Source organism: Micromonospora citrea, assembly GCF_049629545.1.
In the GTDB taxonomy this organism is placed as follows: Bacteria; Actinomycetota; Actinomycetes; order Mycobacteriales; family Micromonosporaceae; genus Micromonospora; species Micromonospora citrea_A.
In genome coordinates, this window is the sequence record NZ_JBNADX010000008.1 from 1 (window position 1) to 55598 (window position 55598).

A 55598-nucleotide genomic window follows, 5' to 3' on the forward strand; every position below is an offset into this window, starting at 1 on the left:
GCCTACCCGGACCACTACGCCCAGTGGGAGCAGCAGGCCGCCGACCTCGTCGCCGAGCACTGGAACAGCTGACCCACCCACACACGCATACTGGCCGGCACCCCACACTGGGGTGCCGGCCAGCGGCGTATGCAGGACGGTGGCGGCAGCGGAGCAGATCGACACCGCCGGCAACGTCATGTCAGCGCCGAGGGTGGATGGGCGGCCGACGGCGGGTCACGGCCGAGGGCGGGTGGGTCGGTCAGGGGGCGGCGCAGGCGCTCAGGGCGGCGGAGAAGCTGGTCAGGCGGATCGACGGAGGCGGGAAGGGCTCGATCCAGCCCGGTCCCGCCGCGTGCACGCGTACCCCGGGGAAGTCGCGACCGAAGCGGACCAGGCGGTACGCGCGGCCGGTGAGCGGGGTCTGCGACCAGACCAGCACGGCGCGCGGACGGGCCCGGACCACGGCGGAGGCCAGCGCCGCCCAGGGCAGCGCGGGCCCGAGCAGCAGACAGCCCCTGCCCTGCTCGCGCAGCGCCGCGGCGAGGGCGTGCAGCCCGAGGCAGTGCGCCTCGTGCTCGACCCCCGCCAGCAGCACCCCGTCCTGCCGCAACGGCCGGCCCGGATCCCGGCGGTGCACGTCCAGGCCGACGCGTACCCCCTCGGAGAGCGCGTGTTCGACGACGATCTCGCCCGGGGTCTGCCCGTGCAGCGTCGCCAGCAGCGGCACGCACAACTGCTCCCACACCGCGGCGACACCCGACGCGGCGGCGAACTCCAGGACCAGCGCGGCGACCCGGTTGGCGTCGAGGTCCTCCGCGGCGGCGGCGAGCCGCTTGCGGGCCTCCTGCACCGCGTCGGCCGGCATCGGACGTGTCTGCACCAGACGTACCCCCCGGGTGAGTGGTCACTACCAGGGGGTTCGTCGGGACGGCCCGGTTCGGATGCGCCGGGACGGGATTATCTGCGCCGGGCGGCCGTCCACCTCAGGACCAGCGCGGCGACGCTGCCCCAGATCCCGCGCCGGAACAGCAGCACGACGAGGACGAAGATACCGCCGGTGACCAGGCCGATGGCCTCGAATCCGGAGAACGACAGCCAGTCCTCCAGCCGGACCACCACCACCGCGCCGAGCACGCCGCCCCAGAGGGTGCCGATACCGCCGAGCACCACCACGATGACCGCCTTGCCGGAGGTGGTCCAGTGCAGCACGTCGAGCGAGACGAAGCGGTGCCCGACGGCGAAGAGCCCGCCGCCGAGCCCGGCGATGAAACCGGAGAGGACGAAAGCGGTCAGCTTGTAGCGGTGCACCGGGTAGCCGAGGGCGCGGGCCCGGGCCGGGTTGTCGCGGATGCCGACCAGCACCCGGCCGAACGGTGAGTGGGTGATCCGCCAGGCGCCGGCCAGGCCGAGCAGCACGATCGGCAGGATCGCGTAGTAGAAGTAGTAGTCGTCGGTCAGGTCGAGGCCGAACAGCGACCGGGGCACGCCCTGCAGGCCGTTCTCGCCGCCGGTGACCGAGCGCCACTCGTTGGCGACGTAGTAGACCATCTGCGCGAAGGCCAGCGTGACCATCGCGAAGTAGATGCCGGTCCGCTTCACCGCCAGGTACCCGATCGGCAGCGCGAGCGCCGCCGCGCCGAACGCGCCGGCCAGCACCGCGACCGGGAACGGCAGGCCGGCATGGACGGCCACCAGCCCGGTGAGGTACGCCGAGGTGCCCCAGAAGGCCGCGTGCCCGAAGGACATCAGCCCGGTGAAGCCGAGCAGCAGGTCCACCGAGACGGCGAAGAGCGCCCAGCAGAGGATGTCCACCGCCACCGCCGGGTACAGCCCGTTGGGCAGCCAGAGCGCCACCGCCAGACCCGCGGCGAGCAGCGCGTACCGGACCCAGCCGGGCGCGCGGGCGACGGCGAGCAGCCCGGAGCGGGCCGGTGCGGCCTCGGTGTCCACGGTCGCGGTCATGCCGGTGCCTCCTCACGGCCGAACAGCCCGGCCGGCCGCCAGAGCAGCACGGCGGCCATCACGACGAAGACGATCGTCTGGGACACGATCGGGAACTCGGACAGGTACGCCTCGCCCCACGCCTGGACCAGGCCGATGCCGAAGCCGGCGGCGACCGAGCCGAAGATGGAGCCGAGACCGCCGATCACCACCACCGCGAAGACCACGATGATCAGGTCTGCGCCCATCAGCGGGTTGACCGCCCGCATCGGCGCGGCGAGCACACCGGCGAGGCCGGCCAGGCCGATGCCGAAGCCGAAGACCGGGGTCACCCACCGCCCGACGTCGATGCCGAACGCGCGGGTCAGCTCCGGGCGCTCGGTGGCGGCCCGGACCACCATGCCGATCCGGGTACGGGTGAGCACCCACCAGACGGCGACGCAGAGCAGCAGGGCGAAGCCGAGGATGAAGACCCGGTAGGTCGGGAAGTCGAAGAGCCCGAAGTCGACCGAGCCGCTGAGCTCGGCCGGGGTGGCGTACGGGCTGGACTGCACGCCGTAGCGGGTCTTGACCAGGTCCTGCAGGATCAGCGTCAGGCCGAAGGTCAGCAGGAAGTTGTAGAGCGGATCGAGCCGGGTGAGCCGGTGGATGACCGCCCGCTCCAGCGCCATGCCGACCAGGGCGAGGCCGAGCGGCATGATCACCAGCGCCGCCCAGAACGGCACGCCGGCCTCACTGAGCAGCACGTACGCCCCGAACGCGCCGAGCATGTAGAACGCGCCGTGGGCGAAGTTGACCACCCGCAGCATGCCGAAGATGACCGCGAGCCCGAGGGCGAGCAGGGCGTAGAACGCCCCGCTCACCAGCCCGTTGAACGTGTTCTGCAGGAAGCCGGTCACAGCTTGCAGTCCGGCGAGGGGGCGCGGAACGCCTCCGCGGCGGGGATGGTCTTGAGAATCTTGACGTAGTCCCAGGGCTCGGCGACCTCGGCCTGCGGCTTCACCTGGGCCAGGTACGCGTCGTGGATCACCCGGTGGTCCTCGGCGCGGATCTTGCCGTTGCGCAGGAAGACGTCGTCGACCTCCTTGCCCTCGAGCCCTTTGACCACGGTGTCCGCGTCGTCGGTCCCGGCGGCCTGCACTGCCTCCAGGTACTGCATCGAGGCGGAGTAGTTGGCCGCGTGGGCGAACGACGGCCGGGTGCCGGTCTCCTTCTGGAACCGGTCGGCCCACTCCCGGTTCTGCTGGTCGAAGTTCCAGTACCAGGCGTCGGTGTAGGTGGTGCCGGCGAGCGCGGCCGGGGTGAGCGAGTGGATGTCGGTGATGAACATCAGGCCCACGGCCAGGCCGACGCCCTTGTCCCGCAACTTGAACTCGTTGTACTGCTTGACCACGTTGACCAGCTCCGCGCCGGCCTGCATGGCGCCCAGCACCTGCGGCTTCGGGTTCAGCGTCGGGGCCTTCAGCAGGAAGGACGAGAAGTCACCGCTGGTGTTCGGGAACGGCGTGCCGTCCTTGCCGACCACCTGACCGCCGGCGGCGGTGATCGCGGTGGAGAAGCTCTTCTCCATGTCCTGCCCGAAGGCGTAGTTCGGGTAGAGGATGTACCAGTTCTTGCCGACCTGCTCGGTGGTCACCGTGCCGGTGCCGTGGGCCAGCATGTAGGTGTCGTACGCGTAGTGGAACGTGTACTTGTTGCAGCTCTTGCCGGTCAGCTCGGTGGTCGCCGCGCCGATGTTGAAGTAGAGCTTCCTCTTCTCCTTGGCCATGTCGGCGACCTTGAGGGCGGCCGAGGAGGTCGGCACGTCGAGGAGGGCGTCGACGCCCTTGCGGTCGTACATCTCCTGGGCCTTGCTGTTGGCCACGTCCGGCTTGTTCTGGTGGTCGGCGGTCTCCACGCTGATGTTCTTGGTCACCGCCTTGTCGCCGTACTTGGCCTTGAAGTCGGCGATGGCCATCTCCACGGCCTTGACCGAGTTCTTCCCGGACAGCTCCGAGTAGGCCCCGGACTGGTCGTTGAGCACACCCAGCACGATCTTGTCGCCGGTCAGCTTCTGGTCGCCGCCGGACTGCGGACCACCGCCGCCGCAGCCGGCCACCAGCAGCACCGCCGCCGAGGCGGCGGCCACACCCACGCTCTGACGCATGTCATCCCCTTCGTACCGCGCGCATCGGCGCGGGTCAGCCGTCGATTCAGATGCCGAGGTACGCCAGCAGCTCGCGCTCGCGCGAACGCACCTCGGAGTTGTCCAACGCCTCCACGACACGCCCCTCGGCCAGCAGGTAGTGCCGGTCGGCGACGCCGGTGGCGAAGTGCAGGTTCTGCTCGACAAGCAGCACGGTCACGCCGTGCTGCTTGGCCTCCCGCAGCAGGTCGCCGACCTGCTGCACGAGCAGCGGCGACAGCCCTTCGGTGGGCTCGTCGCAGAGCAGCAGCCGGGCGCCCATCCGCAGCACCCGGGCCAGGGCGAGCATCTGCTGCTCGCCGCCGGAGAGCATGGTCGCCGCCGAGTCGCGCCGCTGGTACAGGGCGGGGAACGCCTCGTAGACGCGTTCCAGGGACCACGGGTCGGGACCGACCCGGGGCGGCAGCGTCAGGTTCTCGGTGACGGTGAGGGTGGCGTACGCGCCACGGTCGTCGGGGACCCAGCCGAGCCCGGCCCGCGCCCGCTTGTACGCCGGCAGCCGGCCGATGTCCCGTCCGTCCAGCTCGACCGTGCCGCGCTGGCCGGGGTGCAGCCCCATCACGCAACGCAGCAGGGTGGACTTGCCGGCGCCGTTGCGCCCGACCAGGGTGACCACCTCGCCGGCGGCCACGTCCAAGCTCACCTCCCGCAGCACCTGCGCCTCGCCGTACCAGGCGGACAGGGTGTCAATGCGCAGCATCAGCGGCTCCCAGGTAGGCGGTGATGACCCGTTCGTCGGCACGGACCTGCTCGTAGGGGCCCTCCACGAGGACTGTGCCGGCCTGCAGGACGGTGACGGTGTCGGCGAGCCGGCCGACGACGCTCATGTTGTGCTCGACCATCACCACCGTGCGTCCCTGCCGGACCGTGGCGATGAGGTCGACGGTGCGGTCGACGTCCTCCAGGCCCATGCCGGCGGTGGGCTCGTCGAGCAGCAGCACCTTCGGGTCGAGGGCGAGCGCGATGGCCAACTCCAGGGCGCGCTTGCGGCCGTAGGCGAGGGCCTCGGCCGGGACCTCGGCGAGCGCGGCGAGACCGACCATGTCCAGCAGTTCGTCGGCGCGGTCCCGGTAGCGGCGCATCAGCGTCGCCGAGCGCCAGAACCGCCAGCCGAGCCCGCTCGGGCTCTGCAACGCCAACTCGACGTGCTCCCGCGCGGACAGCTGCGGGAAGAGGCTGGTGATCTGGAACGAACGGGCGACACCGAGCCGGGCCACCCGCTCCGGCGGCAGCCCGGTGACGTCCCGGCCGGCCAGCGCGATCGTGCCGGCGGTCGGCGGCAGGAATCCGGTGAGCAGGTTGAACAGTGTGGTCTTGCCGGCGCCGTTCGGGCCGACCAGCGCGTGCACGCTCTCCGGGGCGATGTCGAGGTCGACGTGGTCGACCGCGCGGAAGCCCCGGAAGTCACGGGTCAGTCCGCGCGCCGACAGCAACGCTTGCCCGGCCATGGCCGCCACCTCCGCAGGTCCACCGCGACGGCCGGGTCGGTGACCGGGGTCACAGGGCCGTCGCGTGCAGGAAACCTACGGCGCGCGCCAGGAGTCGAGCCATGTCGATCGGACACACATTCGGGCCGGCACGGACGGGCCCGTCCCCCACAGGGACGGGCCCGTCAGCCCCCGTTGGCGGCCGACGCAAGGGGTCGACGGCCACCGATGGGTGGCGACATGTGGCGCCACCACCCGCGGCGCGCGGTCCACCAACCGGGCGGCCACACGCCACCAAGGTGGACCGATCGGCGGCCGGAAAATCATCGCGGCATCGGCCGCCCGATGGCGCCTCAGCCGGTGAGCGCGTCGAGCGCCAGGTCGACGTCGTCGACGGTCGAGTAGAGGTGGAAGGAGGCACGGACCCGACCGGCGCGCACCGCCGCCCGGACCCCGGCCCGCGCCAGCTTCTCCTGCGCCCCGGGCACCTCGACGGTGACGATCGCGCTGTCGCCGGGCGGGCGACCCAGGCCGGCGAGGAACCGGTTGGCCAGGGCGACGTCGTGGTCGCGGACCGCCGGTAGGCCGATCCCGGCGAGCAGTTCCAGGGCGGGCGCGGCCCCGACGTAGCAGAACCAGGCCGGGGAGATGTCGAAGCGGCGGGCGTCGTCGGCCAGCCGCAGCGGCGGGCCGTAGTAGGAGGAGTGCGGGTCCACGGCCGCGTACCAGCCCGCCGCGTCGGGCCGCAGCCGCTCGCGCAGCGCCGGCGCGAGGTAGCCGAAGGCCGCGCCGCGCGGCGCCATCAACCACTTGTACGCCCCGACGACCACCGCGTCGGCCAGACCCGCGTCGAACGGCAGCCAACCGCACGCCTGGGTGGCGTCCACCACGATCAGGGCGTCGTGGGCGCGGGCGGCGGCGACGACCTTCTCGTACTCGGCGACGGCGCCGTCGGCGGACTGCACCAGGCTGAACGCCACCAGGTCGGTGCCGCCGTCGATCGCGTCGACCAGCCCGGCCAGCGGCACGGTGCGGACCTCGACACCGCGCTCGGCCTGCACCAGCCAGGGGAAGAGGTTGGAGGTGAACTCGACTTCCGGGACCACCACCCGCGCCCCGGCGGGTAGCGCCGCGGCGACCGGCGCGAGCAGCTGCGAGACGACGCTGCCGATGACCACGTCCGCCGTCGACACCCCGACCAGGCCGGCGAAGGCGGCGCGGGAACGTTCGGCCGCCTCCCCCCACGCCTCCCAGGAGGTACGCCCCACCCGCCAGTCGGCCATCGCCTCCTGCACCGCCGTCCAGGCCGGCTCCGGGGGCAGCCCGTAGCTGGCGGTGTTCAACCAACCCGGCTCCGGCTGCCACAGCTTCTGCGCCTGCTCCAGCTCCATGCCGCCGACGCTACCGACGGGCCGGGGACGACCGTCAGCGCCAATCCGACGGTGGTGGCCCGGGGACGGGTCAGCTGACGTTGGCGGGGCCGAGGACGCTCTTCAGGTCACCCATCAGCGCGGTGGTGGGCGCCACCCGGAACGGCCCGAGTCGCAGGGTGGTGGTCTTGCCGCCGTTGAGGAGCTTGACGTGCACCTCGGTGTCGCCGGGGTGCAGCACCAGGGTCTCCTTGAGCCGTTCGACCAGCGGCGGCGTGCACCGGTGCACCGGGATGGTGAGGGTGACCGGCTTGTTCGCCGGGTTGCTGCTGATGTCGGGCATGGACATGTCCATCGCCATGATGCGCGGCGTGTCGTCGCGGCGGTCGACCCGGCCCTTGACCACCACGATCGCGTCCTCGGCGATGTACTGGCCGATCACCTCGTAGGTGTTGGGGAAGAAGAGGGTCTCCACGCCGCCGGCCAGGTCCTCCAGGGTGGCCGAGGCCCAGGCCCGGCCCTGTTTGGTGACCCGGCGTTGCACACCGGAGAGGATGCCGGCGAGGGTGACCACCGCGCCGTCGGGGACGGTGCCCTCCTCCGACAGCGCGGCGATGGTGCAGTCCGCCGCCGCGCCCAGGACGTGCTCCAGGCCGAAGAGGGGGTGGTCGGAGACGTACAGGCCGAGCATCTCGCGTTCGAAGGCGAGCTTGTCGCGCTTGTCCCACTCGCTGTCGCCGATGGTCGGCATGACCGTGGTGCTGCCGCCGGTGTCGGCGTCGCCGAAGCCGGCGCCGAAGAGGTCGTACTGGCCGACGGCCTCCTTGCGCTTGACGTCGGCGTACGCGTCGATGGCGTCGGCGTGCACCGCGAGCAGGCCCTTGCGGGGGTGCCCGAGGGAGTCGAACGCGCCGGCCTTGATCAACGATTCGATGGTCTTCTTGTTGCAGACCACCGCGTCGACCTTGGCGAGGAAGTCGTAGAAGTCGGCGTAGTCGCCCTTCTCCTGGCGGCACCGCATGATCGCGGCGACCACGTTCGCGCCGACGTTGCGCACGGCGGCGAGGCCGAAGCGGATGTCCTTGCCGACCGGGGTGAACGGCCCGGCCGAGGTGTTGACGTCCGGCGGCAGGACCTGGATGCGCATCCGGCGGCACTCGGACAGGTAGAGCGCCATCTTGTCCTTGTCGTCGCCCACCGAGGTGAGCAGCCCCGCCATGTACTCGGCCGGGTAGTGCGCCTTCAGGTACGCCGTCCAGTACGACACCAGCCCGTACGCGGCGGAGTGCGCCTTGTTGAAGGCGTAGCCGGCGAACGGGACCAGCACGTCCCACACCGCCTGGATGGCCTCGTCGGAGTAGCCCCGCTCGCGGCAGCCGTCGCGGAACGGGATGAACTCCTTGTCGAGGATCTCCTTCTTCTTCTTGCCCATCGCCCGGCGCAGCAGGTCCGCCTGCCCCAGGGTGTAACCGGCGAGGATCTGCGCGGCGCGCTGCACCTGCTCCTGGTAGACGATCAGGCCGTAGGTCGGCGCCAGGATCTCCCGCAGCGGCTCCTCCAGCTCCGGGTGGATCGGGGTGATCTCCTGCAGGCCGTTCTTGCGCAGCGCGTAGTTGGTGTGCGAGTCGACACCCATCGGGCCGGGCCGGTACAACGCCAGGACGGCGGAGATGTCCTCGAAGTTGTCCGGCTTCATCATCCGCAGCAGCGACCGCATCGGCCCACCGTCGAGCTGGAAGACGCCGAGGGTGTCGCCCCGGGCCAGCAGCTCGTAGGCGGCCTTGTCGTCCAGCGGCAACCCCAGCAGGTCCAGCTTCTCGCCGTGGTTGAGCTCGATGTTCTTGACCGCGTCGTCGATGATCGTCAGGTTGCGCAGGCCGAGGAAGTCCATCTTCAACAGCCCGAGCGACTCACAGGTCGGGTAGTCGAACTGGGTGATGATCGCCCCGTCGGCGTCGCGGCGCATCAACGGGATGTGCTCGATGATCGGCTCGGCGGACATGATGACGCCGGCGGCGTGCACCCCGGTCTGCCGGATCAGCCCCTCGATGCCCTTGGCGGTGTCGATCACCTTGCGCACGTCCGGGTCCGACTCGTACAGGCCCCGGATCTCGCCGGCCTCGGCGTAGCGCGGGTGCTTCGGGTCGAAGATGCCGGTGAGCGGGATGTCCTTGCCCATCACCGCCGGCGGCATCGCCTTGGTGATCCGGTCGCCCACCGCGTACGGGAAGCCGAGCACCCGGGCCGAGTCCTTGATCGCCGCCTTCGCCTTGATCGTGCCGAACGTCGCGATCTGCGCGACCTTGTCCTCGCCCCACTTGTCGGTGACGTACCGGATCACCTCACCGCGCCGACGCTCGTCGAAGTCGATGTCGACATCCGGCATCGAGACCCGCTCGGGGTTCAGGAACCGCTCGAAGATCAGCCCGTGCGGGATCGGGTCCAGGTCGGTGATGCCCAGGGCGTACGCGACCAGCGAACCGGCGGCCGAGCCACGACCCGGACCCACCGCGATGCCCTGGCTCTTCGCCCACTGGATGAAGTCGGCGACCACGAGGAAGTACGACGGGAACCCCATCTGGTTGATGACGCCCAGCTCGTACTCGGCCTGCACGACGTGACCCTCGGGGATCCCGCCCGGGTAGCGGCGGGCCAGCCCGGCGAACGTCTCCTTGCGGAACCAGGACTCCTCGGTCTCCCCTTCCGGCACCGGGAACCGGGGCATCAGGTTGCGGAACTCGAACATCCCCTTCGGGTCGACCTTCTCGGCGACCAGCAGGGTGTTGCGGCAGCCCTGCTGCCACAGCTCGGAGGAGTCGACCGCGCGCATCTGCTCGGCGGACTTGATGAAGTAGCCGCCGCCCTCGAAGCGGAACCGGTTCGGGTCGTCGATGTTGCTGCCGGTCTGCACGCAGAGCAGCACGTCGTGCGCGGTGGCCTGGGCCTCGTGGGTGTAGTGCGAGTCGTTCGTGACGACGGGCGGGATGTCCAGCTTGCGGGCGATCTCGACGAGCCCGTCGCGGACCCGGCGCTCGATCTCGAGGCCGTGGTCCATGATCTCCAGGAAGTAGTTCTCCTTGCCGAAGATGTCCTGGTAGCTCGCGGCGACCTTCAGCGCCTCGTCGAACTGGCCCAGCCGCAGCCGGGTCTGCACGGCGCCGGACGGGCAGCCGGTGGTGGCCATGATCCCCTCGGCGTGCTCGGCGATCAGCTCCATGTCCATCCGGGGCCACTTGACGTAGTGGCCCTCCATGGAGGCGCGCGAGTTGAGGGTGAAGAGGTTCTTCAGGCCCGTGGCGTTGCGGGCCCACATGGTCTTGTGGGTGATCGCGCCGTTGCCGGAGACGTCGTCGCTCTTCTGCTCCGGCCGGCCCCACTTGACCCGCGCCTTGTGGTAGCGCGACTCCGGCGCGACGTACGCCTCGACGCCCAGGATCGGGGTGATGCCGGCGGCCATCGCCTGGTTGTAGAAGTCGTTCGCGCCGTGCATGTTGCCGTGGTCGGTGATCGCCACCGCCGGCATGCCGAGCCGGTTGGCCTCGGCGAAGAGGTCCTTGAGCCGGGCCGCCCCGTCGAGCATCGAGTACTCGGTGTGTACGTGCAGATGCGCGAACGAATCGCCCATGCGTGGCGCCCCCCGGGGTGTGGATCAAGGCCGCGTCGGAGCCGGCCCGCCCACCCTACCGATCACGTCCGACCGTCTCCACCGACCACGCCGGTGGAGACGAACGCCACCTGCCGGCGGCCGGAGGCAGCGGGTCAGCCGCGCCCGGCGATGATCTTCTCCGCATTCCTCTCCTGCGCCTCGAAGTGGGCGCGGATAGCGGCGAGCTCCTTCGAGTGCTGCTTCAATGCCATTTCCTGGTACGCCGTCTCCACGGTGGCCCACACATTGACCACATTGGCCTCCCGCTTGCACCGCACATCGGCCACCGCAACCTTGATCTCCTCCGGGCTCGGCTCCTTCGTCCCGAACACCGGATTCCCGACCGCCGCCATTGGGTCCGCGTAGTCGTACCCCTTGAGTTTCATGCACGAACTCCACGAGGTGAATACGGCCCGCACCCGGCTGTCCTGCTTCGAGCGCTCCCAACTCTCATTGGCCAGCACACTGCCGAGATCGCGAGCCGGCACTTCTCGGACGCCTTCCATCAGAACTCGGCGCGCCTCGCCGACGCAGCCACCCTCCGGCACCTGCTTACCGGCATAACTGCGCTGCCCCTGCCCGGTGGCAACCGCCTCGGCCTGAGGAGTCAATGGCGTGACCTTCGGACCACTATCGGCAGGCCCCCGGTATCCGCGCTTCGCCGCCAACGCCTCATCGAATATTCCGTAACGCCGGGAATAGTTCATCGAGGGATCCCCGGAAGCCACCTGCGGCGGCAGGGCGAGGCCGAACCTCTTCATGCAGTCGTCAGTCAGAATGAACTCGGCTCTCGTCGAGAGTGTCAGATTGACGGGGGACAGCACGAATCGATCCAACGGTAATGAGAACTTCGTCAGATCGACCAACGACAGCGTGGGTCCGACCCGTGGCTCCGCCGAGGGGTCGGTCCGCGGCGCACCGGCAGCGCCGCAGCCCGCCCCGGCGACGAGGAGCACGATCCCCAGCAGGCCGGCACGGATCGAACGCGACAACGACTTCGACATCAGCTGACCAGAATCCTCCGTTGACCGTCTCGGAACGCCGGTGCGGCCCGTGGGCCGCACCGGCGTCAGGTATGCGAACGTCAGCAACCGTTCCGCATCCACTCCGGGGCGTGCGAGGAGAAGGTGTCGTTGAACTTCGTGCCGACATTGGCACGGTCACCGCCACTGGCGTCCGGCTCCACCGAGAAACCCGAGCCGGTGCAGAAGTGACCGGTCCAGAAAGTGGTCCAGTTGTTGGCGTGGTTCTTCAGTGAGGTCACCGCGTCCCAGAGCCGGGTGCCGTTGTTGAAGTAGTAACCGTGGTACGTCGACTGGGTTTCCCCCATCCCTCGGTAACCGCCGGTGTAGCTGGCATTCTGCCAGACATCGACAGTCGCAGCTTGGGCGGGAGCGACCTGGACCAGCACTCCGGCGGCGGCAAGCAGGCTTGCGGCGACGATTTTCCCCGTGGTCTTGCGCACAGAATTCCCTCTCTTCCGAATACCGGAACAAGCGAGGGATCACATCGTTGGCGCCCACGAATGGCCCACCTCATTCGAGGTGAGCATTTGATCCCCGCTGATATGGAGACTAGCAGACACGAGACGACTACAGGGGGCAGTAAACACTTGACCAAATAAGCGCACAAAGGTCGTCAAAACGGAAGCGTCGGTCGGAGTTCGGCAACTCGCGTCGCGCAACAGCACATTGATCAACATTGGTGGTCCACCTGCCCCTGCATTCGATATCGACTATCGGGCCGTCGAGGTGCGCCACCACGCGCACAGCGGGCGGAGCCGTCGCGGACACCCGCTCGGCGCGTCCCCTCCCCGCACGGTCGGTTCGCCGACTCGGCACCGACCGGGCCGGGTCGGGCGTCATACCCTCGACGGCACGACACACCGGCGGTCGGGGGACCTCACATGCTCCTCGCGGACGACATCGACGAGCTGGCCCGGGCTGCCGCGCGGGGCGAGCCGGGCGCGGTCGACGCGCTGCTGACGGCGGTACGACCCGAGGTGCTCCGACTCTGCGCCCGGCTGCTGCCCCACCGGGAGGACGCCGAGGAGGCCTGCCAGGACGCCCTGCTCGCGCTCGTCCGGGGCATCGGACGCTTCGAGGGCCGGTCGTCGTTCCACACCTGGCTCTACCGGCTCACCGCCAACCGGGCCCGCTCGACGTACCGGGGGCTGCGCCGGCGCTGGCTGGTCGAGTCGGGCGGGGTGCCGTTGCCCGATCCCCCCGATCCCCGACGGACCAGTGTGGTCGCCGGCACCCGCCTGGACCTGCTCGACGCGCTCGACTCCGTACGACCGGAGCTGGCCGAGGCGCTCACCCTGCGCGATGTGCTCGGGCTGACCTACCGCGAGATCGCCGCCCTGGTCGACGTGCCGGAGGGGACCGTGAAGTCCCGCGTACACCTGGCTCGCCGACAGGTCCGGCAGCGGTTGTCCGGTGACTGAGCCCGGCCGCCGACGGGCCCGCCTGGCGGCGGCACTGGTCCTGCTGGTGCCGCTCACGGCCTGCGGCCAGCAGCCGGTCGCCCCGCTACCGGTACGCCCACCGACCGCCGCGGCCACCGACACGCCGCCCCCGACGTCGACCGGGCCGACGGCCGCCGGGTCGGTGCCGGGTCCGCCGACCCCGGCCACCCTCGCGGCGACGCGCCGCCCGCCCGCGCCGGTCCGTCCCGGGCCCACCCGCCGCGGCACCCCCACGCCCTCGCCGACCCCCCGACCGAGCGCCTGTCTCGGCCCGGTCCGCTACGACCTGGTCCTTGCCGACACCGAACTGTCGCAGTTCACGTCGCTCTGCCTGACCGTCGGTGGGGTGCTGCGCATCCAGGGCATCGGCCCGGGCGAGGTCACGGTGGACCGGGAGGAGCTGGTCTCCCACAGCTACGAGGCGGGGGTGGTGGACATCCGCTTCGTCCGCGCCGGCACCGTCGCGGTGCGGATCCCGCGCGACGGTGTGACGTACACCGTCACCGTGGTGGCGGTCCCGGCCTGACCGCCCGGGCGGCCGACCGCCACCGGACCGGTGCGGAGCCGCTACGTCGGGCGTACCCGGATCCCGGCCAGCAGCGCGTCGACGAAGTCCGTCCCGCTGCCCGGCGGCGGCGTGACCTGCACGTAGAGCAGGGCGTCACGACCCACCGCCAGCCCCGCCGCCTCGACGAGCACCGGCCGCCCGGTCGGGCAGGCGTACCGGGCCACCACCCAGTCGACCCCGGCCTGGCGGGTACGCCGCGGAGGCGTACCCACGCAGTCCGCGTGCGGGCGCTCGGCCACGAACCCTTCCGGGGTGGTCCGCCGGGCGGCGCCGGCGGAGAGTCCGACGAAGGCCCCGGGCACGTCCGGGTCGGCCGCCCACCGGTCCGGGTCGGCCGCGACGACCAGTGCCGGTTCGAGGTTGCCGTTCGCGCCGTACTGTCCGGCCCAGCCGCTGCCGGCGGCCCGCCAACCTGCCGGCAGCGCGACGCTGAGCGGCCCGCTGACGCCCCGGGCACCGTCCGGGCGGCCGGCGGCGGCGTCCCCGGCCACGACCGCCAGCGTGCCGAGCAGCAGGACGCCGGCCAGGCCGAACCGGCGGGCCCGCCCTCGACCGGCGGGGGTCGGGCGGCCGACTGCTCCGTCCGGGTCGCAGGTGGTCACGGCGTGCCGCAGCGCCGCCCGGAAGGCATCGGCGTCCGGGTAACGGTCGGCCGGACGCCCGGCGGTGGCCCGGCGCAGCACCGCCGGCACCGCCGCCGGTACGTCGTCGGGCCACGCCGGGGCGGACGCGTGGTCGGGGTGCCGGTCGAGCAGCCGCAGCCCGAGCCGGCCGAGCCCGAACACGTCGCTGCGGGGGTCGACCACGGCGAGCGGGTCGTCCTGCTCGGGGGCCATGTACCCGGGTGTACCGGCACGGGCGGTCAGTCCGGACGCGGCGGCGAGGGCCTTGGCCAACCCCAGGTCGGCCACGAGCACCCGCACACCGTCCGGTCCGGTGGCGAAGAGGATGTTGCCCGGGGTCAGGTCCCGGTGGACCACCCGGTGCCGGTGCAGGACCGCGACCCCGGCGGCGATCTCGCCGAGCACCTCCAGCGCGTCCGCCGCCGGGAGCGGCCCGGCGGCCAGCCGGTCGCGCAGGCTGCCGCCGTCGGCCCAGGCCAGCACCGCGTACGGCCGGCCGTCGGCCAGTTCGCCGACGCCGTGCACCCGGACCAGTCGGGGGTGGTCGAGCCGCCGCAGCAGCCGGGCCTCGTCCAGGAACCGTTCCCGCACCCGCAGGTCGTGGCTCCAGTTCTCGGCCAGCACCTTGATCGCCACCCGGGCGTCGAGGACGGGATCGTGACCGAGCCAGACGGTCGCGAAGGAGCCCGTGCCGAGCAGTCGTTCGATCCGGTAGGGCCCGATCCACTCCGGAGTGCCCATCGTCCACCCCCGTCGGCAGTTCCGGCTGCGACGGTAACCGGCGTGCCCGGGTCACGGCAGCCGCCGCGGACCGGCCCGAGGGCGGATCGACGAGCTGTCGGAGACCCGACGAACCGATCCGGCCGACGCGGAGACCAACAGGATGACCGACCCGTGTCACCGAATGGAGTGCCGTCATGAACCGTCTTCCCACCACTGTCCTCGCCGGCGCGCTGGCCCTCGGCGCCGTCGTGCCGACCGCCGCCGGCCCGGCCGCCGCCGCAGTCGGCGCGCGGCCCGGCGCCGCCACCGCGAGCCGGTGCGTCGTCGCGCCGGTCGGCGTCACCGCGCCGCGTCCCGGGGCCGCCGGTACCGACCTCCGGACCCCCGTGGCCACCGCCGGCCGGACCGGGTCGCCGGGGGTTGCCGAGGCCCGTGCCGCCACCGGGACCGAGGTGCTCAGCGTCCGGGGCGCCGGACCGTTCCGGATCGGCGCGCGGCTGTCCCGACTGTCGGCGGCCGGCCTGATCGACTGGACTGTCGTCGAGTGCGGCGGCGTGGTCCGCGCCGGCGCCACCGGCGAGTGGGCGGGTGTGGTGCTGCTCGCCTTCCGGCACGGACGGCTGGTGGAGGTGGGTACGGCCACCGCGCCGCCGCGGTCACCGGCGGGGGCGGGCGTCGGCATGTCCTTCGCCGACCTCGAGGCGATCTACGGCCGCCGAGGGTCGATGATCCGCAACGACGCCGGCACCGCCTCGGCGTACCTGGTGCGGTTCGGCGCCCGGGTGGAGCTGTTCACCGGGCACCCGATCCGCTCCGGGGTCGGCTACTTCCAGGTCGGACCGGCGGACTTCGTCGAGCGCCGGTTCCGGGAGGGCTGCTCCTGCTGAACCGCGACGGACCGGGGGTGCCGGCGGCGAGCCGGCACCCCCGGTCCGTCGCGCCCAGGGCCGGCACTCCGCCCTCCCCGGCCACAATGATGCAGCGGTGGACAATAGTGTGCGACACACACTATCGTGTGAAGCATGGTTAGCGACGAGATCCTGCGGACCCACCTCCAGGAGTTGCGCCGCGGCACGGTCGTGGTGGCGAGCCTGGTCGCCCTGCGGCACCCCGACTACGGCTACGCGCTACTGCAGCGCCTGACCGCACACGGCTTCCCGGTCGACGCCAACACGCTGTACCCGCTGCTGCGCCGGCTGGAGGAGCAGGGACTGCTGACCAGCGAGTGGAACACCGAGGAGAGCCGGCCGCGCAAGTTCTACCGGACCAGTGCCGACGGCGAGGCGGTCCTGGCGCGTCTGCTCGACGACCTCGCCGCCGTGCAGACCTCCGTCACCGGGCTTATCGAAGGAGTGGAGCGATGACCTCCCTGACCGACCGCTACGTCGCCGCGACCCTGCGGACGGTGCCCGCGCCACGCCGCGCCGAGATCGCCGACGAGCTGCGTGCCTCCATCGCGGACATGATCGAGGGGCGGACCTCAGCCGGGCAGGACGCCGACGCCGCCGAGCGGGAGGTGCTCACCGAACTGGGCCACCCGGACCGGCTCGCCGCCCGTTACGCCGACCGACCGTTGCAGCTCATCGGCCCGACGTACTACCTGGTCTGGCAGAACCTGCTGCGCCGGCTGCTCACGTGGATCCCGGCCCTCGTGGGCGTGGTGGTCGGGGTGCTCAAGGCGACCGTGGGTGACGAGCCGGGGGCGGCGGTCGGAGCCGGCATCGTCGCCGCCTTCCAGACCGGTGTGCAGATCGCCTTCTGGGTGACGCTCAGCTTCGCGGTGCTGGAACGCACCCGCACCCCGCTCACGCTGCCCGAATGGAGCCCCGAGCAGCTGGCCGAGACGCCGGTGGAACGGGACGTGAAACTGAGCGACACCTGCGCCTCGATCGCCTTCCTGCTGATCACCCTGGCGTTCCTGCCCTGGCAGCACCTGCGCTCCTGGGTCTCCGACGCCGACGGCCGGAGCCTGCCGCTGCTCGACCCGGCACTGTGGACGTCCTGGCTGCCGGTGCTCGCCGCCGTGCTGGTCCTGTCCATCGGCCTGGAGCTGGTGAAGTACCGGCTCGGTGGGTGGACCTGGCCGCTGGTCGGTCTCAACCTCCTGCTCGACCTGGCGTTCGCCGTGCCGTTGATCTGGCTGCTGGCCACCGAGCGCCTGCTCAACCCGGACCTGGTCGACCGGTTCGAGTGGCTGCGCGAGGGCGGGCTGGAGACGGTCGGCCGGGTGACCATCGTGGTCGTCGTGGTCATCACCGTCTGGGACGTCGTCGACAGCATGGTCAAGGCCCGCCGGCACACCCGCTGACCTCCGCACACCTCCGGCCCGGCACCCCGACGGTGCCGGGCCGGACGTCGACCGGCAGCCTGCCGGCCAGGTGCGGCGAGCAGGGCGGCACGGGCCGCCGGGGCGTCGGCTCCTCGGCCACGCCCCGACGATCGACCGTCGCCGGCCGTACGATCGTCACCAGGGCAGACGTACGGCGACGAGGAGCGGCCATGGAGTGGATCATCGGGTTGGCGTGCCTGGCGCTGGTCGTCGTGGCGGTGCTCGGCTTCGGCGTCGCCATCTACAACGGGCTGGTACGCGCCCGCAACGCCTACCGCAACGCGTTCGCCCAGATCGACGTGCAACTCGTCCGCCGGCACGACCTGGTCCCCAACCTGGTCGAGGTGGCCAAGGGCTACCTCAGGCACGAACGGGAGACGCTGGAGGCGGTCGTCGCGGCCCGGACGGCCGCGGTCGGCGCGCAGGCCAGGGCTGCCGCGGCTCCCGGTGACCCCGGCGCCATGCAGCAGCTCAGCGGCGCGGAGAACATGCTCACCGCGAGCCTGGGGCGGTTGTTCGCGCTGGCCGAGGCGTACCCGGACCTCAAGGCCAACCAGAACATGATGCAGCTGTCGGAGGAGCTGACCTCGACGGAGAACCGGGTGGCCTTCGCCCGGCAGGCGTACAACGACGCGGTCATGACCTACAACAACAAGCGCGAGGTGTTCCCCTCCAGCGTGGTGGCGGGGATGTTCTCGTTCGGGCCGGCAGCGCTGTTCGAGCCGGACGACCCGCAGCAGCGCCAGGCCCCCCAGGTCTCGTTCTGACCCGTCCCGGGATCCGACAGGTCGTACCGATGAACTTCTTCGAGCGCCAGCGCCACGTGCGCCGGATGTCGGTGCGGTTGGTGGCGCTCTTCGTGCTGGCCGTGGTGGGCATCGTGCTGGTGGTGGACCTGGCTGCGGTGCTGGCGTTCAACGCCACCGCCGCCCCGGCCGAGGACCTGCTCGGGCTGATCTCGGTGGTCACCGTCGGCACCGTCGCCGCGATCGGGCTGGCCGCGCTGGTCCGGACCGTGGCGCTGCGCGGCGGCGGCGGGAAGGTGGCCCGCGAACTGGGTGGGGTGCCCGTCCCGGCGGACACCACCGACCCCGAACTGCGCCGGCTGCGCAACGTCGTCGAGGAGATGGCGCTGGCCTCCGGAGTGCCGGTGCCCGAGGTGTACGTGCTGCCGGACGAGCCGGCGATCAACGCCTTCGCCGCCGGCTGGACACCGTCCGACGCCGCCGTCGCGGTCACCCGCGGCGCGTTGCGACGGCTCAACCGGGACGAGTTGCAAGGGGTGATCGCCCACGAGTTCAGCCACGTCGTCAACGGCGACATGCGGCTCAACATCCGGCTGATGGGTCTGCTGTTCGGCATCCTCTTCCTGGCGGTGATCGGCCGCGGCCTGCTGCGCGCCGGCATCCTCGGCGGTGGCCGCAACCGCGGGGGCGGCGGGGGCGCCAACCCACTGCCGCTGGTCGGGCTGGCGATGGTGGCCGCCGGGTACGTCGGGGTCCTCGCCGGACGGCTGATCCAGGCGTCGGTGTCCCGGCAGCGGGAGTACCTGGCCGACGCCTCGGCGGTGCAGTACACCCGCCAGACCCGGGGCATCGCCGGGGCGCTGAAGAAGATCGGCGGGATCGCCGAGGGGTCGGAGCTGAAGGCTCCCAAGCGCGACGAGGTCGGCCACATGCTGCTCGGGGAGGCCACCGGCCGGGCGTCCTGGTTCGCCACCCACCCGCCGCTGGCCGACCGGATCAGGGCGCTGGACCCGTCGTTCGACCCGGCCGAACTGTCCCGCCTCGCCCAAGGCTGGGCGGCATCACCACCGTCGGGCCGGCAGGAGGACATCGCCCTCGGGCTGGCTCCGGGCGACGTGTCGCCGGCGCCCGCCGCCGGGCCGGGCGGAGAGACGCCGCCGTCGCCCGGGCGGGCGCTGCCGGTGGAAGGCCTGCGGGTACCCGTCGCGCCGGCCGAGGTGCTGAACCGGGTGGCCGACCCGACCGGTGCCGCCTACACACACGCGGCGGCGATCCTGGACCGGATTCCGCCGGAGCTGCTGGACCGGGCACGGGACCGGACGGCAGTCGTTCCGCTGCTGCTCGGCCTGCTGCTCAGCGGCGACCCGGGGGTACGCCGGCACCAGCACGCCGCCCTGGCCGACCGGCACGGGCCCGGCCCGGCCGACGCCGCCCTGCGGGCGGCCGACAGGGTGGCGGGCCTGCACCCGGCGCTCCGGCTGCCCCTGGCCGAGCTGGCCTTCCCCGCCCTGCGCGACCGCCCCGGCCCGGCGCTGGAGTCGCTGCTGGCCAGCGTCTTCACCGTGATCCGCGCAGACGGTGCGATCGACGTCTCGGAGTACTGCCTGTCCCGGCTGCTGCTCAACGGACTTCAGGAGTCGCTGCACCCGGACTCGCGCTGGCGTGCCGACCGGCGCAGGCTCACCGACGCCCGTTCGGCGGCGGCCTCCCTGCTGGCCGTCCTCGCCCAGGCCGGGCACCAGGAGCGTCCCGCCGCGGAACGGGCCTTCGCCGCCGGTGTCGCGGTGCTGTGGCCCGGGACGCCCCAGCCGTACTCGCCGCCCGACGACGGCGTCCTCGCGCTGGAGACCGCCTGGCCGGTGCTGGACGGACTCCGTCCGGGCGACAAGGAACGGCTGGTCGCGGCGACGGTCGCGGTGATCAGCCACGACGGCACGATGACCGTGCCCGAGATCGAGCTGTTGCGCACCGTATGCGGGCTGCTGCACTGCCCGCTGCCGCCGATGGCGGGCGACGGGGTCGGCTGAACGACGACCGCGTCGCCGGCCGGGCCGCAGGGCGGTCCGTACGATCGCGGGGCGATGTCGTCCCGCGAACGGACCGGGTGTCGGGACGCCCTCAGCAGGGGACGCGATCCCATCCGGCGGGCAACGTCGGCACCGGCCAGGACGGATCGGGCCGCCAGTCGGCCCACCTCTCGTCCCACCAGCGCTCCCCCGCGTCGAGCAGGGCGGCGATCCGCTCACCCTCGGCCCGGATCGCGGCCTCCATGCCGGGATAGCGCCCCTCCACCAGGCGCTGCGCGAACATCTCGACGTCCTTCCAGACGTACCGGTCGGCGTCCGCGGGCCACCACAGGTCGAGTTCGTGGTCGAGGGTGTCCACCCCGATCGGGGTACGCCGCAACGGGTCCTGCAGGTTGAAGTACCAGCCGGCGAAGGCGCGCTCCTCGCCGGTCCAGAAGACGTCCACCGAGTGCGCCTCGCCCGGGCGCTGGAGCATCAGCTTGCCGTGGCCGGACCAGGCGGTGTGCCCGGCGGTCTGCCAGGGGTGCCGGCCGCACGGGAAGGACCCGTGCTCGGGGAAACCGAACTCGGCGCCCGGCGGCAGGTAGAGCGCGAGCAGGTCGGCGGAGTCCTCGACACAGATCGTCGGGCAGCCGAACCACACCTCGTCGCGCAGCACCTCGCGCCGGACGACCACGTCGCCCGGCGCGAACCGCGTGCCGTTCACCGGGACGGTCAGCCGACCGCCGCCATGATCTCGTCGGAGACGTCGAAGTTGGCGTAGACGTTCTGCACGTCGTCGCAGTCCTCCAGCACGTCGATCAGCTTGAAGATCTTGCGGGCGCCCTCCTCGTCCAACGGCACGTTCACGCTGGGGATCAGGGAGGACTCGGCCGACTCGTACTCGATGCCGGCGTCCTGCAGGGCGGTGCGGACGGCGATCAGGTCACCCGGCTCGGAGACCACCTCGTACGCCTCGTCGAGGTCGTTGACCTCCTCCGCGCCGGCGTCGAGGACCGCCATCATCACGTCGTCCTCGGTGGTGCCGGCCTTGGGGACGATCACCACGCCCTTGCGGGAGAACATGTACGACACCGAGCCGGCGTCGGCGAACGAACCGCCGTTGCGGGTCAGCGCGGTCCGCACCTCGGTCGCGGCCCGGTTGCGGTTGTCGGTGAGGCACTCGATGAGCAGCGCGACGCCGCTCGGGCCGTACCCCTCGTACATGATCGTCTGGTAGTCGGCGCCGCCGGCCTCCAGGCCGGAGCCGCGCTTGACCGCGCGGTCGATGTTGTCGTTGGGGACCGAGTTCTTCTTGGCCTTCTGGATGGCGTCGTAGAGCGTCGGGTTGCCCGCCGGGTCGCCGCCGCCGGTGCGCGCCGCGACCTCGACGTTCTTGATCAGCTTGGCGAACATCTTGCCGCGCTTGGCGTCGATGACGGCCTTCTTGTGCTTGGTGGTCGCCCACTTTGAGTGGCCGGACATCTGTTACCTCCGTTGCTACCGTCGTCCGCATCGACCGCACCGCACACGCCCCGTTCCCGCCGGCGCACGCGGACGGTGCCGGTCAGCCCTGCGGGAAGCCGTGGCGGGCAGATGGCCCTGCCGAATCTCGGCAATCCTACCGACGTCCGGCCGGCCGGTGTCACGCGCCGCGCGTCGCGGCACCGCCCCGCCCGCCCTTATCAGGGCAGACGGGGCGAAAGTGCGATCCGGTCAGTCCCCGGCGTCCGGCGACGACAGGTGCCCGGACCGGACCCGACAGCGGATGAGGTGGCCCGGCGTCCTCACCCCGCCCTCGCCGGCTCGCCGGCCGTCGACCCGGCCGGACGCAGCGCGCCCGACCAGCTCACGATCTCGGTCAGCATCGTCACCAGCGTCTGCTCCCGCTCGTCGCCCGGGGCGATCCGGCCCCCCGTCGGGTCGCCCGGCTGCGCCTGCGAGAAGTCGAAGTCGGTGAAGAGCGACAGCGACACCCGGGTGGGCACGACCGCCACCCGCACCTCCCCGAGGACCGTCTGCAGGTGGTCGCCGGCCCGGTTGCCGCCCTGCACGCCGTAGTTCACCACCCCGGCGACCTTGTCGTTCCACTCGGCGTACAGGTAGTCGACGGCGTTCTTCAGCGCCGCCGGGATCGACCGGTTGTAGTCCGGCGTGACGAACACGAAGGCGTCACAGGCGCCGACCACGGTCGACCAGCGCCGGGTGTGCGGGCGGCGGTAGTCGCCGAACAACGCCGGCACCGGCTCGTCGAGCAGCGGCAGATCCTGCTCGGCCAGGTCCACCAGCTCGACGACGGCGTCGCCGTCGCGTACGGCGGGGTGCCGCGACGCCACTTCGGCGACCCAGCCGGCGACGGCCGCGCCGCGCCGGCCGGGACGGGTGCTGCCCACGATCAGGCCGATCCGGACCGGCCCAGTTGTCTGTGCGTTCTGCATGACCCGATCGTCGGGGCGCGCACCGCCGGTGGGGAGGCCGCGGTGAGCGTGGCCCCCGCAGGGCCACCCACCCACGGGACGACGCTGCCAGACTGGGCCGGTGATGGACGGAGAGCTGGGGGCGTTCCTGCGCAGCCGCCGGGAGGCGACCCCGCCCGCCCGGGTCGGCCTGCCCGAGGGCGCCCGGCGGCGTACCCCCGGGTTGCGCCGGGCCGAGCTGGCGACGCTGGCGCAGGTCAGCGTGGAGTACCTGACCCGCCTGGAGCAGGGCCGCGACACCCGGCCCTCGCCGGAGATCCTCGCCGCGCTCGCCGACGCGCTGCGGCTCGACGACGCCGACCGCGACCACCTGCGGCAGCTGGCGTCGGTCAACCACAGCCGACAGCTCTGCGCGGGCGGCCGGCCGGCCGTGTCGCGCACCGTGCGCCCCACCGTCCGCGCGCTGCTCGACGCCGTCCGGGACACCCCGGCGTACGTGGTCAACCAGCTCGCCGACGTGCTGGCCTGGAACGACCCGTTCGACCGGCTGGCCCGGCCGCTGGGGCTGCTCGACGGCGCCCGCCCCAACCTGACCTGGTACGTCCTCACCGACGAGCGGGCCCGGGACACCTTCGGCGACTGGGCGGGGGTGGCCGACCACCAGGTCGCCGAACTGCACCGGCTGCGCCGGGGCGACCCGGCCACCGACGCGTTCGCCGCGCGGCTGGCCCGGACGGTCGGCGCGTCCTTCACCGACCGGTGGCAGCGCCGGCCGGTGGCCGCCCCGGGGGCCGGGGTGCGCGAGGTGCGGCACCCGGTGGTCGGCGCGCTGCGGCTGGCGTACGAGACCCTGGAACTCGCCGACGCCGCCCACCAGTGGTTGGTCGTGCAGCTGCCCGCGGACGCCGCGACGGCGGCCCGGTTGGACCGGCTCCTCGACCGGCGGCCCGGCCGGCTGCGCGCCGTCACCGGCTGAACCGACCGGTGCCCGCAGACGCGTCGGCGGGGCCCCTGTCGAGCAGGGACCCGGCCGACACCGACGCTCAGGCCGCGCGGACCAGGTCCACGAAGTACCGGTGCAGCCGCAGGTCGCCGGTGAGCTCGGGGTGGAACGAGGTGGCCAGCAGGTTGCCCTGCCGGACCGCGACGATCCGGTCGCCGGCCGACCCGTCGGTGACCCGGCCCAGCACCTGCACGTCCGCGCCGACCCGCTCGACCCACGGGGCCCGGATGAACACCGCGTGGAACGGCCCGCCCTCGACCCCGGCGATGTGCACCGGCGCCTCGAACGAGTCGACCTGGCGGCCGAACGCGTTGCGCCGCACGGTCATCTCGATGCCGGCGAAGCCGCGCTGGTCGGGCCGGCCGTCCAGGACCTCGCCGGCCAGCATGATCATGCCGGCGCAGGAGCCGTAGACCGGCATCCCGCCGGCGATCCGCTTGTCGATCGGCTCGCGCATCTCGAAGATGTCGACGAGCTTGCTGATGGTGGTCGACTCGCCGCCGGGGACGACCAGCCCGTCGACCGCGTCCAGCTCGGCCGGACGGCGTACCGGGCGGGCGTCCGCGCCGACGCCGGCCAGGGCCGCGACGTGCTCGCGGACGTCACCCTGGAGGGCGAGCACACCGATGGTCGGCGCGTCGCTCATGCGCGTTGTCCTCTCGTCGTCGGCCCGGGCCGGGCCGGGCGTCGCCCGCCCGGCGCCGGCCACGCGGTCACCAGCCCCGCTCGGCCAGCCGGTGCGGCTGCGGGATCTCGTCGACGTTGATGCCGACCATCGCCTCGCCCAGGCCGCGGGAGACCTTGGCCAGCACGTCCGGGTCGTCGTGGAAGGTGGTGGCCTTGACGATCGCTGCGGCCCGCTGCGCCGGGTTGCCGGACTTGAAGATGCCGGAGCCGACGAAGACGCCCTCGGCGCCGAGCTGCATCATCATGGCGGCGTCGGCCGGGGTGGCGATGCCGCCCGCGGTGAAGAGCACCACCGGCAGCTTGCCCGTCCGGGCGACCTCCTTGACCAGCTCGTACGGGGCCTGCAGCTCCTTGGCGGCGACGAACAGCTCGTCCTCCGGCAGCGACTGCAGCCGGCGGATCTCCTGCCGGATCTTGCGCATGTGGGTGGTGGCGTTGGAGACGTCGCCGGTGCCGGCCTCGCCCTTCGAGCGGATCATGGCCGCGCCCTCGGTGATCCGACGCAGCGCCTCACCGAGGTTGGTGGCGCCACAGACGAAGGGGACGGTGTACGCCCACTTGTCGATGTGGTTGGCGTAGTCGGCCGGGGTCAGCACCTCGGACTCGTCGATGTAGTCGACGCCGAGCGACTGGAGAATCTGGGCCTCGACGAAGTGACCGATGCGGACCTTGGCCATGACCGGGATGGAGACGGCCGCGATGATGCCGTCGATCATGTCCGGGTCACTCATCCGGGAGACGCCGCCCTGCGCGCGGATGTCGGCGGGCACCCGCTCCAGCGCCATCACGGCGACCGCGCCGGCGTCCTCGGCGATCTTGGCCTGCTCGGGGGTGACCACGTCCATGATCACGCCGCCCTTGAGCATCTCGGCCATGCCGCGCTTGACGCGGGCGGTGCCGACGGCCGGGGTGGCGGTGGCGCTCGGGGAGGTGGTTTCGGGCACGGGTTATCGCTCCTCGGACGTTCGGGGGCTGGCTAGTGCGATGCTACGACGGCCTCAACGCCGCTCCGACAGCCAATCGGTCCCACGGTGGCCTGCACTGTGGCCGTCGTCACCCGGGTGTCGCAGGCCAATCCGGGGTGCCGGAGACCGTCGTTGGGGACGGCCCGGCACGAACCGGGCGGGTCAGCTCGCCGGGGCCTCGACGGGGACCGTGAGGGTCGGGTCGTCGACGTCGAAGTAGCGGGGCCACTGCTGCCCGCGCCCCATCCGGAACAGCCGCACCACGGGGCGGCTGCGGGCGGCCCGGGCGTCCCGGACGAGATCGGTGTGCACCTGGCGGGCCAGGGCCAGCCGCCGGCTCGCCGCGATCACCGCCTCGCAGGCCGGATCGGCCGGGTCGAGGGTGATCGCGCGCAGCTGGCGGGTGAGGTCGTTCTCGGCGGCCTCGCGCTCCTCCGGGGCCGCGTCCAGGGCGATCCGCGCCGCCGCGTACAGCTCGACGCCGTACCGCTTCTCGGCCAGCACCGCGGCGGCCGCCGCGCGGCGCAGCAGGTGCGCGTCGAGCGCCCGGGCCGCCGACTCCGCCCGGGCCTGCAACCGCGCGACCCGCCCGGCCGTCCAGACCAGGTACACGCCGACCAGGGCCACCACGACGGTGACGGCCAGCGCCCACCACAGGTGCGGCATGGTCGTGTTCACACCGCCCCGCCCAGTCCCGCCCACTCCTGGTCGATGACCCGGCCGTCGGTGGCCTCGATCGCCGCCGCGTACACCTCCAGCACCCGGCGGGCCACCACCGGCCAGTCGTAGTGCGCCACCACCTGGTCACCGCAGGCGGTCAGTGCGGCCCGCTGCTGCGGGTCGTCGAGCAGCTCGGCCAGGGCGGCCCGCAGGGCCGCCGCGTCGCCGGTCGGGAAGAGCCGCCCGGCCCGCCCGCCGTCGAGCACCCGCCGGAACGCGTCGAGGTCGCTGGCGAGCACGGTGGCGCCCGCCGCCAGCGCCTCGGTGAGGATCATCCCGAAGGACTCGCCGCCGGTGTTCGGGGCGACGTAGAGGTGCAGGCTGCGCAACATCCGCGCCTTCTCCGGCTCGGGCACCATGCCGAGGAAGCTCACCCGGTCGCGCAGCTCGGCCGGGAACCGGCCGTACAGGTCGTCCGGGTCGCCCGGCCCGGCCACCAACAGGCGCAGCCCGGGCCGGTGCGGGGCCAGCGCGACGAAGGCGTCGCGCAGGATCGGGAATCCCTTGCGGGCCTCGGTGAACCGGCCGAGGAAGCCGATCGTGCCGCCCGTGCCCGGACCGCACTCCCCCGGCCAGCCGGGCAGCGGCTCCACCCCGGTGAACTTGGCCACGGCGACCCCGTTGGGGATCTCCACCGCGCCACCGTCCATGTGCTCGACCTGCACCTTGCGGGCCAGGGCGCTGACCGCGATCCGGGCGGTGATCCGCTCCAGCACGATCTGCAGCACGCCCTGGGCGGCGGCGAGCACCCGGGACCGGGTCATCGCGGTGTGGAAGGTGGCCACCACCGGCCCCCGGGCGGAGAGCACGGCGAGCATCGACAGGCTCAGCGTGAGCGGCTCGTGCACGTGCAGCACGTCGAAGTCGCCCCGGATGATCCACCGGCGGACCCGCGCCGTGGAGACCGGGCCGAAGGCGATGCGGGCCACCGAGCCGTTGTACGGCAGCGGCACCGCCCGCCCCGCCGACACCACGTACGACGGCAGCGGCGAGTCCTCGTCGGCCGGGGCGAGCACGCTCACCTCGTGACCGAGCCCGATCAGCGCCTCGGCGAGGTCCATGACGTGGTTCTGCACCCCGCCGGGGACGTCGAAGGAGTACGGGCACACGATGCCGATCCGCATTGCGCCCGCTCCCTCAGTTCGTCCCGGTGCTGGTCGGCGGCTGCGCCGAGGGGCGGGAGCCGCCGTCGGTCGCCGCACGCTGATCCAGCCACATCCGCTGCAACATGTGCCAGTCTTCCGGATGGCGGGCGATCCCGGCCGCCAGACCGTCGGCAATCCGCTGGGTGACCGTGCGCACCCGCGCGTCCAGCGGGGCGGAGTCCGGGTCGGGCAGCGGCAGCGGACCGGAGATCGAGGCGCACGCGGCGTCCGGTTCGTACCACATCGAGGCGACGTAGAGGGGCGCGCCGGTGCGCAGCGCCAGCAGCGCCGGCCCGGCCGGCATCCGGGTCCGGCCGCCGAAGAAGTCGACCTCGATGCCCCGGGCGGAGAGGTCCCGGTCGGCCAGCAGCGGCACCACCGTACCGGCGCGCAACCGGTCCACCAGCACGTCGAAGGCGGGACGCGGACCGCCCTGGGTGGGCAGGATCTCCATGCCCAGCCCCTGCCGGAAGGCGAGGAAGCGCTCGTAGAGGCCCTCGGGCCTCAACCGCTCGGCGACCGTGGTGATCGGCCAGCCGGTGGCCGCCACCCACGCGCCGGCCGCGTCCCAGTTGCCGGCGTGCGGCAGCGCGACCACCGCGCCCCGCCCGGCGGCCACGTCGGCGGAGAGCCGGTCGATGCCCTCCGGCGCCAGCCGGAACCCGGCCAGGATCTCGGCGCGGCTCAACGCGGGCAGCCGGAACGCCTCCATCCAGTACCGGGCGTACGAGCGCAGCCCCCGCCGGACGAGGTCGTCCAGCTCGGCCTCGGGCAGGTCGGGGCCGACCACCCGGCGCAGGTTGGCGCGCAGTCGGGTCGTACCCCCGCCGCCGGCGCGGTGCGCGCGGTCGGCGCCCGCCCGGAACGCCGCGGCCACGACGGGCCGGGGCAGCGCCCGGACCACACGCCAGCCGGCGACGTAGCCGAGCTCGGTGAGGTTCACTCCTGGCCGACCCGCTGGGCCTGCCGGTACACGTAGGCCATCCGCTGCCCGACCGTGAAGATCGAGACGGCGGCGAGCAGCCAGAGCGCGATCTCCAGGGCCGGGTCGACGCCGAGGCCGGTGAGCAGACCGCCGACGCCGACGATGAGCAGCCGCTCGGTGCGCTCGGCGATGCCCACGGCGCCGCTCATGCCGAGCCCCTCGGCCCGGGCCTTGACGTAGGAGACCAGCCCGCCGGCGGCGAGGCAGAGCAGCGCGGCGGCCACCCCCGAGTGGTTGCCCTCGGTGGCCAGCCAGTACGCGACCGCGCCGAAGACCGCGCTGTCGGCGATCCGGTCCATGCTCGAGTCGAGGAAGGCGCCGAACCGGGTGGAGCCGCCGCTCATCCGGGCCATCGTCCCGTCGAGCAGGTCGGTGAGCGCGAACACGGTCACGATCAGGGCTCCGGCGACCAGGTCGCCCCGGGCGCCGAAGCCGAGGGCGCCGACGAGCACGCCGAGGGTGCCGGTCACGGTGACCGCGTTGGGGGACACGCCCGCGCGGAGCAGGCCGCGCGCGACCGGCTCCACGACGCGGGTCATCCCCGCGCGGGCCGTCACTTGGAAGATCTTCGCCATGGCGGTCCCACGATAACGGCCGGCACCCGGCGGCGATACGGCCACCTCGTCCGACCCGCGTGGCGGAGGCTTGTGCCGCGTCGGCAACGGGTGTGAGATCGAGTGTGGGAGGTGAGCCAGTTCACCGACCGAGCGGCCTGATTACCCGTCGTCCAGGAGAGCACCGGAGGATATCGCCGCGGCACCCGCCCCGGGCCCGCTTCCCGTCGCGCGCGGCGGTCGCCACCAACCACGGCTGAGGGAGGTGCGCCGCGATGGCGCAGAAGAACCAGGAGAAGGGTGTCACCGGCGGCGCGCCGGTGGTGACCGAGCCCGGCAGGGTTCGCAACGTGGTGCTCGTGGGGCACTCCGGGGCGGGCAAGACCACCCTGGTCGAGGCGTTGCTCGCGGCCAGCGGCACGATCGGCCGGGCCGGCACGGTCACCGACGGCACCACCGTCTGCGACCACGACCCGGCGGCGGTACGCCAGCAGCGCTCGGTGAGCCTGGCGTGCGCGCCGCTCGTGCACTCCGGTGTCAAGGTCAACCTCCTGGACACCCCCGGGTACGGCGACTTCGTCGGCGAGCTGCGGGCCGGGCTGCGCGCCGCCGACGCCGCGCTGTTCGTGGTCTCCGCCGTGGACGGCATGGACATGGCCACCGCCGCCCTCTGGGAGGAGTGCGCCGCGGTGGACATGCCGCGCGCCGTGGCGGTCTCCCGGCTGGACCACCCGCGCGGCGACTTCGACGAGGCGGTGGCGCTCTGCCAGCGGGTCTTCGGCGACAACGTGCTCCCGCTCTACCTGCCGATGCTCGGCGACGACGGCGAGTCGGTGGCGGGGCTGATGGGCCTGATCACGCGCCGGGTCTTCGACTACTCGGCGGGCCTGCCCGCGACGGTGCGCGAGCCGGACCCGGAGCACCTGCCGGCGATCCTGGAGGCCCGCAACGAGCTGATCGAGGGGATCATCGCCGAGAGCGAGGACGAGACCCTGATGGACCGCTACCTCGGCGGCGAGGAGATCGACACCGAGGTGCTCGTCACCGACCTGGAGAAGGCGGTGGCCCGGGGCCACTTCTACCCGGTGGTGCCGGTCTGCGCGCAGACCGGCGTGGGCCTGGACGTGCTGCTCGACGGGCTGGTCGCCGCGTTCCCGTCGCCGCTGGAGCACGAGCTGCCCGCGGTCACCGGGGTGGACGGCTCCCCCCGCCCGCCGCTGGGCTGCGACCCGGACGGCCCGCTGGTCGCCGAGGTGGTCAAGACGACCGTGGACCGGCACGTCGGCCGGGTCTCGCTGGTCCGGGTCTTCTCCGGCACCCTCCGCCCCGACCAGGTGGTACACGTCTCCGGGCACGGCATGGCCGAGCGCGGACACCCCGACCACGACGCCGACGAGCGGGTCGGGCACGTCTACAGTCCGCTGGGCGCGACGCTGCGCGAGGTGCCCGCCGCCGTCGCCGGCGACATCTGCGCGATCACCAAGTCGGGCAGCGCGGAGACCGGCGACACCGTCTCGGCCAGGGACGAGCCGCTGCTGATCGCCCCGTGGGAGATGCCCGAGCCGCTGCTGCCGGTGGCGATCGTGGCGAAGAGCCGGGCCGACGAGGACGCCCTGGCCCGCAACCTGGGCCGGCTCGTCGCCGGTGACCCCACCCTGCGGCTGGAGCGCAACCCGGAGACCCACCAGCTGGTGCTCTGGTGCATGGGCGAGGCGCACGCCGACGTCGTGCTCGACCGGCTGCGCACCGGCGGCGTGGAGCTGGAGACCGAGCCGGTCCGGGTGTCGCTGCGCGAGACGCTGGCCGTGCCCGCCCGGGGGCACGGCCGGCACGTCAAGCAGTCCGGCGGCCACGGCCAGTACGCCGTCTGCGACATCGAGGTGGAGCCGCTGCCCCGGGGCGCCGGCTTCGAGTTCGTCGACAAGGTGGTCGGCGGGGCCGTCCCGCACAACTACATCCCCTCGGTGGAGAAGGGCGTCCGGGCGCAGATGGAGCGCGGCCTGGTCGCCGGTCACCCGGTGGTGGACCTGCGGGTCACCCTCGTCGACGGCAAGGCGCACAGCGTCGACTCCTCCGACGCGGCGTTCCAGACCGCCGGGGCGCTGGCCCTGCGCGACGCCGCCGAGAAGGGGCAGCCGGCGCTGCTGGAGCCGGTGGACGAGGTGACCGTCCGGGTGCCCGACGGCTCGGTCGGCGCGGTGATGGGCGACCTGTCCGGCCGCCGAGGCCGGGTGCTCGGCACCGAACCGGACCCGGACGCCGAGGGCCGCACCCTGGTCCGCGCCGAGGTGCCCGCCACCGAACTGCTCCGGTACGCCGTCGAGCTGCGCTCGATGACCTCCGGCACCGGCACCTTCCGCCGCGAGTTCGCCCGGTACGAGCCGATGCCCGCCCACCTCGCCGAGCAGCTGCGCAAGGAACACCCCACCCGCCCCTGACCCCCTCGCACCCCCGCCCCGCCCCGCCCCGCGCTCCTTCGCCGCACCCCATCCCCGACCTGCAACTTCAGAGAAAGAGTGGCTGTCCGACGCCGAATAGCCACTCTTTCTCTGAAAGAGCGGGATCCAGGGCGTGGGGTGCGGAGGCGAGGGGGCGGGTCAGGGGCGCACGGCGGGGACCGGGGGCATCGGCCAGTACGGGCGGTCGGCGTCGCGCAGGGCGGCGGCGCGCAGCCCGGCGAGCTGCCGTTCCACCTCGGCGAAGTGGTCCGGGGCGAGCGGGCCGAGGCGCAGCGCCGCCGCGTTCTCCTCGACCTGGGCCACGGTGCGGCAGCCGGGGATCGGCACGGTCCGCCCGCTGCGTGCCCAGAGCCAGCCCAACGCGCCCTGGGCGAGGGTCCGGCCGTCGGCGGTCAGCGCGCCGCGTACCGCGGCGACCCGACGCAGCCACTCCGGCGCCGGCCGGCCGCCGCGGAACCACTCCAGCCAGGTCGGGGCGAGACCGCGCACGTCGTCGCGGGGCAGTGTCGACTCCGTCGTGTACTTGCCGGTGAGCAGCCCCATGCCGAGCGGGCCCCGGTTGACGCTGGCCAGGTCGTGCTTGTCGCAGGCGGCCAGCATGGCCGGGGTGTCCCGGAGCACCGACAGGGTGTGCTGCACGGCGGTGGCGCGCGGCGCCGCCTCGGCGAACGCCGCGACCCGGTCGGCCCGGTCGGTGCTCCAGCCGTACGCGCGGATCAGCCCGTCGGCGACCAGGTCCTCCAGCGTGCCGAGCAGCGCCTGCACCCGTGGCAGCGGCAGGTCGCCCAGGTGCAGTTGGTAGAGGTCGATCCGGTCGGTGTCCAGCCGGCGCAGCGAGTCGACGACCGCCCGACGCAGGTACGCCGGGGAGGCGTCCTCGCCGGTGGCCTGCCGGGTGCGCTCGTCGAACGTGTAGCCCCACTTCGTGGCGATGACCGCCTCGTCGCGGCGGCCGGCCAGGGCCCGGCCGAGGATGCGCTCGCCGTGCCCCGCCCCGTACGTGTCGGCGGTGTCGAAGAGGGTCACGCCGAGGTCGAGCGCCCGGCGGACGGCCCGGACCGACTCCTCGTCGTCGACCCTGCCCCAGCCCAGCGGCCGGGTCCCCTCGGCCCAGGGGCCACCGATCGCCCAGCACCCCATGCCGAGGGCGCTGACCTCGATGCCGCTGCGACCCAATGTCCGTGTCGTCACTGCCATCGCCGCATCCTGTCACCTCCCGCGCCAGGGGGTGCAGGAACGTCACCGCCGGTGCAGGATCGACCACATGGGACGGCCGGTCGGTCGGGAAGCTGGACGGACCCCTAGCGGAGGGTGGCGTACGCCAGCGGCAGCGGGTCGGGCTGGCCGTCCCAGGCGCCGGTGAGGGTGGCGGCGTCCGACCGGTCACGGGCCACCAGGAGGCGCGGCACGGCCAGTTCGACCCTGTCGGTGACGATGACCGTGGGGTCGGCGTCCACCACCTCGCGCAGCGCGCCCACGGCCGGCGGGGCGGCCATGACGCCGCCGGTGGTGGCGATGGTCATGCTGGGGGCGCGACGCTCCCGCACCCCGTCGACCTCGAAGAACTCCTCCGCCTGGCCGGTGCCGGCCAGGACGGCCGAGGCCAGTGCCGCGGCGTAGACGGGGTCCGCGCAGGCGTCGTACACCCAGCGCCGTCCCAGCACGGAGTGGTGCGTGGTGCCGATCAGCCGGTCGTCGCCGTCGTCGAGCGGCGCGTCGCGGTAGGTGAGCGGGACCTGGTGCACCGGTCCGTCGCCGACGCGGACCAGCATCGTCTCGATGCCGACCGCGCCGGCCGGGTCGTCGAAGCGGTACGCCGCCACCCGGGTCACGTCGCCGTCGACCGGCCCGTGGAACCAGTCACGGCCGGGCAGCCAGGCCGCCAGGAGGTCGAGCTTGGAGGGGCGCAGTTCCGCGCGGTGCAGCAGGGCCATGCGCAAGATCGTAATGGTGGGCCGGCCGCCGTGGGGCCGCGCGGGCGGCTCAGCTGGGCCAGGTGCGGGCGAAGAGCTCGCGGGTGTCGGCGAGCACCTGCGGCAGCACCTTCGTCCGCCCGATCACCGGCATGAAGTTGGCGTCGCCGCCCCAGCGGGGCACCACGTGCTGGTGCAGGTGCGCGGCGATGCCGGCGCCGGCGACTCCGCCCTGGTTCATGCCCAGGTTGAAGCCGTGCGCGTTGCTGACCTTCCGGACCACCCGCATCGCGGTCTGGGTGAAGACCGCCAACTCGCCCGTCTCCTCGGCGTCGAGGTCGGTGTAGTCGGCGACGTGCCGGTACGGGCAGACCAGCAGGTGGCCCGGGTTGTACGGGTAGAGGTTGAGCACCGCGAAGACGTGCTCGCCCCGGGCCACGACCAGGCTCTGCCCCGGGGGCAGGCCGGGGGCCAGGCAGAACGGGCAGCCGGTGGGCTTCTCGTAGCCGCCCTCGGGGCGGTCCTCCCCCGAGATGTACGTCATCCGGTGCGGCGTCCAGAGCCGTTCCAGCCCGTCGGCCAGGCCGTTGTCCGTTCCGCCGTCGAAGTGCCGCTCCGCCCCAGTCACATCGCCGATCCTACGGTCACCGCAGCGGGTCCCACCCGTCCGCACCGGCCAGCCAGGTCCGTGGGGTGAGCCGGGCGGCCTCCTCGGCGGTCAGCTGCGGACGGTCCGGGTTGATCGCGGCTCCGGGGCCGGTGTTGGCGTACTCGGCGTAGCGGGCGTCGCGCCAGGACCAGGTGCCGAAGTCGCTCCACGGGGTGGATGCGCGCACGTGCGCGCCGAGCCAGGAGTCACGGATCACCGTGCAGGGGGCCGCCGCCGGGTCGTTGCCGGGGTGCCAGGGGCGGCCGAGCGAGACGGTGTCCGGCTCGGCGGTGCCGGTGAGCCGGCTGCGCCGGATCAGGAAGCCGTACGGGACGGCCCGGTCCGTGCTGGCGGCGGTGACGTACCCGTTGTTGCTGCTGGTCGAGCCGCGGCTGAGCGACCGCAGTTCGCAGCGGTCGAAGACGGCGGTGCCGCGGCCGAAGACGAAGTCGACGTCCCCGTCGATGCGGCACTTGCGGAAGTACGCCCGGCTGGCGACGGTCACCTCGGGGGTGTTGACGTAGAGGGTGTCCTGGCGGCCGAGGAACCGGACGTTGTCGAAGACGAGCCGGTCGGCGCGGGTGAGCACGGCGACCGCCTGCCGGTTGGTGATCTCCGGGTGGGCGGCGGGGTCGAAGAGGTTGGCGAAGGTGAGGTTGCGGGCCGCGAAGCCGTCCCCGGAGACGGTCACCGAGGCGCTGCCGGAGGTGCCCCAGCGACCGCCGGTGGGCTCACCGCCCGCCGGAGCGCACCGCGATCGGCCCACGGCGCGCGTGCCCCGGGCGGACCGGGGCCGGGCACAGCGGTGGCGGTGTCCCGACGTCGGACACCGCCACCTGACGCCGGTCGCGGCTCAGTTCTCCACGGCGGACGGGCCGGAGTTGGTGCGGGAGGAGACCACGTCCCGCACGTGCGCCACCGCCTCGGCCACCGGCACGCCGTTGCGCTGCGAGCCGTCCCGGTAGCGGAAGGAGACCGTGCCGGCCGCCACGTCGTCGTCGCCGGCGATCACCATGAACGGGATCTTCTGCTGCTGGGCGGTGCGGATCTTCTTCTGCATCCGGTCGTCGCCGCTGTCCACCTGGGCGCGGACGCCCTCGGCGCGCAGCGTGGCCACGAACTCGTGCAGGTAGTCGGTGTGGTCCTCACGGATCGGGATGCCGACCACCTGCACCGGAGCCAGCCAGGCCGGGAACGCCCCGGCGTAGTGCTCGGTGAGCACACCGACGAAACGCTCGATCGACCCGAACTTGGCGCAGTGGATCATGACCGGCTGCTGCCGGGTGCCGTCGGCCGCCTGGTACTCCAGCCCGAAGCCCTTGGGCTGGTTGAAGTCGTACTGGATGGTCGACATCTGCCAGGTACGGCCGATCGCGTCCTTGGCCTGCACCGAGATCTTCGGGCCGTAGAAGGCCGCGCCGCCCGGGTCGGGCACCAGGTCCAGCCCGGTCTCGCGCGCGCACTGCTCCAGCACCGCCGTCGCCGTCGCCCAGTCCTCCTCGGTGCCGACGAACTTCTCCGGCTTGGACTCGTCGCGGGTCGACAGCTCCAGGTAGAAGTCGTCGATGCCGAAGTCCTTCAGCAGGCCGAGCACGAAGTTCAGCAGGTGCTTGACCTCGGCCGGCGCCTGCTCCTTCGTGCAGTAGGAGTGCGAGTCGTCCTGGGTGAAGCCGCGCACCCGGGTCAGCCCGTGGATGACGCCCGACTTCTCGTACCGGTACACCGAGCCGAACTCGAACAGGCGCATCGGCAGCTCGCGGTAGGACCGCCCGCGCGACCGGTAGATCAGGTTGTGCATCGGGCAGTTCATCGCCTTGAGGTAGTAGTCCGCGCCCTCGAACTCGATGGGCGGGAACATCCCGTCGGCGTAGTACGGCAGGTGACCCGAGGTGTGGAAGAGCCCTTCCTTCGAGATGTGCGGGGTGCCGACGTACTGGAAGCCCTCCTCGATGTGGCGGGCGCGGACGTAGTCCTCCATCTCCCGCTTGATCACACCGCCCTTGGGGTGGAACACCGGCAGGCCGGAGCCGATCTCGTCGGGGAAGCTGAACAGGTCCAGGTCCGCGCCGAGCTTGCGGTGGTCGCGTCGGGCGGCCTCCTCCAGCAGCTTCAGGTACGCCTTCAGCTCGTCCCGGGTCGGCCACGCGGTGCCGTACACCCGCTGCAGCTGCGGGTTCTTCTCCGAGCCGCGCCAGTAGGCGGCCGCCGAGCGCATCAGCTTGAACGCGCCGATCAGCCGGGTGTTCGGCAGGTGCGGGCCACGGCAGAGGTCCGACCAGCAGACCTTCTCCTCGGTGGCGGCGAGGTTGTCGTAGATGGTCAGCTCGCCGCCGCCCACCTCCATCACCTCGGAGGAGTCCAGCCCCTCCCCCTTGACGTCGATCAGCTCCAGCTTGAACGGCTCGGCGGCCAGCTCGGCCTTCGCCTGCTCCAGGCTGTCGAAGCGCCGGCGGCGGAACCGCTGCCCGGACTTGACGATCTCCTGCATCCGCTTCTCGAGCTTGCCGAGGTCGTCCGGCTGGAACGGCTTGTCCACGGCGAAGTCGTAGTAGAAGCCGTTCTCGATCGGCGGGCCGATGCCGAGCTTCGCCTCCGGGAAGACGTCCTGCACGGCCTGGGCGAGCACGTGCGCGCACGAGTGGCGCAGCACGTTCAACCCGTCCGGGGTGTCCAGGGCGACCGGCTCGACCGTGGTGTCCTCGGCCGGCGTCCAGTCCAGGTCGCGCAGCTGGCCCTGCGGGTCGCGGACCACCACGATCGCCTTCGGGCCGGCGGCGGGCAGCCCGGCCGCGGCCACCGCGTCGGCCGCCGTCGTCCCGGCGGCGACGACGACGGGGTCGGCCACTGCGGGGGTACGGGGTGCGGACACGGTGACTCCTCAGCTGCAGACGGTACGGATGTGCCGGGGTCCGGCTCCTGCGATGCTATCGGTCGCCCCTTTCCGCCCGGTCGTCGGGAAAGGGTGGGCCCGGCATGTCGTCCCGCCCGCGGTTGAACCTTTTCGGCCTCCCGTCCGAACTACCGGGTGTGGCCGGAGCCGGTGCCGGCCGCGTGGAGACGGATGGGGGCACGGATGACGACGACCCGCAGTGGCAGCCGGCGGGGCCGGGCCGTACTCGTGCTGGCCACGGCCGTGGCCGGCGTGCTCGGCTGGCCGGGGGCCGCGTCGGCGGCGGGCGTGACGACCACGCCGACGCAGGCGACGCAGGGCGAGGCGGTGACGCTGCACCTGGTGGTGCCCGAGGAGCGACCGGGCGCGCGGACCGAGAAGATCGAGTTCAAGCTCCCGGAGGACGCCCCGGTCGGTGAGGTCTACCCGCTGTCGGTGGACGGCTGGGCGCCGCTGATGACCTCCCGCACCCTGGACCGGCCGGTGGCCGGCATCCACGCCCCCGGGGTCACCACGGTGACCGCCTCGGTGGTGTGGACCCGGGCCGCCGGCGCACCGGCGCCCGGCCCGGCCCGGCTCTCCGTCGCCATGGGTCCACTGCCGCAGACCGACCGGATGGACTTCGAGGTGGTGCAGACGTACTCGGACGGGACCGTGGTGCGCTGGGCCGACCCGGCCGGCGGCGCCCACCCGGCCCCGACGCTGACGCTGGTCCCGCCGACCGGCGGCGCGGCGCCGGCCGGGCACGGTCACGGGGGCGTGGCCGCCGATCCGGCCGGCGCGCCGGCGGTGGCCGACGCGCCGGTGACCGACGGGGACGGGCCGAGCGCGGACGTCCTGCTCGGCGGCGGCCTGCTGATCGGACTGGGTGGCGGCGCGCTGATCGGCTGGGCGGTCAGCCGGGCCCGGCACCGCGCCGAACCCGACGACGAGCAGCCCGAGGACGGCCCGTCGACGGAGGACCGGACCGACGGCGACCGTCCGGCGTTGGGGTCCGCCACCGAGCCGGTGGGGTCCCGCTGACCTCAGCGAACCCACTCCGGCAGCGGCTCCCGGGCCGCCAGCCAGCCGTCCGGCACGCCGCCCGGAGTGCCCACCCCGGTGTACGCGGCCACCACCGAGCCGACGATCGCGGCGGTGGTGTCGACGTCCCCGCCCGCCTCGACGCAGGCGCGGACCGCCGTCGGGTAGTCGGCGAGGTGGGTGGCGGCCACCCAGAGCGTGAAGGCGACGGTGTCCTGGGCGGTGACCCGGGAGCCGTTGCCGAGCCCGTCGACCGCCTCGGCGAGCGGCCGGCCGAGCAGTCCGACGGCACGGCGCACCCCCCGGGCCACCTCGGCGGCGGGATCGAGCGCGGCGGCGACCGCGGCCAGCAGCCGGGCCGGCTCCGGCCGGTCGCCGTCGAGCCGGGCGCGGGCGGCGAGCGAGGCGGCGACGGCCACCGCGACCGCCCCGGCGATTCCCTCCGCGTGGGCGTGGGTGACCTCGGCCGACGCCCGGGCCCGGGTCGCCGCCTTCGCGGTGGAGTCGGCGTACCAGGCGCCGAGCGGGCCGACCCGCATCGCCGCGCCGTTGCCGCAGGAGCCCTGCCCGTCGAAGGCCGACGCGGCGGCGACCGGCCACGGCGTGCCGGTGCGGATGAGCCGCAGGATCGTCACCGCGCCCGGCCCGTACCCCCGGTACGGTTCGCAGCGCCGCGCGAAGGCGAGCGCGAGGCGGTCGGCGTCGACGTCGCCGTGCTCGGCCAGCTCCGCGACCACGGAGCAGGCCATCTCCGTGTCGTCGGTCCACTGCCAGGGCGGCGGCGGGAGCCGCCCGGCCGCGACGTCGTCGGGGTGCCGCCCCGGCACGAAGTACTGCGATCCCAGGGCGTCGCCGACCGAGAGGCCGGCGAGGCTGTCACGGGCCAGGGCCGCCCGGGCGTCGGGAAACAGCGTGAACGTCATCGTCGTGCCAGCTTGCCCGGTCGGCCGGTACGCCGCAACGCGATCAACTTGCCACGGGCAGTACGGTGCTGACGTGGCCACCGTGCTCCTGGTCGAAGACGATCACGTCGTACGCGGCGCGATGCTGCGTTCCCTCACCGAGCGGGGGCATGCCGTGCACGCCGTCGGCACGGCGCTGGACGCGCTGCGCCGGGTCGCCGCCGAGACGCCGGACCTCGTCGTGCTGGACCTGGGCCTGCCCGACCTGGACGGCTCCGACGCGCTGCGGATGCTGCGCGGCATCACCGACGTGCCGATCATCATCGCCACCGCCCGCGACGACGAGCAGTCGGTGGTCCGGCTGCTGCGCGCCGGCGCCGACGACTACATGGTCAAGCCGTTCACCGGCGCGCACCTCGACGCCCGGATCACCACCGTGCTGCGCCGGGTCGGCCGGGCCAGCCGGACGGTGCAGCCGGCGGTGCACACCGTCGGCGGGCTGCGGGTGGACGTGGGCGAGCGCAGCGCGCTGCTCGACGGGGAGCCGCTGGCGCTGACCCGCAAGGAATTCGACCTGCTGGCGTATCTCGCCGCACGACCCGGCCGGGTAGTGTCCCGGCGGGAGCTCTTGGAGGAGGTATGGCGGCAGCCGTCGGTCGGCGAGGACCAGACCATCGACGTTCACCTGTACTGGCTGCGCCGAAAGATGGGCGAGTCCGCGGCGAAGCCGCGCTACCTGCGCACCGTGCGGGGGGTGGGCTTCCGGCTGGTGGCCCCGGACTGAGGCTGGCGCTGGCCTACCTGACCGCCGGCATGTGCGCGCTGGTCGCGCTCGCCTTCCTGGTCCCCCTCGGGTTGAGCCTGCGCGACGAGGTGCGCGACGAGGCGCTGGCCGACGCGGCGCGGCGCGGCGCGCTGGTCACCGGGGCGCTCGCGGTGAGCACCGAGCCGGCGGCGGTACGCCGGGCCGTGGAGGCCAGCGGTGACGACCCGGCGACCCGGCCGGTCGTGCACGGGTTGGGCGGCGCCGAGCCCGCCGGGCGGGCCGCCGAGGACGACCTGGAGCGGGCGCGCGACGACAGGCGGTCGGTGGTCGTCGACGTGGACGGCGGGGTGCTGCGCCTGGACCCGGTGGTGCTCGACGACCGGGTCGCCGTGGTGGAGACGTTCGTCCCCTCCGGCGAGCTGGACGAGGGCGCCGGCGGGACGTGGCTGCTGCTGGCCGCGGTGGCCGTGGCGCTGGTCGGCGCGGCGGTGATCGTGGTGGACCGGGTGGCGGCGCGGGCGGTCGACTCCACCCGGGGGCTGGTCCGGGCCGCCCTGGCCGTCGGCGACGGCGACCTGGGCGTACGGGTGGAGCCGAGCGGGCCACGGGAGCTGGCCGAGGCCGGGTACGCGTTCAACCGGATGGCGGACCGGCTGGTCGCCGCCCGCACCGACGAGCGTGAGCTGGTGGCCGACCTGTCGCACCGGCTGCGCACCCCGCTGACCGTGCTGCGGCTGGACGCCGAGGGGCTGGACTCCGACGACACCAGCGTCGGCTCGTTCACCCCGGCCGAGCTGGACCGGCGGCGGACCATCCGGCGGATCCGCCAGGCGATCGTCACCCTGGAGGGTGAGATCGACGTACTGATCAAGACCACCCGCAAGGCGGTCACCCACGAGGCCGGGCCGGCCGAGTGCGACGTCAGCGAGGTGGTCCGGGACCGGATGGTCTTCTGGGCGGCCCTGGCCGGCGACCAGAACCGCCCGCACCGGGTGATCGGGGCCCAGCTGCGGATCCCCGCGCCGGTCCCCCGGGCCGAGCTGGCCGCCGCGCTGGACGCGGTCATCGGCAACGTCTTCCGCTACACCCCGCAGGGCACCGCGTTCGAGGTGGCGGTCTCTCGACGGGACGGGTACGTGGCGATCCGCATCGACGACGCCGGCCCGGGCATCGCCAACCCGGACCGGGCGTTGCGCCGCGGCACCAGCGACCAGGGCTCCACCGGCCTGGGACTGGACATCGCCAAGCGGGTGGCGTTGCAGGCCAACGGCTCGGTCAGCATCGACCGGGCCCGGCTCGGCGGGGCCAGCGTGGTGATGCTGCTGGCCGACCCGGAGGCGACGCCCCGGCAGGTCAACCGGTTCGGGCTGGTCGGCCGGATGACCCGGGAGGCCCGCGAGCAGAAGACCGGTGGTCGCCGCTGGCCGCGCCGCGGCTCCTGACCAGGGCGCACTCCGGTCGCGGTGTCCTGGCCGGCCCGGCGGGTGCCTGCGTCACGCGGGTGGTGGGCCGGGGTCGGCCCACCACCGCCGGGAGTACGCCGGCCACCGCACCCTGGCGGTCGACTGTGCGGTGGCGCAAGTCTTCCTTAGATCCGGATTAACGCGGGCGGCGATCGGGCCGGACGGTGACAGGATCGACGGCGAACCCATCAGTTCCACCGGTCTGTCGCCCCTGACAACTGCCGGCCGGTGGAGCCGTACGCGCGGCGGGAGTACGGTCCCCCCACACCCGCTCCCGCCGCGCGTCCACCTCCCACCGCCCGTCACGAGGTGCCCGATGAACCCGACGGTCCGCCGGTTGCTCCGGTGGGCCACCGTGATCGGGGTCGGGATCGCCGTCACGCTCGCCGTCTGGCAGGACCCGGTCCTGGCCTGAACCACCCGCCCTGCCGCCCCGGCACGCAGGACGGCGGCAGCCGCCGACACGAGGCGACGCCCCGCCCGGGTCAGCGGGGGGCGGTGGCGGCGTAGGCGTCGATCTCGGCGGCGATGCGGGCCTTGTCGGCGGGGTCGAGGAACGAGGCGGTCACCGCGTCCTTCGCCAGCGCCGCCAGCCGGTCGGGCCCGGCGTCGAGCAGCCGGGCGGCCACCGCGTACTCGTCGTTGAGGGTGGTGCCGAACATCGGCGGGTCGTCGGAGTTGATGCTGACCAGCACGCCCGCATCGACCAGCCGAGCGAGCGGGTGCTCGGAGATGTGGGCGACCGCCCGGGTACGCACGTTGGAGGTCGGGCAGACCTCCAGGGCGATCCGGTGCTCGGCCAGGTACGCCAGCAGCTCCGGGTCCTCGGCGGCGGAGATACCGTGGCCGATCCGTTCGGCGCCGAGGTCGCGCAGCGCGTCCCAGACCGTCTGCGGGCCGGTGGTCTCCCCCGCGTGCGGCACCGACCGCAGCCCGGCCGCCCGGGCCTGGTCGAAGTACGGCTTGAACTGCGGCCGGGGCACGCCGATCTCCGGGCCGCCGAGGCCGAAGCTGATCAGCCCGTCCGGCCGCTGCTCCAGGGCGATGCGCAGGGTCTCCTCGGCAGCCGGCAGCCCGGCCTCGCCCGGGATGTCGAAGCACCAGCGCAGGGCGATGCCGAAGTCGACCTCGGCCCGCTTGCGGGCGTCCTCGATCGCCTCGCAGAACGCCGGGGCGGGAATCCCCCGGTGCACGTGCGAGTACGGGGTGACGGTCAGCTCGGCGTAGCGGACCTGCTGACGGGCCAGCTCGCGGGCGACCTCGTGGGTGAGGATCCAGACGTCCTCCGGATCGCGGATCAGGTCCACCACGCTCAGGTAGACCTCGATGAAGTGGGCGAAGTCGCGGAAGGCGAAGTAGTCGACGAGCGCGTCCGGGTCCGCCGGGACCGGGCTGCGCCCCTCGTGCCGGGCGGCCAGCTCGGCCACGATCCGGGGTGAGGCGGAGCCGACGTGGTGCACGTGCAGCTCCACCTTGGGCAGTCCGGCGATGAAGGCGGGCAGGTCGGTCACAGGTTCTCCTCTGCACGGGCGCCGGTGCGGGCGACCACGAAGATCCGGCGGAACGGGAAGTGCACCTGACCCTGCCGCACCGGGTACGCCTCGGCGAGTCGTACGCCCAGCTCGGCGCGGAAGTCCGCCCAGCCGGCGGCGTCCAGCGCGGCGCGGACCGGGCGCAGCGCCGTCCCCTCCATCCAGGCCAGCACCGGATGGTCGGCGTCGGGTCGGGCCGGGAGCAGGTGCACGTAGACAGTCTCCCAGGCGTCGACCGCGCAGCCGGCGTCGACCAGCGACGCGGCGTAGCCGACGGCGTCGTCGACCGGGGCCTCGCGCAGCAGCGACGCCAGCGCGGGCGCCCACCGGTCCCGGCGGGCGACCTCGCGCAGCGCCCGGTGCGACGGGGCGTCGAAGTTGCCCGGGACCTGGAACGCCAGCCAGGCGTCGGCGGGCAGGTCGCGGGCCCAGCGGGTGAGCAGCTCCCGGTGGCCGGGCACCCACTGCAACACGGCGTTGGCGACGACCACGTCGACGTCCGGGCCCGGCCGCCAGTCGGTGACGTCAGCGACGGCGAAGTCGGCCGGGGTGTCCAGCGACCGCGCCCGGTCGATCATCTCCGGGGAGGAGTCGAGGCCGACCACCCGCGCGTCGGGCCAGCGCCGGGCCAGGGTGGCGGTCAGGGTGCCCGGTCCACAGCCGAGGTCGACCACGGCGCGCGGCCGGTCGGCCGGGATCCGGGCGAGCAGGTCGTGCAACGGCCGGGACCGTTCGTCGCCGTAGCGCAGGTAGATGGTCGGGTCCCACATCGCGCTCTCCAAACCGTACGTACGTCTTTCTTCGACCCTACGGCCCGCGCTGCGGCTCGGCAACGTGGTCATTAGGCTCGGTCGAATGGAACAGCGCAGCTTCGACCGGCTCGGCCTGCAGGTGGGTGTGGTCGGCCTCGGCGCGTGGCAGCTCGGCGCGGACTGGGGCCGGGTCGACGAGAGCGACGCCCTGGCCGTCCTCGCCGCCGCCGTGGACGCCGGGGTCACCTTCCTGGACACCGCCGACGTCTACGGCGACGGGCGCAGCGAACAGCTCATCGGCCGGTTCCTGCGCGAGCGGCCCGGGCACGGGCTGACCGTGGCGACCAAGATGGGCCGGCGGGTGGCGCAGACGCCGCAGGCGTACACACTGGACAACTTCCGGGCCTGGACCGACCGGTCCCGGGCCAACCTCGGCGTGGACACCCTGGACCTGGTCCAGCTGCACTGCCCGCCGACGGCGGTCTTCGGCGACGACCGGGTCTTCGACGCGCTGGACACCCTGGTGTCCGAGAAGAGGATCGCCGGGTACGGGGTCAGCGTCGAGACCTGCGACCAGGCGCTGACCGCGATCGCCCGCCCCGGCGTGGCGAGCGTGCAGATCATCCTCAACGCCGTCCGGCTCAAGCCCCTGGAACGGGTGCTGCCCGCCGCCGCGTCCGCCGGGGTGGGGATCATCGCCCGGGTGCCGCTGGCCAGCGGCCTGCTCTCCGGCCGCTACGACGAGCACACCACCTTCGCCCCCGACGACCACCGCACCTTCAACCGGCACGGGGAGAGCTTCGACGTCGGCGAGACCTTCTCCGGCGTCGACTACGACCTCGGCCTGGAGGTCGTCCGCCGGCTCGCCCCGCTGGTCGGCCCCGACCGCACCATGGCGCAGTTCGCGCTGCGCTGGATCATCGACCAGCCGGGCCTCACCGTCGTCATCCCGGGCGCCCGCGACCCGGAGCAGGCCCGGAGCAACGCCTCGACCGCCGCGCTGCCCCCGTTGACCCCCGAGGAGCGCGACACCGTCCGGGCCGTCTACGACGAACTGGTCCGCCCACGCGTGCACGACCGCTGGTGAGCCGCGCCAGCAACGGTGCTCGCCCCCGGCACCGACGGTACGGATGCCGCCGGCGCGGACGCTGACGGTGCGACGGCACGGATACCGACCGTGCGGACGCTGACGGTGCGACGGTACGGATACTGACGGTGCGGATGCCGACGGTGCGGCCGGCACCGCCGGCCCGGTGGAGGGAGATGCGATGAGGGGCTGGCTGACGCTCACCCTCGGCCTGCTGGCCGTGGTGGTCGGTGCCGTCTGGACGGTGCAGGGGCTCGGCTACGTCAGTGGCAGCGTGATGACCGACCAGCGCTTCTGGGCGGTGGCCGGACCGGTGCTCGCGGCGGCCGGGCTCGGGCTGCTCTGGCGCGGCATGCGCGCCCGCCGCCGTACCTGACCCGTCGTCGGCGGCACCGCCTCCCCGAGTGGTGCGCCACCGTTTGCGGCGAGTCGCGGTGTCCCCCCTTTCTTGCAACACCAAACCCCACACAAAAGGGGGAAACCGGGATTCGGGTTGTGGGAGACACCCCCCCCAAGGGGGGGTCACCATTTTTTGGGGTGGTTCGCGGTGTCCCCGTTGCCGGACACCGCGACTCGCCGCGAACGGTGGCGATCATGGCGTCGGGGGCGAGCGGCCGGCGGCCGGGAGCCGTCGACGACAGCCCCGTCGACGCGGAAAGCCCCGCGTCCGGGGGACACGGGGCTTCTCGTCGATCCGGCTGGCCGGATCACCCGGGCCGGCGGCTGCCGACCGGCTCTGCTCAGATGGGGCGGACCTGCTCGGCCTGCGGACCCTTCTGACCCTGGGCGATCTCGAACTCCACCCGCTGGTTCTCCTCCAGCGTGCGGTAGCCGCTGGTCTGGATGGCCGAGAAGTGGACGAACACGTCAGCACCCCCGCCGTCGACGGTGATGAAGCCGAAGCCCTTGTCAGCGTTGAACCACTTCACGGTTCCCTGCGCCATGTGTATCTCCTTCTAAAACTGGCGGCCGAGCACGCCGTGCGGCCGATTGGCCGTTTTCGAGCAGCGGCGCCTGAGGCGGCCCCCACGAAGGAGACTTCTCTCAACCCACGCCATCTCGCAACAGCGGGGATCAGCAAACCACGTACGCAAAAACTCTGCACAGCCTACCCGACGAAATTCTCCGACATGTGACCTGACGGATGCCTGACGTCCGCTGGGCGGCGGGTTGCGCAGGCGCGAAAGACCCCCCTCCCGTCGATGCGGGAGGGGGGTCGTCACGTCCACTGTTCAGTCCGGCCAGCGGCCGGTGACCCGTCGTACGCCGACCGCGCCGCCCCGGTCGACGGCCGCCCGGACCGCCGAGAAGATGGCACCCTGCAGCGCCGCCGCGGCCAGCACCTCGCCCCAGCCGCGGTCCTCGTCGGTGGCGCTGGGCGCCTCGCCGTCGCCGGCGGTCATCTTCCAGACCTGCCGGAAGATCGCCCCGGCGACCGTACCGGCGGCCAGGCCGAGCAGCACCCCGACGGGCTTGTACGCGGCCCTACCGATCCCCTTGCTCACCTACGCCTCCCCCGCACGATCAACAGCACGATCATCGTCGCCACGGCGCCCGCCGCGACCGCCGCCCACGGCGCCGGGCTGCGCCCGAACGCCTCCCCGTAGCCCTGCGCCCGCGCCTGGCCGGCCTTCTGCGCCGCCTGCCCGCGCACCCGGGCGACGGTGACCGCCGCCTGCTCGCGCATCCGCTCCTTCGCCTGGCCGGCGGAGGACCGCAGCCGGGCCTTGACGTCGGCCTTGGCGGCCAACAGCTCCATCGTCTCGCCCAACTCCACCCGGGTACGCCGGATCTCCTCGCGGATCGCGTCCGTGTCGCCGGTCCCGTTGCCCGTCATGCCCGTCCCCTGTCCTTCACCGCCGCGGTGACGACGTCCACGTCCGCCCGGACGCTGCGGACCGTCGACTCCGGAACCGGGGGGACCGCACGGCTGACCTGCTTCTTGCCGACCAGGGCGAAGACGCCCGCGATCAGGAAGAGCACCACCGCCACGATCAGGGCGGCCGCCCAGGCGGGCAGCACCAGGTCCAGCAGCAGGATCGCCGTGGCGACCAGGGCGCCGAGCCCGTAGAGGGCGAGCGCCCCGCCTCCGCCGAACAGGCCGATGCCGATCCCGGCGTGCTTGCCCTTCTGGGTCAACTCCGCCCGGGCCAGCGCCAGCTCGTCCCGTACCAGTCGGGAGACCTGCTCGGTGGCCCGCTGCACCAGTTCGGCGGTGGACGGCTCGCTCCCGGTCCGGGACGTGCGGTGGTTCGCGACGTCAGCCATGCTGTCCTCCTTTCATCAACACCGCGCTGTATGCCCGGAGTCGCCGCCCGTCAATCCTGCGCGCAGTGACCAACCACATCTGACCGCAGTTGGGGCCGTACCGTCCGGCGAAACGCGGAAGCGGATCCGACGAAGCCCGGCGGACCCGAGGTCACGGGGGCTGTCGAAAGGTGGTCAGCGGCGTCCGTCGCGCGCTTCCTCGGTACCCACGAGGACGCCGTCGCGGTGCTCGGCACACCCGTCGGCGCGGGAGTCGGCGTCGTCGGCGGGGCCGACGAACGCCTCGCTGCGCGCGTCGCCGTCGTCGCTGCCGCCGAAGACCCGCGCGTCGTCGGGCACGTCGGTCTCCGGCCGCCGGCGCACCGGCCGGCGCGGCTGCACCCACTGCCAGGGCAGGGTGCCGGAGGCGTCGCCGATCTCGGTACGGGAGCGGGGCAGCGCGGTGGGGCGGTGGTCGCGGATCCAGCCGACCAGGTGCTCCCGGACCAGGCAGCGCAGGTCCCAGAGGCTGCCCGCGTCGCCGGCGCTGACCAGCGCCCGGACCTTGATCAGCCCACCGGTCGCGTCGGTCACCTGGAGCACGCAGACCCGGCCGTCCCACAGGTCGGTGCCCTCGACCAGCCGGCGCAGCTCCTCCCGCATCGCTTGCACCGGGACGGACCAGTCGACGTCGAACTCGGCGGTGCCCAGCACCGCCGACTCGGTGCGGGTCCAGTTCTGGAACGGGGTGCTGGTGAAGTAGGACGTGGGCAGGATCAGCCGGCGGTCGTCCCAGATCTGCACCACCACGTAGCTGAGGGTCAGCTCCTCGATGCGGCCCCACTCGCCCTCGACGACCACCACGTCGCCGAGGCGCACCGCGTCGCTGAAGGCGAGCTGGAGGCCGGCGATGACGTTGCCGAGCAGGCTCTGCGCGGCCAGCGCGGCGACCACACCGATCGCACCGGCGCTGGTCAGCACACCGGCGCCGATGCCGCGGACGGCGGGGAAGGTCATCAGCATCACGCCGATGGCGAGCACCACGATCACCGCGATGGTCAGCCGGCGCAGCAGCACCACCTGGGTACGCACCCGACGCGCGTGCCGGTTGTCGGGCACGTCCACCCGGAACCGGGCCAGCGCGGTGTCCTCCATGACCACCAGCAGCGAGGCGACCAGCCAGGCCACCGCGGCGACCACCCCCAGCACCAGGGTGTGCAGCACCACCTGCCGCCAGGGGGTGCCGACGGCGTACCCGGTGCTGAAGCGGACCGCGAACTGCACGGCGAGCACGGTGGCGGCGACCTGCAACGGCCGGTGCACGTGGTCGGTGAGCTCGGTCATCAGCAGCGACCGCCGGCCGAGCCGGCGGACCACCCGGTGCACCACCTCGACCACGAGCAACGCGATCGCCGCCGCGATTGTCGCGGCGGCGATCGTTTCGAGGTAGTTCCGCACTGGTGTTTCTCCCTCCGGCCGGGCTGACCACTTCTGGACAAAGGCCCTATGGTGCCCGGCGTTTCCGGAATCGACCAGCTCAGACCTTCCGGTAGCGGGACTGGAGGAAGCAGTAGACGCCGAAGGCGGCGATGCCGAGGGCCATCAGCGCCAGCAGGATCTGGCCGTAGGGCTGGTCACGCAGCGTCCGCAGGGCGCCGTCCAGGCCTCGGGCCTTCTCCGGGTTGTAGTTCACGGCGGCCACCACGATCAGCAGACCGGCGACCGCGAACACGGAGCCGCGGGCGACGTAGCCGGCCATGCCGAGCCGCCGGGCCAGCGTCCGCGTCTTCGGGCTCATCTCGCCGATCTTCAGGTTGCGCTCGAACTTCTTCTTCAGGCCGTAGATCACCATGCCGACACCGACGGCGGCCAGCACCAGACCGGCGAGGCCGACCAGGAACCGGCCACCTCCGGAGGCCATCAGCTTCGCGCTGAGGGCCTCCTGCTGGTTGGCGCTGTTGCTGCTGGCCTCCTGGACGACTCGGACGGCGGTCCAGGCCAGCCAGAGGAAGACCACGGTGCGCACCACCGAGGCGATGCGTTCGAAGAGTCGTTCCTTGCCCTGCTTGGCGTGGTGCCCGACGGCCGCCTCCAGCGCCTGCCAGATCGCCATGGCGACCAGGCCGACGGCGATCGCGATCAACAGGAACTCGCCCATGGGCTGGGCGCCCAGGGTGCGCAGGGCACCGTTCTGGTTCGCCTCCTCGCCGGAGCTGTCGAAGGCGACCTGGAGGATGAGCCAGGCGAAGAGCAGGTGCACGACCCCGTAGCCGATGAAGCCGGCCCGGGCGAGGAGTTCCAGCCAGCGGCTGTCCGCGGTGCGGGCGGCGGTGGCTTCGGCGTTCCGGGTGAGTGACATGGCGCCGTGTATTGCCGAATGTCTTGATCCTCAAACGTGGGCCACCGCCGGCCCGGCCGGTCAGCCGCCGGCGTTGCGGGCGACGCGGATCTTGACCTCCTGGTCGGTGACGCTGTCCAGCGTCACGGCGAAGCCGCCCACCTCGGCGGCCTGCTGCCCCGTCGTGAGGGAGACCTGCTCACCGGCGACCTCGACGGTCACCTGGTCGCCCTCGGCACCGATCAGTTTCGCCTCGATGCCGAGGATGTTGGCCTTGGCGTCCACGCCCCGGTCGAAGGTGACCGTGCAGGCGTCCAGGCCGCAGTCGGTGCTGGCGCCCTCGGAGCTGCAGCCGGCGAGCAGGGCAGCGCCGAGCGTCAGGGCGGCGAACAGGCCGGCGGCCCGGCGGGTGGGGGACAGCGGGGAGGAACCGGTTCGGGTCGTCACCCGCACCAGGGTACGAGACGGCGGCCAGGCCGGCACCGCCCGATGATCGTGCCGAGCGGCGTCGGCGCTCGCGTTAGGGTCCCGTCATGCCGTTCGACATCGCCCGCACCCGGGCCGCCTACCCCGCCCTGACCGAGGGTTTCGCCCACTTCGACGGTGCCGGCGGCACCCAGACCCCGCAGTCGGTCGTCGACGCGGTCACCGACGCCATGCGCACCGCGCTCGGCAACCGCAGCACCGCCTTCGTACCCGGCCGGCGGTCGCTGGAACTGGTCGCCGCCGCGCGGGCGGCGGTGGCCGACCTGCTGGGCGCGACGGCGCAGGGCGTGGTGCTCGGGCCGAGCGCGACGGCGTTGACGTACACCCTGGCCCGGGCGCTCGGCGACACCTGGCAGCCCGGCGACGAGGTGGTGGTCTCCCGGCTCGACCACGACGCGAACGTGCGGCCCTGGGTGCGGGCGGCCGAGGCGGCCGGCGCGACGGTGCGCTGGGCGGAGTTCGACCCGGCCACCGGCGAGCTGCCCGCCGGCCAGTACGCCGACCTGGTCGGCGAGCGGACCCGGCTGGTCGCGGTGACCGCCGGCAGCAACGCGATCGGCACCGTGCCGGACGTCGCGACGATCGCCAAGACCGCCCACGCGGCGGGGGCGCTGGTCTGCGTCGACGGTGTGCACTCGGTGCCGCACGGCCCGACCGACCTCGCCTCGCTGGGCGCGGACTTCCTGGTCACCAGTGCCTACAAGTGGTCCGGCCCGCACCTGGCGGCGATGGTCGCCGACCCGGCCCGGTGGGAGCCGCTGCGCCCGGCGAAGCTGCTGCCCTCCTCCGACGCCGTGCCGGACCGGTTCGAGGCGGGCACCCCGAGCTTCCCGCTGCTGGCCGGGGTGGCCGCGGCCGTGGACCACCTGGCCGGGCTGGACCCGAGGACCACCGGCGACCGGCGGCAGCGGGTCCGCGCGGGCCTGGCAGCCGCGCAGGCGTACGAGGAGTCGCTCTTCGACCGGCTGCTCGCCGGGCTGACCGCCCACCCGGCGGTCACCGTGTACGGCGCGGCGGCCCGCCGCTGCCCGACGGTGTCGTTCCGGCTCGCCGGCTGGTCGCCGGCCGGGCTCGCCGCGGCGCTGGGCGAGGCCGGGCTCTGCCTCTCCTCCGGCGACTACTACGCCTACGAGTACTTCCGCACGATGGGGCTGCGCGACAGCGGCGGGGCGGTGCGGGCCAGCGTCTACCACTACAACACCGCCGACGAGGTGGACCGGTTGCTCGCCGAACTGGACCGGCTGGCACGGCGGGGGGAGACAATGGCCGGGTGAGCTTCCTGGTCGAGGAGAACCCCGCCAAGCACCGCTTCGAGATCCTGGTCGACGGCGCGCTGGCCGGCTTCACCGCGTACCTGCCCCGGGGGGAGGTGCGGGTGTTCACGCACACCGAGGTCCGCCCGGCGTACCAGGACATGGGGGTCGGCGCGGCGTTGGTCCGGGCCACCCTGGACCAGGTACGCGAGCAGGAGGGTCGGGTGGTGCCGCGGTGCCCGTTCGTGCGGGCCTTCATCGAGCGGCACCCCGAGTACGCCGACCTGGTCGTCACGCCGGTCTGACCGGCCCGGTCCGGCTCCGGCGACACGGCGGGCGGCGGATCGCGGTGTCCGCCTCACTGGACACCGCGACCCGCCGCGAGCAGGGGGTTGCCGGTTCGGGTCAGCCGAGACCGGCGAGCAGTTCGGCGGCGGCCCGGGCGCCCGCCCGGGTCGCGCCGTGGGTGGCGACGTGCACCCGGCCGGCGGTGAGCGCGGGCACGCCCAGCTCGACCACCACGGCGTCCGGCCGGTCGGCGAGGGCACGGTCGACGGCGGCCCGCATCCAGTCGTGCCGGTGCAGGTCGCGGACGACCAGCACCACCGGCCGGTCGCCGGCGTCGGCGGTCGGGTCGGCGGGCAGGTCCGTCTCGGCGAGCCGGACGGTGGTCGTGCCGGGCAGCAGCGCGGCGAGGGGCTCGCCGATCCCCCACGGGGTCTCCGGGCCGATGGCGATGTTGCGGGGCGGCACGAACTCCACCACGTGCGCGGGGGCGGCCAGCGGCAGCCGGCCGGCCGGTGCACCGCTGACCCGCAACGCGCGGCGGGCGGCGGCCAGCCCGATCGGGGAGCCGTCGGCGTCCGGCAGGTGCCGGGCGGGGCGCCCGGCGCGGGCGGCGACCGTCCAGGCGGCGAGCTGGCCGACCCGCTTGGCGGCCTCGGCGAGCCGTTCCTCCGGCAGCTCGCCGGAGACCACGGCGGCGACGATGGCGTCGCGCAGGTGCCGGGCGGCGGCCTCGTCGGCGTGTTCGCCGCCGACGCAGACCGCGTCCGCCCCGGCGGCCAGGGCCCGTACGGCCGCGCCGGCGAAGCCGTACCGGTCGGCGACCGCGCGCATCTCCACCGCGTCGGTGACCACCACGCCGCAGAAGCCCAGCTCGTCGCGGAGCAGGTCGCCGAGGACGCGGGGACTGAGGGTGGCCGGCAGCTCCTCGTCGAGGGCGGGCACGAGCAGGTGGCCGGTCATCACCGCCTGGACCCCGGCCGCGACGGCGGCCCGGAACGGGACCAGCTCGACGGCGTCGAGGCGGGCCCGGCTGGCGCTGATGCGGGGCAGGTCGTGGTGCGAGTCGACCCTGGTGTCCCCGTGGCCGGGGAAGTGTTTGGCGCAGGCCGCGACGCCGGCGGACTGGAGGCCGCGTACCCAGGCGGCGGTGTGCCGGGCGACCAGGTCCGGCTCGGCGCCGAAGGCGCGTACGCCGATCACCGGGTTCGCCGGGTTGTCGTTGACGTCGGCGTCCGGGGCGTAGTTCAGCGTGACGCCGAGCGCGGCGAGGTCGGCGCCGAGGTCACGGGCCACCTCCTCGGTCAACGCCGGGTCGTCGACCGCGCCGAGGGCGAGGTTGCCCGGGCGGGAGCTGCCGGCCACCGACTCGATCCGGGTGACGTCGCCGGCCTCCTCGTCGATGGCGACGAGGACGTCGGGCCGTTCGGCGCGCAGGGTGGCGGTGAGCGCGGCGAGCTGCCCCGGGTCGGCGACGTTGCGGGCGAAGAGGACCACCGCGCCGAGCCCTTCGCCCAGCCACCGGCACACCCAGTCGGGCGGGGTGGTGCCGACGAAGCCGGGCTGCAGGACGGCGGCCGCCAGGCCGGCCAGGTTGCGCTCGTTCATGCCGCCGCACTACCCCCGTGTCGTCTCGGACGGTCCGTCACCGTCGCGGTGCTGCCATGGTCACACCCAGCAACGAAATAGTCAATAAACCTTACTGTTAGGGCCTGGCACGCTCCCCGGCGTCGTGCGACAGTTCCGGAATGGATGCCACGCTGCTCGCCGACGCCACCTCACCGGCCGACATCCCCGGCGTACGCCTGCTCGGCGTGGTGGTCGGTGGCCTGCTGCTGGTCGCCGCCATCCGGGCGATGTTCCGGCGACGCTGACTGATCCCGCACCGCCGGGGTACCGCTGTCGGACGTCGACCCGGCGAGCCCGGGACCGGACGGCGGCGAGGGGGACCCATGAGGATCGGCTACTTCCTGTCCAGCGAGGAGTACACCCCGGCGGAGCTGCTGGACCAGGCGCGCGGCGCGGAGCGGGCCGGGTTCGAGGCGCTGTGGATCTCCGACCACTACCACCCCTGGGTGGACGCCCAAGGCCAGAGCCCCTTCGTCTGGTCGACCATCGGCGCGCTCAGCCAGGTCTGCGCGCTGCCGGTCACCACCGCGGTCACCTGCCCGACGGTCCGCATCCACCCCGCGGTGATCGCCCAGGCGGCGGCCACCAGCGCGGTCCTGCACCGGGGACGCTTCGTGCTCGGCGTCGGCTCCGGGGAGGCGCTCAACGAGCACATCCTCGGTGACACGTGGCCGCAGACCGACGTCCGGCTGGAGATGCTCGAGGAGGCGGTCGAGGTGATGCGGGAGCTGTGGCAGGGCGGCTTCGTCAACCACCACGGCCGGCACTACACCGTCGAGCACGCACGGATCTACACGCTGCCGGAGCACCCGGTCCCGGTCCACGTCTCCGGCTTCGGCCCGAAGGCGGTCGACCTGGCCGCCCGCATCGGCGACGGCTACGTCAGCACCATGCCGGACGGCGACCTGGTGCGCCGGTTCCGGGACAACGGCGGCGGCGACAAGCCGTGCCAGGCCGGCTTCAAGGCGGCGTACGCCGACAGCGAGGAGGCCGGGATGCGGATCGCGTACGAGAAGTGGCCGAACGCCGGGGTGCCGGGCGAGCTGTCCCAGGTGCTCCCGTCGCCGCGGCACTTCGAGCAGGCCGCCCAGCTGGTCCGGCCGGAGATGATGAAGGAGTCGTTCGTCTGCGGCGACAGCGCCGACGCCCACCTGGAGATGATCGGCCGGTACGCCGAGGCCGGCTTCGACGAGGTCTACGTCGCCAACACCGGGCCCGGCTGGCAGGGCCTGTTCGACCTCTACCGGCACGAGGTGCTGCCCCGGCTGCGGTGAGACGCCGCCCGCCCGTGATCGGCTGTCGGTTCCCGGCGCGACACGCCGCCCGCCCGCCGCGCCGGAACCACGCAGACGAGCACCGGGCGGTCGCCGGCCGGACCGGCGGTCAGCGGCCCTCCGGCGGGGCGACGCCGTGCAGCAGGGTGCGGACCAGGTCGTCGATCATCGTCGGCGTCGGCGCCGGCGTGGTGGGGTCGAGCAGGTGGTGCAGGACCAGGTCGTGGCAGACCCCGACGACCAGGGCGGCGACCGCCTCGACGGCGGCGTCGGGGGCCACCCGGCCGCGCTCCCGCTCGCCGCGCAGGTAGCCGGTCAGCTCGGCGCGCAGCCCGTGGCCGCCGGCCAGCGGGTCGGGCAGCTCGGCGAGGCGGGCGAGCAGCCCGGGCTGGGTGAACACGCCGGTCATCGCCGGCAGGATCGCCGTGTGCAACGCCAGCGCCCGGGTCAGGTACGCCCGCAGGTTCGCCGCCACGGTCCCTTCGCCCGGCCGGGGCGGCTGCCCCTCCAGCGCCGCCTCGGCGGCCCGCAGGTGGGCGTGCACGGCGTACGCGAGCAGTTCCTCCTTGTCGGCGAAGTGGTTGTAGAGCACGCCGTCGGCCACCTGCGCCTCGCGGGCGATGTCGCGGACGGTCAACCCGACCGTGCCGCGCCGGGCCACCAGCCGTCCCGCCGCGGCGATCAGGTGCTCACGCAGGCTCTGGTCGCCGCCGCGCAGCGCCGCGGCTCTCCTCGGTGACATCACCGGCATCCTAGGTCCGCCGCCGGGGCGGGCGGGCCCGGCCAGGCCCACTCTGCGAGGGCTCCCGCTCGCGCCGGCCCCGGCACGGCCCGTGGCGGGACGGGCCCCGTGCCCCGTCCCGCCACGGATCCCGCCCTGGCCGCCACCCGCACCGCGCTCGCGCAGTCCGGTGCCGGCGGGGCGGCGCCCGTCCGGTGGACGGGTCGGCGACCGGCCCCGCGGAGGGCGGAGTCATGCCGGGGTGGGTGCACCTGTCCCCGCCCCGGCGAGGAGGTGGTGACGGTCAATCCGGGCGACGGGCGGTGACCAGCCAGGCGGTGCCGCGCAGGCGTACCCCGCCGGGGCTCTCGTGGGCGCGCAGCGTGTCGGTCAGCGCGGCGTGCGCCCGTGCGACGGTGGCCGGGTCCACCCGGTCGAACTGGTGGCGGACCGGCCCCCAGCCGGCCAGGAAGTCGGCCGCGTCGGCGGCGTCGGCGCCCCAGATCTGGGGCGCCTCGACCGGGGCGCACCCGACCTCGGCCAGACCGGCGTCGGTGAGCACCCGGCGCACCGTCGCCGGGTCGGCCAGGGAGAGCGGTTCGGCGGGCCCGGCGTAGTCGGTGCCCGGGTCGGGCAGGTGGGCGGCGAGCGCGCCGAACGCCCGACCGAGGTCGCTGTCGCGCAGGTCGTCGAGGCAGACGAAGGCGAGCCGGCCGCCGGGACGCAGGGCCCGGGCGAGGTTGCCGAAGGCGGCGACCGGGTCGGCGAAGAACATCACCCCGAAGCGGCTGAGCACCACGTCGAAGCCGGCGTCGGGCAGCGGGTGCACCTGGGCGTCGCCCCGGACGAAGCGGACGTTGGCCACCCCCTCCTCGGTGGCCCGCGCCCGGGCCCGGTCGAGCATCGGCGCGGACAGGTCGAGGCCGACGGCGTGCCCGGCGGCGGCCCGGCGGGCGGCCAGCCGGGTGAGCTGCCCGTTGCCGCAGCCGACGTCGAGCACCCGGTCGCCCGGGCCCACGTACGCCAGCAGCGTGGGGTTGAAGCCGGCGTTGACCGCGTCGTAGCGGTCGTGGTGCTCGGCCCAGTGCTGCCCCTCGTAGCCGTTCCACGCCTGTTCCTGGTGGGTGTTGACGATGGTCCCCATCCGGCCCTCCGATAAAGAACACTTGTTCATGAACGTGCATTCATAATGTTCGGCGAGGCCGCCTCCTGTCAACGGTTTCGCCGGTGATCGCCACGGGTACCTCCGGCCCTCGATGAAGCTGTCCACGAACTCCACGACGTTGCGCCGCGCGGCGCGCAGCCTCTTCGGCTGGACCGCGCTCAGGCCCAACCAGCTCGCCGCCATGCGCGCGGTGATGAAGCGACGCGACGCCCTGGTGGTGCTGCCCACCGGCGCCGGCAAGTCGGCGATCTACCAGATCCCGGCCAGTCTGATCC

Annotated in this window: 57 protein-coding genes and 1 pseudogene (1 of these 58 running past the window's edge); 19 read left to right on the forward strand and 39 right to left on the reverse strand. The window is 73.4% G+C overall.

Features of this window, described 5'->3' with window-relative positions:
• From ACPFP2_RS11095 to ACPFP2_RS11145, 11 genes are all read right to left on the reverse strand, one after another.
• Positions 1-180: hypothetical protein (locus ACPFP2_RS11095; protein ID WP_424088648.1), on the reverse strand; the 180-nt coding region annotated here is incomplete at its 3' end.
• A 61-nt stretch (positions 181-241) separates the two neighbouring features.
• A complete protein-coding gene (locus ACPFP2_RS11100; protein ID WP_424088649.1) occupies positions 242-862 on the reverse strand; it encodes a transcriptional regulator in 621 nt (206 codons plus the stop codon).
• A 77-nt stretch (positions 863-939) separates the two neighbouring features.
• Entirely contained in the window at positions 940-1944 is a 1005-nt protein-coding gene (locus tag ACPFP2_RS11105; protein ID WP_424088651.1) for a branched-chain amino acid ABC transporter permease, read from the reverse strand.
• The gene (locus tag ACPFP2_RS11110) at positions 1941-2822 is read right to left on the reverse strand and encodes a branched-chain amino acid ABC transporter permease (RefSeq protein ID WP_424088653.1); all 882 of its coding nucleotides are present in this window, start codon (positions 2820-2822) and stop codon (positions 1941-1943) included. The genes ACPFP2_RS11105 and ACPFP2_RS11110 overlap by 4 nt, the downstream gene beginning before the upstream one ends.
• Entirely contained in the window at positions 2819-4069 is a 1251-nt protein-coding gene (locus tag ACPFP2_RS11115; protein WP_424088655.1) for an ABC transporter substrate-binding protein, read from the reverse strand. Before ACPFP2_RS11115 ends, ACPFP2_RS11110 begins: the two co-directional genes overlap by 4 nt.
• Positions 4070-4115: 46 nt before the next feature.
• The gene (locus ACPFP2_RS11120; RefSeq protein WP_424088657.1) at positions 4116-4808 is read right to left on the reverse strand and encodes an ABC transporter ATP-binding protein; all 693 of its coding nucleotides are present in this window, start codon (positions 4806-4808) and stop codon (positions 4116-4118) included.
• On the reverse strand, positions 4795-5556 hold the full coding sequence (locus ACPFP2_RS11125; protein WP_424088659.1) for an ABC transporter ATP-binding protein: 762 nt from the start codon (positions 5554-5556) through the stop codon (positions 4795-4797). The genes ACPFP2_RS11120 and ACPFP2_RS11125 overlap by 14 nt, the downstream gene beginning before the upstream one ends.
• Positions 5557-5888: 332 nt before the next feature.
• Positions 5889-6926, reverse strand: a complete 1038-nt coding sequence (locus ACPFP2_RS11130; RefSeq protein ID WP_424088661.1) for an aminotransferase class V-fold PLP-dependent enzyme — start codon at positions 6924-6926, stop codon at positions 5889-5891.
• 70 nt (positions 6927-6996) lie between these two features.
• Complete coding sequence (gene dnaE / locus ACPFP2_RS11135) at positions 6997-10530, reverse strand: DNA polymerase III subunit alpha (RefSeq protein ID WP_424088663.1); 3534 nt, start codon at positions 10528-10530, stop codon at positions 6997-6999.
• Between the two features lie 134 nt (positions 10531-10664).
• A complete protein-coding gene (locus ACPFP2_RS11140; RefSeq protein WP_424088665.1) occupies positions 10665-11555 on the reverse strand; it encodes a hypothetical protein in 891 nt (296 codons plus the stop codon).
• 80 nt (positions 11556-11635) lie between these two features.
• Positions 11636-12016, reverse strand: a complete 381-nt coding sequence (locus tag ACPFP2_RS11145) for a hypothetical protein (RefSeq protein ID WP_424088667.1) — start codon at positions 12014-12016, stop codon at positions 11636-11638.
• A 441-nt stretch (positions 12017-12457) separates the two neighbouring features.
• Between ACPFP2_RS11145 and ACPFP2_RS11150 the strand changes: the two genes are divergently transcribed.
• Complete coding sequence (locus tag ACPFP2_RS11150; RefSeq protein ID WP_424088669.1) at positions 12458-12997, forward strand: RNA polymerase sigma factor; 540 nt, start codon at positions 12458-12460, stop codon at positions 12995-12997.
• On the forward strand, positions 12990-13544 hold the full coding sequence (locus tag ACPFP2_RS11155) for a hypothetical protein (RefSeq protein WP_424088671.1): 555 nt from the start codon (positions 12990-12992) through the stop codon (positions 13542-13544). Before ACPFP2_RS11150 ends, ACPFP2_RS11155 begins: the two co-directional genes overlap by 8 nt.
• Before the next feature lie 41 nt (positions 13545-13585).
• Here ACPFP2_RS11155 and ACPFP2_RS11160 read toward each other — a convergent pair whose 3' ends face one another.
• Positions 13586-14950 carry a protein kinase domain-containing protein gene (locus ACPFP2_RS11160; protein WP_424088673.1) on the reverse strand — a complete coding sequence of 455 codons (1365 nt, stop codon included), beginning with the start codon at positions 14948-14950 and terminating at the stop codon, positions 13586-13588.
• Between the two features lie 176 nt (positions 14951-15126).
• On the opposite strand from ACPFP2_RS11160, the gene ACPFP2_RS11165 reads away from it, so the two are divergent.
• The 5 genes from ACPFP2_RS11165 to ACPFP2_RS11185 all read left to right on the forward strand — a co-directional run bounded on the left by ACPFP2_RS11165 (position 15127) and on the right by ACPFP2_RS11185 (position 20034).
• Positions 15127-15819, forward strand: coding sequence for a hypothetical protein (locus ACPFP2_RS11165; protein ID WP_424088674.1), 693 nt, complete (start codon positions 15127-15129; stop codon positions 15817-15819).
• 135 nt (positions 15820-15954) lie between these two features.
• Positions 15955-16296, forward strand: a complete 342-nt coding sequence (locus ACPFP2_RS11170) for a PadR family transcriptional regulator (RefSeq protein ID WP_424088676.1) — start codon at positions 15955-15957, stop codon at positions 16294-16296.
• Positions 16293-17240 (forward strand): permease prefix domain 1-containing protein, encoded by a 948-nt coding sequence (locus ACPFP2_RS11175; protein ID WP_424088678.1) that lies wholly within the window; start codon positions 16293-16295, stop codon positions 17238-17240. Before ACPFP2_RS11170 ends, ACPFP2_RS11175 begins: the two co-directional genes overlap by 4 nt.
• A 191-nt stretch (positions 17241-17431) precedes the next feature.
• The gene (locus ACPFP2_RS11180) at positions 17432-18028 is read left to right on the forward strand and encodes a LemA family protein (RefSeq protein WP_424088680.1); all 597 of its coding nucleotides are present in this window, start codon (positions 17432-17434) and stop codon (positions 18026-18028) included.
• Between the two features lie 29 nt (positions 18029-18057).
• Positions 18058-20034 carry a M48 family metallopeptidase gene (locus tag ACPFP2_RS11185; RefSeq protein WP_424088681.1) on the forward strand — a complete coding sequence of 659 codons (1977 nt, stop codon included), beginning with the start codon at positions 18058-18060 and terminating at the stop codon, positions 20032-20034.
• A gap of 91 nt (positions 20035-20125) precedes the next feature.
• Here the strand turns inward: ACPFP2_RS11185 and ACPFP2_RS11190 are convergent, their stop codons facing one another.
• The 3 genes from ACPFP2_RS11190 to ACPFP2_RS11200 form a co-directional block, all read right to left on the reverse strand.
• Positions 20126-20740 (reverse strand): DUF402 domain-containing protein, encoded by a 615-nt coding sequence (locus ACPFP2_RS11190; RefSeq protein WP_424088683.1) that lies wholly within the window; start codon positions 20738-20740, stop codon positions 20126-20128.
• Between the two features lie 8 nt (positions 20741-20748).
• Complete coding sequence (locus ACPFP2_RS11195; RefSeq protein WP_424088684.1) at positions 20749-21498, reverse strand: YebC/PmpR family DNA-binding transcriptional regulator; 750 nt, start codon at positions 21496-21498, stop codon at positions 20749-20751.
• Between the two features lie 302 nt (positions 21499-21800).
• Complete coding sequence (locus ACPFP2_RS11200) at positions 21801-22451, reverse strand: NADPH-dependent FMN reductase (RefSeq protein WP_424088686.1); 651 nt, start codon at positions 22449-22451, stop codon at positions 21801-21803.
• Between the two features lie 103 nt (positions 22452-22554).
• Here ACPFP2_RS11200 and ACPFP2_RS11205 point away from each other — a divergent pair, with 103 nt between their 5' ends.
• Complete coding sequence (locus tag ACPFP2_RS11205) at positions 22555-23406, forward strand: helix-turn-helix domain-containing protein (protein ID WP_424088688.1); 852 nt, start codon at positions 22555-22557, stop codon at positions 23404-23406.
• Positions 23407-23473: 67 nt separating this feature from the next.
• Here ACPFP2_RS11205 and pdxT read toward each other — a convergent pair whose 3' ends face one another.
• From pdxT to pgsA, 6 genes are all read right to left on the reverse strand, one after another.
• On the reverse strand, positions 23474-24079 hold the full coding sequence (gene pdxT / locus ACPFP2_RS11210; RefSeq protein WP_424088690.1) for a pyridoxal 5'-phosphate synthase glutaminase subunit PdxT: 606 nt from the start codon (positions 24077-24079) through the stop codon (positions 23474-23476).
• Between the two features lie 67 nt (positions 24080-24146).
• The gene (gene pdxS, locus ACPFP2_RS11215) at positions 24147-25064 is read right to left on the reverse strand and encodes a pyridoxal 5'-phosphate synthase lyase subunit PdxS (RefSeq protein WP_424088692.1); all 918 of its coding nucleotides are present in this window, start codon (positions 25062-25064) and stop codon (positions 24147-24149) included.
• Positions 25065-25247: 183 nt separating this feature from the next.
• Positions 25248-25751 (reverse strand): hypothetical protein, encoded by a 504-nt coding sequence (locus tag ACPFP2_RS11220; protein ID WP_424088968.1) that lies wholly within the window; start codon positions 25749-25751, stop codon positions 25248-25250.
• An 8-nt stretch (positions 25752-25759) separates the two neighbouring features.
• On the reverse strand, positions 25760-26929 hold the full coding sequence (locus ACPFP2_RS11225) for a glycosyltransferase family 4 protein (RefSeq protein ID WP_424088694.1): 1170 nt from the start codon (positions 26927-26929) through the stop codon (positions 25760-25762).
• Positions 26930-26942: 13 nt separating this feature from the next.
• Positions 26943-27893: a phosphatidylinositol mannoside acyltransferase gene (locus tag ACPFP2_RS11230; protein ID WP_424088696.1), complete on the reverse strand. Its 951-nt coding sequence runs from the start codon at positions 27891-27893 to the stop codon at positions 26943-26945.
• Complete coding sequence (pgsA, locus tag ACPFP2_RS11235) at positions 27890-28510, reverse strand: phosphatidylinositol phosphate synthase (RefSeq protein ID WP_424088697.1); 621 nt, start codon at positions 28508-28510, stop codon at positions 27890-27892. The genes ACPFP2_RS11230 and pgsA overlap by 4 nt, the downstream gene beginning before the upstream one ends.
• 254 nt (positions 28511-28764) lie before the next feature.
• Between pgsA and ACPFP2_RS11240 the strand changes: the two genes are divergently transcribed.
• Complete coding sequence (locus ACPFP2_RS11240) at positions 28765-30927, forward strand: elongation factor G-like protein EF-G2 (RefSeq protein ID WP_424088699.1); 2163 nt, start codon at positions 28765-28767, stop codon at positions 30925-30927.
• Positions 30928-31086: 159 nt separating this feature from the next.
• Here ACPFP2_RS11240 and ACPFP2_RS11245 read toward each other — a convergent pair whose 3' ends face one another.
• From ACPFP2_RS11245 to thrS, 5 genes are all read right to left on the reverse strand, one after another.
• Positions 31087-32145, reverse strand: coding sequence for an aldo/keto reductase (locus ACPFP2_RS11245; protein ID WP_424088701.1), 1059 nt, complete (start codon positions 32143-32145; stop codon positions 31087-31089).
• A 104-nt stretch (positions 32146-32249) separates the two neighbouring features.
• The gene (locus tag ACPFP2_RS11250; RefSeq protein ID WP_424088703.1) at positions 32250-32882 is read right to left on the reverse strand and encodes a CG0192-related protein; all 633 of its coding nucleotides are present in this window, start codon (positions 32880-32882) and stop codon (positions 32250-32252) included.
• Positions 32883-32931: 49 nt separating this feature from the next.
• Positions 32932-33489, reverse strand: coding sequence for an HIT family protein (locus tag ACPFP2_RS11255; RefSeq protein WP_424088705.1), 558 nt, complete (start codon positions 33487-33489; stop codon positions 32932-32934).
• Between the two features lie 16 nt (positions 33490-33505).
• A complete protein-coding gene (locus ACPFP2_RS11260; RefSeq protein WP_424088707.1) occupies positions 33506-34276 on the reverse strand; it encodes a pectinesterase family protein in 771 nt (256 codons plus the stop codon).
• A gap of 87 nt (positions 34277-34363) precedes the next feature.
• Entirely contained in the window at positions 34364-36379 is a 2016-nt protein-coding gene (gene thrS / locus ACPFP2_RS11265) for a threonine--tRNA ligase (RefSeq protein WP_424088709.1), read from the reverse strand.
• Positions 36380-36583: 204 nt separating this feature from the next.
• Between thrS and ACPFP2_RS11270 the strand changes: the two genes are divergently transcribed.
• Positions 36584-37423 (forward strand): DUF1775 domain-containing protein, encoded by an 840-nt coding sequence (locus ACPFP2_RS11270; protein ID WP_424088711.1) that lies wholly within the window; start codon positions 36584-36586, stop codon positions 37421-37423.
• Positions 37424-37425: 2 nt separating this feature from the next.
• Here ACPFP2_RS11270 and ACPFP2_RS11275 read toward each other — a convergent pair whose 3' ends face one another.
• Positions 37426-38346 carry an ADP-ribosylglycohydrolase family protein gene (locus tag ACPFP2_RS11275; protein WP_424088713.1) on the reverse strand — a complete coding sequence of 307 codons (921 nt, stop codon included), beginning with the start codon at positions 38344-38346 and terminating at the stop codon, positions 37426-37428.
• A gap of 73 nt (positions 38347-38419) precedes the next feature.
• Here ACPFP2_RS11275 and ACPFP2_RS11280 point away from each other — a divergent pair, with 73 nt between their 5' ends.
• Together ACPFP2_RS11280 and ACPFP2_RS11285 are read left to right on the forward strand one after the other, a co-directional pair.
• On the forward strand, positions 38420-39109 hold the full coding sequence (locus tag ACPFP2_RS11280; RefSeq protein ID WP_088978393.1) for a response regulator transcription factor: 690 nt from the start codon (positions 38420-38422) through the stop codon (positions 39107-39109).
• A gap of 29 nt (positions 39110-39138) precedes the next feature.
• Entirely contained in the window at positions 39139-40533 is a 1395-nt protein-coding gene (locus ACPFP2_RS11285) for a HAMP domain-containing sensor histidine kinase (RefSeq protein ID WP_424088716.1), read from the forward strand.
• Between the two features lie 506 nt (positions 40534-41039).
• On the opposite strand, the gene ACPFP2_RS11290 is transcribed toward ACPFP2_RS11285, so the two are convergent.
• The gene (locus ACPFP2_RS11290) at positions 41040-42065 is read right to left on the reverse strand and encodes an adenosine deaminase (RefSeq protein WP_424088718.1); all 1026 of its coding nucleotides are present in this window, start codon (positions 42063-42065) and stop codon (positions 41040-41042) included.
• The gene (locus ACPFP2_RS11295) at positions 42062-42856 is read right to left on the reverse strand and encodes a trans-aconitate 2-methyltransferase (protein WP_424088719.1); all 795 of its coding nucleotides are present in this window, start codon (positions 42854-42856) and stop codon (positions 42062-42064) included. Before ACPFP2_RS11295 ends, ACPFP2_RS11290 begins: the two co-directional genes overlap by 4 nt.
• Before the next feature lie 85 nt (positions 42857-42941).
• Here ACPFP2_RS11295 and ACPFP2_RS11300 point away from each other — a divergent pair, with 85 nt between their 5' ends.
• Together ACPFP2_RS11300 and ACPFP2_RS11305 are read left to right on the forward strand one after the other, a co-directional pair.
• The gene (locus ACPFP2_RS11300; protein ID WP_424088721.1) at positions 42942-43925 is read left to right on the forward strand and encodes an aldo/keto reductase; all 984 of its coding nucleotides are present in this window, start codon (positions 42942-42944) and stop codon (positions 43923-43925) included.
• Between the two features lie 181 nt (positions 43926-44106).
• On the forward strand, positions 44107-44301 hold the full coding sequence (locus ACPFP2_RS11305; RefSeq protein WP_424088722.1) for a hypothetical protein: 195 nt from the start codon (positions 44107-44109) through the stop codon (positions 44299-44301).
• A 364-nt stretch (positions 44302-44665) separates the two neighbouring features.
• Here the strand turns inward: ACPFP2_RS11305 and ACPFP2_RS11310 are convergent, their stop codons facing one another.
• From ACPFP2_RS11310 to ACPFP2_RS11340, 7 genes and pseudogenes are all read right to left on the reverse strand, one after another.
• Positions 44666-44869 carry a cold-shock protein gene (locus tag ACPFP2_RS11310; protein ID WP_007075740.1) on the reverse strand — a complete coding sequence of 68 codons (204 nt, stop codon included), beginning with the start codon at positions 44867-44869 and terminating at the stop codon, positions 44666-44668.
• Between the two features lie 288 nt (positions 44870-45157).
• Positions 45158-45430: a DUF4235 domain-containing protein gene (locus tag ACPFP2_RS11315; protein WP_424088726.1), complete on the reverse strand. Its 273-nt coding sequence runs from the start codon at positions 45428-45430 to the stop codon at positions 45158-45160.
• Positions 45427-45762 (reverse strand): DUF3618 domain-containing protein, encoded by a 336-nt coding sequence (locus ACPFP2_RS11320; RefSeq protein ID WP_424088727.1) that lies wholly within the window; start codon positions 45760-45762, stop codon positions 45427-45429. Before ACPFP2_RS11320 ends, ACPFP2_RS11315 begins: the two co-directional genes overlap by 4 nt.
• Positions 45759-46193 (reverse strand): phage holin family protein, encoded by a 435-nt coding sequence (locus tag ACPFP2_RS11325; RefSeq protein WP_424088729.1) that lies wholly within the window; start codon positions 46191-46193, stop codon positions 45759-45761. The genes ACPFP2_RS11320 and ACPFP2_RS11325 overlap by 4 nt, the downstream gene beginning before the upstream one ends.
• Positions 46194-46439: 246 nt before the next feature.
• A pseudogene (locus tag ACPFP2_RS11330) lies at positions 46440-47630 on the reverse strand (mechanosensitive ion channel family protein); the annotation flags it as partial.
• 79 nt (positions 47631-47709) lie between these two features.
• A complete protein-coding gene (locus ACPFP2_RS11335; protein WP_424088731.1) occupies positions 47710-48531 on the reverse strand; it encodes a DUF1206 domain-containing protein in 822 nt (273 codons plus the stop codon).
• A 60-nt stretch (positions 48532-48591) separates the two neighbouring features.
• Positions 48592-48957, reverse strand: coding sequence for a hypothetical protein (locus ACPFP2_RS11340; RefSeq protein ID WP_424088733.1), 366 nt, complete (start codon positions 48955-48957; stop codon positions 48592-48594).
• 86 nt (positions 48958-49043) lie between these two features.
• Between ACPFP2_RS11340 and ACPFP2_RS11345 the strand changes: the two genes are divergently transcribed.
• Entirely contained in the window at positions 49044-50270 is a 1227-nt protein-coding gene (locus tag ACPFP2_RS11345; protein WP_424088735.1) for a cysteine desulfurase-like protein, read from the forward strand.
• On the forward strand, positions 50267-50554 hold the full coding sequence (locus ACPFP2_RS11350; protein ID WP_424088737.1) for a GNAT family N-acetyltransferase: 288 nt from the start codon (positions 50267-50269) through the stop codon (positions 50552-50554). The genes ACPFP2_RS11345 and ACPFP2_RS11350 overlap by 4 nt, the downstream gene beginning before the upstream one ends.
• Positions 50555-50654: 100 nt before the next feature.
• Here the strand turns inward: ACPFP2_RS11350 and ACPFP2_RS11355 are convergent, their stop codons facing one another.
• Complete coding sequence (locus tag ACPFP2_RS11355) at positions 50655-52142, reverse strand: glycoside hydrolase family 3 protein (protein WP_424088738.1); 1488 nt, start codon at positions 52140-52142, stop codon at positions 50655-50657.
• Positions 52143-52282: 140 nt separating this feature from the next.
• On the opposite strand from ACPFP2_RS11355, the gene ACPFP2_RS11360 reads away from it, so the two are divergent.
• Together ACPFP2_RS11360 and ACPFP2_RS11365 are read left to right on the forward strand one after the other, a co-directional pair.
• Positions 52283-52408 (forward strand): hypothetical protein, encoded by a 126-nt coding sequence (locus ACPFP2_RS11360; protein WP_424088739.1) that lies wholly within the window; start codon positions 52283-52285, stop codon positions 52406-52408.
• A gap of 78 nt (positions 52409-52486) precedes the next feature.
• Positions 52487-53437 (forward strand): TIGR03557 family F420-dependent LLM class oxidoreductase, encoded by a 951-nt coding sequence (locus tag ACPFP2_RS11365; RefSeq protein ID WP_424088741.1) that lies wholly within the window; start codon positions 52487-52489, stop codon positions 53435-53437.
• A gap of 109 nt (positions 53438-53546) precedes the next feature.
• On the opposite strand, the gene ACPFP2_RS11370 is transcribed toward ACPFP2_RS11365, so the two are convergent.
• Both ACPFP2_RS11370 and ACPFP2_RS11375 read right to left on the reverse strand, forming a co-directional pair.
• Entirely contained in the window at positions 53547-54179 is a 633-nt protein-coding gene (locus ACPFP2_RS11370; protein ID WP_424088743.1) for a TetR/AcrR family transcriptional regulator, read from the reverse strand.
• Between the two features lie 283 nt (positions 54180-54462).
• The gene (locus tag ACPFP2_RS11375; protein ID WP_424088745.1) at positions 54463-55302 is read right to left on the reverse strand and encodes a class I SAM-dependent methyltransferase; all 840 of its coding nucleotides are present in this window, start codon (positions 55300-55302) and stop codon (positions 54463-54465) included.
• A 112-nt stretch (positions 55303-55414) separates the two neighbouring features.
• Here ACPFP2_RS11375 and ACPFP2_RS11380 point away from each other — a divergent pair, with 112 nt between their 5' ends.
• Positions 55415-55598: the beginning of a RecQ family ATP-dependent DNA helicase gene (locus tag ACPFP2_RS11380; RefSeq protein WP_424088746.1), read on the forward strand. Its footprint extends 1448 nt past the window's final position; the window shows 184 of its 1632 coding nt (coding positions 1-184); the start codon lies at positions 55415-55417; its stop codon lies off the right edge, out of view.

Coding starts and splice junctions, on each gene's coding strand:
- ACPFP2_RS11355 (WP_424088738.1), bottom strand. CDS start 52,142: ATGAACGAGCGCAACCTGGCCGGCCTGGCGGCCGCCGTCCTGCAGCCC.
- ACPFP2_RS11245 (WP_424088701.1), bottom strand. CDS start 32,145: ATGGCAGTGACGACACGGACATTGGGTCGCAGCGGCATCGAGGTCAGC.
- ACPFP2_RS11195 (WP_424088684.1), bottom strand. CDS start 21,498: ATGTCCGGCCACTCAAAGTGGGCGACCACCAAGCACAAGAAGGCCGTC.
- ACPFP2_RS11175 (WP_424088678.1), top strand. CDS start 16,293: ATGACCTCCCTGACCGACCGCTACGTCGCCGCGACCCTGCGGACGGTG.
- ACPFP2_RS11300 (WP_424088721.1), top strand. CDS start 42,942: ATGGAACAGCGCAGCTTCGACCGGCTCGGCCTGCAGGTGGGTGTGGTC.
- ACPFP2_RS11375 (WP_424088745.1), bottom strand. CDS start 55,302: ATGGGGACCATCGTCAACACCCACCAGGAACAGGCGTGGAACGGCTAC.
- ACPFP2_RS11305 (WP_424088722.1), top strand. CDS start 44,107: ATGAGGGGCTGGCTGACGCTCACCCTCGGCCTGCTGGCCGTGGTGGTC.
- ACPFP2_RS11125 (WP_424088659.1), bottom strand. CDS start 5,556: ATGGCCGGGCAAGCGTTGCTGTCGGCGCGCGGACTGACCCGTGACTTC.
- ACPFP2_RS11180 (WP_424088680.1), top strand. CDS start 17,432: ATGGAGTGGATCATCGGGTTGGCGTGCCTGGCGCTGGTCGTCGTGGCG.
- ACPFP2_RS11200 (WP_424088686.1), bottom strand. CDS start 22,451: ATGCAGAACGCACAGACAACTGGGCCGGTCCGGATCGGCCTGATCGTG.
- ACPFP2_RS11170 (WP_424088676.1), top strand. CDS start 15,955: ATGGTTAGCGACGAGATCCTGCGGACCCACCTCCAGGAGTTGCGCCGC.
- ACPFP2_RS11295 (WP_424088719.1), bottom strand. CDS start 42,856: ATGTGGGACCCGACCATCTACCTGCGCTACGGCGACGAACGGTCCCGG.
- ACPFP2_RS11250 (WP_424088703.1), bottom strand. CDS start 32,882: ATGGCCCTGCTGCACCGCGCGGAACTGCGCCCCTCCAAGCTCGACCTC.
- ACPFP2_RS11220 (WP_424088968.1), bottom strand. CDS start 25,751: ATGCCGCACCTGTGGTGGGCGCTGGCCGTCACCGTCGTGGTGGCCCTG.
- ACPFP2_RS11365 (WP_424088741.1), top strand. CDS start 52,487: ATGAGGATCGGCTACTTCCTGTCCAGCGAGGAGTACACCCCGGCGGAG.
- pdxT (WP_424088690.1), bottom strand. CDS start 24,079: ATGAGCGACGCGCCGACCATCGGTGTGCTCGCCCTCCAGGGTGACGTC.
- ACPFP2_RS11325 (WP_424088729.1), bottom strand. CDS start 46,193: ATGGCTGACGTCGCGAACCACCGCACGTCCCGGACCGGGAGCGAGCCG.
- ACPFP2_RS11165 (WP_424088674.1), top strand. CDS start 15,127: ATGAACCGTCTTCCCACCACTGTCCTCGCCGGCGCGCTGGCCCTCGGC.
- ACPFP2_RS11360 (WP_424088739.1), top strand. CDS start 52,283: ATGGATGCCACGCTGCTCGCCGACGCCACCTCACCGGCCGACATCCCC.
- ACPFP2_RS11150 (WP_424088669.1), top strand. CDS start 12,458: ATGCTCCTCGCGGACGACATCGACGAGCTGGCCCGGGCTGCCGCGCGG.
- ACPFP2_RS11160 (WP_424088673.1), bottom strand. CDS start 14,950: ATGGGCACTCCGGAGTGGATCGGGCCCTACCGGATCGAACGACTGCTC.
- ACPFP2_RS11120 (WP_424088657.1), bottom strand. CDS start 4,808: ATGCTGCGCATTGACACCCTGTCCGCCTGGTACGGCGAGGCGCAGGTG.
- ACPFP2_RS11345 (WP_424088735.1), top strand. CDS start 49,044: ATGCCGTTCGACATCGCCCGCACCCGGGCCGCCTACCCCGCCCTGACC.
- dnaE (WP_424088663.1), bottom strand. CDS start 10,530: ATGGGCGATTCGTTCGCGCATCTGCACGTACACACCGAGTACTCGATG.
- ACPFP2_RS11335 (WP_424088731.1), bottom strand. CDS start 48,531: ATGTCACTCACCCGGAACGCCGAAGCCACCGCCGCCCGCACCGCGGAC.
- ACPFP2_RS11320 (WP_424088727.1), bottom strand. CDS start 45,762: ATGACGGGCAACGGGACCGGCGACACGGACGCGATCCGCGAGGAGATC.
- ACPFP2_RS11130 (WP_424088661.1), bottom strand. CDS start 6,926: ATGGAGCTGGAGCAGGCGCAGAAGCTGTGGCAGCCGGAGCCGGGTTGG.
- ACPFP2_RS11140 (WP_424088665.1), bottom strand. CDS start 11,555: ATGTCGAAGTCGTTGTCGCGTTCGATCCGTGCCGGCCTGCTGGGGATC.
- ACPFP2_RS11115 (WP_424088655.1), bottom strand. CDS start 4,069: ATGCGTCAGAGCGTGGGTGTGGCCGCCGCCTCGGCGGCGGTGCTGCTG.
- ACPFP2_RS11270 (WP_424088711.1), top strand. CDS start 36,584: ATGACGACGACCCGCAGTGGCAGCCGGCGGGGCCGGGCCGTACTCGTG.
- ACPFP2_RS11205 (WP_424088688.1), top strand. CDS start 22,555: ATGGACGGAGAGCTGGGGGCGTTCCTGCGCAGCCGCCGGGAGGCGACC.
- ACPFP2_RS11105 (WP_424088651.1), bottom strand. CDS start 1,944: ATGACCGCGACCGTGGACACCGAGGCCGCACCGGCCCGCTCCGGGCTG.
- ACPFP2_RS11240 (WP_424088699.1), top strand. CDS start 28,765: ATGGCGCAGAAGAACCAGGAGAAGGGTGTCACCGGCGGCGCGCCGGTG.
- ACPFP2_RS11370 (WP_424088743.1), bottom strand. CDS start 54,179: ATGTCACCGAGGAGAGCCGCGGCGCTGCGCGGCGGCGACCAGAGCCTG.
- pgsA (WP_424088697.1), bottom strand. CDS start 28,510: ATGGCGAAGATCTTCCAAGTGACGGCCCGCGCGGGGATGACCCGCGTC.
- ACPFP2_RS11275 (WP_424088713.1), bottom strand. CDS start 38,346: ATGACGTTCACGCTGTTTCCCGACGCCCGGGCGGCCCTGGCCCGTGAC.
- ACPFP2_RS11185 (WP_424088681.1), top strand. CDS start 18,058: ATGAACTTCTTCGAGCGCCAGCGCCACGTGCGCCGGATGTCGGTGCGG.
- ACPFP2_RS11225 (WP_424088694.1), bottom strand. CDS start 26,929: ATGCGGATCGGCATCGTGTGCCCGTACTCCTTCGACGTCCCCGGCGGG.
- ACPFP2_RS11310 (WP_007075740.1), bottom strand. CDS start 44,869: ATGGCGCAGGGAACCGTGAAGTGGTTCAACGCTGACAAGGGCTTCGGC.
- ACPFP2_RS11285 (WP_424088716.1), top strand. CDS start 39,139: ATGTGCGCGCTGGTCGCGCTCGCCTTCCTGGTCCCCCTCGGGTTGAGC.